This is a genomic window from Bacteroides sp. AM54-2NS, assembly GCF_003602935.1.
Taxonomy (GTDB): Bacteria; Bacteroidota; Bacteroidia; order Bacteroidales; family Bacteroidaceae; genus Bacteroides; species Bacteroides xylanisolvens.
Genome location: NZ_QTMZ01000002.1, coordinates 1 through 57,671, shown reverse-complemented (window position 1 = coordinate 57,671; position 57,671 = coordinate 1). Strand labels below are relative to the sequence as shown.

28 protein-coding genes and 9 pseudogenes (1 of these 37 running past the window's edge) are annotated in these 57,671 nt (G+C 40.1%); 20 read left to right on the top strand and 17 right to left on the bottom strand.

From position 1 onward, the window contains the following. The 5 genes and pseudogenes from DXA05_RS01230 to DXA05_RS01210 all read right to left on the bottom strand — a co-directional run. A protein-coding gene (locus DXA05_RS01230; RefSeq protein WP_008022044.1) for a SusC/RagA family TonB-linked outer membrane protein crosses the window boundary here: on the bottom strand, positions 1-1,998 show its 5' portion. 747 nt of this gene lie to the left of the window's left edge; 1,998 of the gene's 2,745 nt are visible here — the first part of the coding sequence; it begins with the start codon at positions 1,996-1,998; the stop codon falls past the left edge of the window. 195 nt (positions 1,999-2,193) lie between these two features. Then, positions 2,194-4,268, bottom strand: a pseudogene (locus tag DXA05_RS01225) (family 20 glycosylhydrolase). Beyond that, complete coding sequence (locus DXA05_RS01220; RefSeq protein ID WP_128858666.1) at positions 4,268-6,592, bottom strand: family 20 glycosylhydrolase; 2,325 nt, start codon at positions 6,590-6,592, stop codon at positions 4,268-4,270. The pseudogene DXA05_RS01225 and the gene DXA05_RS01220 overlap by 1 nt, the downstream one beginning before the upstream one ends. 34 nt (positions 6,593-6,626) lie before the next feature. Continuing rightward, the gene (locus DXA05_RS01215) at positions 6,627-9,239 is read right to left on the bottom strand and encodes a glycoside hydrolase family 2 protein (RefSeq protein WP_128858709.1); all 2,613 of its coding nucleotides are present in this window, start codon (positions 9,237-9,239) and stop codon (positions 6,627-6,629) included. Between the two features lie 290 nt (positions 9,240-9,529). Then, entirely contained in the window at positions 9,530-11,161 is a 1,632-nt protein-coding gene (locus tag DXA05_RS01210; RefSeq protein WP_118219751.1) for a sialidase family protein, read from the bottom strand. A gap of 80 nt (positions 11,162-11,241) precedes the next feature. Here DXA05_RS01210 and DXA05_RS01205 point away from each other — a divergent pair. From DXA05_RS01205 to DXA05_RS01125, 20 genes and pseudogenes are all read left to right on the top strand, one after another. Then, positions 11,242-11,739, top strand: a pseudogene (locus DXA05_RS01205) (MFS transporter); the annotation flags it as partial. Positions 11,740-11,870: 131 nt separating this feature from the next. Further along, positions 11,871-13,046, top strand: coding sequence for an AGE family epimerase/isomerase (locus DXA05_RS01200; RefSeq protein ID WP_128858708.1), 1,176 nt, complete (start codon positions 11,871-11,873; stop codon positions 13,044-13,046). 31 nt (positions 13,047-13,077) lie between these two features. Beyond that, positions 13,078-13,608, top strand: a complete 531-nt coding sequence (locus tag DXA05_RS26825; protein ID WP_284515347.1) for a carboxypeptidase-like regulatory domain-containing protein — start codon at positions 13,078-13,080, stop codon at positions 13,606-13,608. A gap of 50 nt (positions 13,609-13,658) precedes the next feature. Further along, the gene (locus DXA05_RS01195) at positions 13,659-16,199 is read left to right on the top strand and encodes a TonB-dependent receptor (RefSeq protein WP_284515346.1); all 2,541 of its coding nucleotides are present in this window, start codon (positions 13,659-13,661) and stop codon (positions 16,197-16,199) included. Between the two features lie 330 nt (positions 16,200-16,529). Next, positions 16,530-17,498 (top strand): RagB/SusD family nutrient uptake outer membrane protein, encoded by a 969-nt coding sequence (locus DXA05_RS26820; RefSeq protein WP_347812577.1) that lies wholly within the window; start codon positions 16,530-16,532, stop codon positions 17,496-17,498. Next, positions 17,456-17,851 carry a RagB/SusD family nutrient uptake outer membrane protein gene (locus tag DXA05_RS26815; protein WP_284515345.1) on the top strand — a complete coding sequence of 132 codons (396 nt, stop codon included), beginning with the start codon at positions 17,456-17,458 and terminating at the stop codon, positions 17,849-17,851. Before DXA05_RS26820 ends, DXA05_RS26815 begins: the two co-directional genes overlap by 43 nt. A 141-nt stretch (positions 17,852-17,992) precedes the next feature. Next, positions 17,993-18,250: a hypothetical protein gene (locus tag DXA05_RS01185; RefSeq protein ID WP_227236087.1), complete on the top strand. Its 258-nt coding sequence runs from the start codon at positions 17,993-17,995 to the stop codon at positions 18,248-18,250. A 13-nt stretch (positions 18,251-18,263) separates the two neighbouring features. Then, positions 18,264-19,562, top strand: a complete 1,299-nt coding sequence (locus tag DXA05_RS01180) for a DUF5018 domain-containing protein (RefSeq protein WP_128858664.1) — start codon at positions 18,264-18,266, stop codon at positions 19,560-19,562. A gap of 32 nt (positions 19,563-19,594) precedes the next feature. Beyond that, a pseudogene (locus tag DXA05_RS01175) lies at positions 19,595-20,838 on the top strand (alpha amylase family protein). 33 nt (positions 20,839-20,871) lie between these two features. Then, positions 20,872-21,855 (top strand): phosphodiester glycosidase family protein, encoded by a 984-nt coding sequence (locus DXA05_RS01170; RefSeq protein WP_284515342.1) that lies wholly within the window; start codon positions 20,872-20,874, stop codon positions 21,853-21,855. Between the two features lie 116 nt (positions 21,856-21,971). Continuing rightward, positions 21,972-23,270 (top strand): family 10 glycosylhydrolase, encoded by a 1,299-nt coding sequence (locus DXA05_RS01165; protein WP_128858662.1) that lies wholly within the window; start codon positions 21,972-21,974, stop codon positions 23,268-23,270. Positions 23,271-23,303: 33 nt separating this feature from the next. Continuing rightward, the gene (locus DXA05_RS01160; protein ID WP_128858661.1) at positions 23,304-25,277 is read left to right on the top strand and encodes a glycoside hydrolase family 97 protein; all 1,974 of its coding nucleotides are present in this window, start codon (positions 23,304-23,306) and stop codon (positions 25,275-25,277) included. Positions 25,278-25,289: 12 nt separating this feature from the next. Beyond that, positions 25,290-26,678: an SGNH/GDSL hydrolase family protein gene (locus DXA05_RS01155; protein WP_004307213.1), complete on the top strand. Its 1,389-nt coding sequence runs from the start codon at positions 25,290-25,292 to the stop codon at positions 26,676-26,678. Next, positions 26,675-28,147 carry a calcineurin-like phosphoesterase family protein gene (locus DXA05_RS01150; RefSeq protein ID WP_128858660.1) on the top strand — a complete coding sequence of 491 codons (1,473 nt, stop codon included), beginning with the start codon at positions 26,675-26,677 and terminating at the stop codon, positions 28,145-28,147. The genes DXA05_RS01155 and DXA05_RS01150 overlap by 4 nt, the downstream gene beginning before the upstream one ends. A gap of 25 nt (positions 28,148-28,172) precedes the next feature. After that, complete coding sequence (locus DXA05_RS01145) at positions 28,173-30,176, top strand: glycoside hydrolase family 97 protein (RefSeq protein ID WP_128858659.1); 2,004 nt, start codon at positions 28,173-28,175, stop codon at positions 30,174-30,176. Beyond that, a pseudogene (locus DXA05_RS28275) lies at positions 30,124-30,444 on the top strand (alpha-N-acetylglucosaminidase N-terminal domain-containing protein). Before DXA05_RS01145 ends, DXA05_RS28275 begins: the two are co-directional and overlap by 53 nt. Before the next feature lie 131 nt (positions 30,445-30,575). Continuing rightward, positions 30,576-32,314, top strand: a pseudogene (locus DXA05_RS01140) (alpha-N-acetylglucosaminidase). Between the two features lie 71 nt (positions 32,315-32,385). After that, positions 32,386-33,837, top strand: coding sequence for a calcineurin-like phosphoesterase family protein (locus tag DXA05_RS01135; RefSeq protein ID WP_128858658.1), 1,452 nt, complete (start codon positions 32,386-32,388; stop codon positions 33,835-33,837). Between the two features lie 5 nt (positions 33,838-33,842). Further along, complete coding sequence (locus DXA05_RS01130) at positions 33,843-35,264, top strand: DUF5009 domain-containing protein (protein ID WP_128858657.1); 1,422 nt, start codon at positions 33,843-33,845, stop codon at positions 35,262-35,264. Next, complete coding sequence (locus DXA05_RS01125) at positions 35,261-36,331, top strand: SGNH/GDSL hydrolase family protein (protein ID WP_128858656.1); 1,071 nt, start codon at positions 35,261-35,263, stop codon at positions 36,329-36,331. The genes DXA05_RS01130 and DXA05_RS01125 overlap by 4 nt, the downstream gene beginning before the upstream one ends. A gap of 699 nt (positions 36,332-37,030) precedes the next feature. Here the strand turns inward: DXA05_RS01125 and DXA05_RS01120 are convergent. The 12 genes and pseudogenes from DXA05_RS01120 to DXA05_RS01065 all read right to left on the bottom strand — a co-directional run bounded on the left by DXA05_RS01120 (position 37,031) and on the right by DXA05_RS01065 (position 57,405). Next, positions 37,031-38,442, bottom strand: a pseudogene (locus DXA05_RS01120) (DUF5009 domain-containing protein). After that, positions 38,439-41,093 carry an alpha amylase family protein gene (locus tag DXA05_RS01115; RefSeq protein WP_004308396.1) on the bottom strand — a complete coding sequence of 885 codons (2,655 nt, stop codon included), beginning with the start codon at positions 41,091-41,093 and terminating at the stop codon, positions 38,439-38,441. Before DXA05_RS01115 ends, DXA05_RS01120 begins: the two are co-directional and overlap by 4 nt. Positions 41,094-41,100: 7 nt before the next feature. Beyond that, positions 41,101-42,534 (bottom strand): calcineurin-like phosphoesterase C-terminal domain-containing protein, encoded by a 1,434-nt coding sequence (locus tag DXA05_RS01110; protein ID WP_004308395.1) that lies wholly within the window; start codon positions 42,532-42,534, stop codon positions 41,101-41,103. Positions 42,535-42,556: 22 nt separating this feature from the next. Further along, positions 42,557-43,958 (bottom strand): annotated as a pseudogene (locus tag DXA05_RS28270) (alpha amylase family protein). A 53-nt stretch (positions 43,959-44,011) separates the two neighbouring features. Further along, a complete protein-coding gene (locus DXA05_RS01100) occupies positions 44,012-45,010 on the bottom strand; it encodes a phosphodiester glycosidase family protein (RefSeq protein WP_008644146.1) in 999 nt (332 codons plus the stop codon). A 94-nt stretch (positions 45,011-45,104) separates the two neighbouring features. Next, entirely contained in the window at positions 45,105-46,802 is a 1,698-nt protein-coding gene (locus DXA05_RS01095) for a DUF5018 domain-containing protein (protein ID WP_004308394.1), read from the bottom strand. A gap of 18 nt (positions 46,803-46,820) precedes the next feature. Next, complete coding sequence (locus DXA05_RS01090; protein ID WP_004297563.1) at positions 46,821-48,482, bottom strand: RagB/SusD family nutrient uptake outer membrane protein; 1,662 nt, start codon at positions 48,480-48,482, stop codon at positions 46,821-46,823. An 18-nt stretch (positions 48,483-48,500) separates the two neighbouring features. Further along, the gene (locus tag DXA05_RS01085; RefSeq protein WP_004319081.1) at positions 48,501-51,725 is read right to left on the bottom strand and encodes a TonB-dependent receptor; all 3,225 of its coding nucleotides are present in this window, start codon (positions 51,723-51,725) and stop codon (positions 48,501-48,503) included. A 52-nt stretch (positions 51,726-51,777) separates the two neighbouring features. Further along, the gene (locus DXA05_RS01080) at positions 51,778-52,941 is read right to left on the bottom strand and encodes an AGE family epimerase/isomerase (protein WP_008651671.1); all 1,164 of its coding nucleotides are present in this window, start codon (positions 52,939-52,941) and stop codon (positions 51,778-51,780) included. Positions 52,942-52,981: 40 nt separating this feature from the next. Beyond that, positions 52,982-54,384: pseudogene (locus DXA05_RS01075) on the bottom strand (sugar porter family MFS transporter). A 5-nt stretch (positions 54,385-54,389) separates the two neighbouring features. Beyond that, a complete protein-coding gene (locus DXA05_RS01070) occupies positions 54,390-55,487 on the bottom strand; it encodes a DUF4434 domain-containing protein (RefSeq protein WP_004311470.1) in 1,098 nt (365 codons plus the stop codon). Between the two features lie 44 nt (positions 55,488-55,531). Next, positions 55,532-57,405, bottom strand: a pseudogene (locus DXA05_RS01065) (FAD-dependent oxidoreductase). Positions 57,406-57,671: the final 266 nt, after the last annotated feature.

Genomic DNA, 57,671 nt, shown 5'->3' with positions numbered 1-57,671 from the left:
AAAGGTGATGTTGGCATTGATATTCAGTTCCATGTCCTTCGTTTTCAAAGGGGTGATACCGATGGCGATTTCCGTACCCCAGTTGCGCATGGAGCCGATATTGGCAAGCAAGGTGTTATAGGTGAAAGGGGGCACGCTTACGTTGTAAAGGTAAAGCATATCCGTGGTGCGGGAGTTGTAATAGTTGGCGGAAAGCAACAGGCGGTTGCCGAATAAAGCGATGTCGAAACCGGTATTAAAGGTATGTTTCACTTCCCATTTCAGATCGGGATTCGTATTCCGGAGATCTCCCAAAGATACAATGGCGGAGTTTCCGACGGGGACGACACCGTTCGGCTTGACAAGATTCAGTGTTGTGTATGAGTCAATCCCGCTTTGGTTACCTGCCAGACCGTAACCGATACGGAATTTCAGATTGTCTATCACGGGGAATTGCTTCATAAATTCTTCTTCACTAATCACCCATGCCGCGGATGCAGAGGGGAAAAAGCCCCATTTATGGTTGGCTCCGAATTTGGAGGAAGCATCTGTACGGGCGTTCAACGTCAGTACGTAGCGGTCGGCGTATGTATAATTGAAGCGTCCCATGAAAGATGCCAGGCGCGGTTGCTCGTAGTAGGAATTAGTGCCTTCCCACAAACGGAGCGCTCCTGCCTGAAGGTTATTATACCCGAACTTATCGGTACTGAAATTGCTGACTGTGGTATAATAGCCGGTATAAGTCTCTTTCTGAAGTTCGGCAAGTGCCAGTACGTCAAAGAAATGCTTTTTCCAGTTTTTCTTATAGGTCAGCATCATGTTTCCCAATAAAGATTCGCGCTTTTTGGTTCCTTTGTATGCCTGACCGTTCGCCCAGACGGAAGTGGGGAGGTATTGCGAATTTTCTACGATATTGTAAGTATAAGCTCCGAACAGGCTTAGTTTCAGTCCTTCCATCAGATTGAAAGTGAGACGGGCGTGCGTACTGATGTGCGAAGTGGCATCATCGTCCTGCACTTCCATCCATGCCAATGGATTGGTGATTTGGCTGGCGGTCGTTATTCCGTCCCACGAATTAGTGACGGGGTCTTTATGATTGGGATAGGTAGGATTGAACGTAGCTGCCGAATAGAACGTTTTCTGATAATCTACCAGGTTATGATTCTTCTGAATGGAGCCGAACATTCCCAACTCGCAGTTCAGGAAGCCGTCGAACATTTTCTGATTCATGTTCATATTTGAAGTGAAATTCTTCATGTCTTCATTCAGAATCACTCCCTGACGATCCATAAAACCGAGGGAAACACGATAACTGGACTCACTGGAACCGCCATAAAAGGCGATGTGATGATTCTGTTGCAGTCCTGTCTGCTCAATCTCTTTCTGGAAATCGGTATTGTTCCCTTTGTCCAGAATGGAAATGCCTCGTTCCGATGCTACGCGGCGGAATTCATCACCGGACAGCATTTTCAAATTCTTGTAGACGGTGGAAATCCCGAAGCTACCGTTGTAAGCTACCTGTGTCCTGCCACTCATCCCTTTTTTGGTGGTGACTTCTATCACACCGGATGCACCTCGCGAACCGTACTGTGCGGTTTCAGAAGCGTCTTTCAGGATGGTAAAACTCTCAATATCCGTAGGGTAAATGGAGGTAAGCATACTCAAGTCGCCAAATACTCCGTCGACGATAATCAAAGGGTCGTTGCCGCTGGTCAGTGAGGTAGTTCCCCGCAGGCGTACCGCATCCAGAGCCGCCGGTCCGTTGGAGCCCCGCTGGATGGTCAAACCCGGCACACGTCCACGGATTGCTTCCAAAGGGTTCGTTATCTGGTCTTTGTTCATCTGTGTCTCCGTGATTTTCTCTACGGAACCGGACAGGGTTTTCAAACTTCCGGTGGCATATCCTACGGTAATCAATGAGTCTATGGGCGCGACGGGAATCTTCTGTGCCAACGTGCCCTCGCACGGGATTACCAGAAGAAGAAGGCTGTAGAAAATGAGTCTAGCGTGTTGTACCATATTCTTAGTTTTTAAGGTAATAATACAAATATAACAAAAAAAGAGGGAATCTGGTTGAGTAGATTCCCTCTTTTATTTAAATGATATTGACAGGTTGAAATCAGCAAGTCCGGATGATACGGATTACACGGTTGCTTTAGGCCGGAATAATCCTAAAAAAACGCATCATACGTATTATCCTTATGCCTGCAATATTTATTTCACAATAATCTCATCCGTAAATATCCAGCCTCCGAATTCACTTCCGGCCTGTGCCTGATAGCGTACGTATCTTCCTTTGGCTTCGCCCTGCCATGAAATATCCGTAAAGCGGATGGGTGTTTCTTTGCTCACTTCAAAGTGTTGTTTGTGCAACTCGGTGAAATGGGTTCCGTCATCGGAAATGGAAATCACCACAGTCTCCGGCAGGAATACTTCCGCGCCTACCACCTGCATAAAGGCGGCAGTGACGGAATGGATAGAGGTTTCTTTTTCCATATCAATCGTCACATCAAGGCGGTTGTCCGAGATGAATCCTTGCCACGAGCCATCACCATAGGTCCAATCGCCGCGTATGCCGTCCGTCAGAGCGGTGTTTCCTTGTGCCGGATAATGGGAGCTGTAAGGTGAATTATAAATCACCTTTTTACCCAATGCCAGATGGCTGACCGGTTGAAGCGACTCGGGACGGCTGCCGATTTCTTTTTTCAAATCGAAAGGATGGTATCCTTTTGCCTGCAAATCGGCACTGCCGACAATGCACGGGTATGGAAATCCGGCCATGACTTACGTTCCGGAGCCGACCAAGCTGTTTCCGCCAATGCCAGGATTCGGGGGTAAATCATATACTCCACGTGTTCGGGAGTGGGAATATATTCCACCCATAGGTTGCCCTGCACACCGTAGACCAACTTCGCCTGTTCCGCAGTTAAAGAAGCGGGAACGGGATTGTAAGAATATACTTTCTTCAACGGCAGGTATCCACCGATGGCTTCCGGCTGCGAATATGGGGCATCCTGATAACTGTCCAGATAGCAGTAGGCACCCGGCGTCATGATGGCACGATGGCCGGAGGTTACGGCAGCGATACCACCCTCTTCTCCACGCCATGACATGACGGTTGCGTTGGGGGCAATGCCTCCTTGCAGAATCTCGTCCCACCCCAGCAGATGACGTCCATGATTGTTCAGGAACTTCTCAATGCGGTGTATCAGGTAGCTTTGCAGCTCGTCTACATTGGCAAGATGCTCGTCTTTCATTCTCTTCTGACATTTCGGGCAGGTCTTCCAAGCCGACTTTCCGGCCTCATCGCCACCGATATGAATGTATTCGGAAGGGAAAAGTTCCATGACTTCGGTCAGCACATTCTCCAGAAACGTGAAGGTTTCTTCATTGCCGACACAGAAATCGGAGTTCTTGTAAGGTTCGCCCGAACAGGATAACTGCGGGTAGGCTGCCAGCACTTCTTCCGAATGGGAGGGCATCTCAATCTCGGGAATCACCGTGATATAATGCTGACGGGCATATTCCAAGATTTCACGAATATCATCCTGGGTGTAATAACCGCCGTAAGCTCCGGGAGCATCGAAACGGACATATTTACGTCCGCCGTTCCACCATTGCTTCCAGGTGGGATCTGTACGCCAGGCCGCAAATTCGGTCAGCAAAGGGTATTTCTTGATTTCTAACCGCCAGCCTGCCGCATCGGTCAGATGCAGGTGCAGACGGTTGATCTTGTAATACGCCAGTGCGTCTATCTGTTTCTTTATAAACTCTTTGGTAGAAAAGTGGCGGGACACGTCCAGCATCAGTCCACGGTAAGCAAAACGGGGAGTATCTTCTATCTCGACAGAGGCTATGGAATAGCTGCCTGCCCCCGAAGGTTGTGCCAACTGCAACAGGGTTTGCATACCATAGAATAATCCGGCTCCCGAAGTGGCGCGTATCAGAATTTGTTGCGGAGTGACGGAAAGGGTATAGCTTTCCGGTGATGGCAACTGGTGGTTCTTGGGGGTTATCAATAAGAGAAGCATCTGTTTCCTGTCTTTCTTTCTCGCTTCCTTTAATTGAACGGGTAATGCCTTCAGGTATTTCTCCCAGAGCTTCGCTTCTCCACCTTGTAGGTTTGTATAAAGTCTTGTCTTTTCTGACAGTAAAAAAGAGCCCGTCCCCTTCTCCATTTTTAATGGGACAGGTATGACGGACTGTGCCAGAATGGGATGTGCATGAAAGCACATCCCCAGTATACATAAGAAAAGACAAACTTTAGTGTATTCTTTTCTTATATTCATTAATCAATTTTGATTTCGTCTACAAATAAAAATGCGTTTTTGCCTTTTCCACCATGCCATTCCGGAAGCGTTTTCTCCGGTGAAGCAATGACTCTCACGTATTGGGTAGTCACAGGAGCAAATGTAAGTTGATGGTCAACAACTCCGTCTTTGTCTGTTTCTTTCATTGCCGGATATTCTTCGGAAGCAATCTTTTTGAAGGTCTTTCCGTCATCTGAAACTTCTACGGACAGGTTTCTGGCGTCAAACACCCAGTCGCCCTTTGCAATATTGACAGAGATGGCCACACTCGAAATTTCAGTGGGTTGCTGAAGGTCGATCGTCATGTCCATGTCGTTTCCGTTGAAGGCGATCCAACGGCCTGACCGGTAACTGCTATTTCCTTTCAAACCATCGTTTAACGTGGAAGCTCCTTTGAAGAGGTATTGTTCATTGATAGGTTGATTGGCTACAATCGGCTTCATGCTGGATTTGCTGAAGTCAATCTTCTCTGTCAATGTCTGGCTCTCGCCGGTAGGACGAATGGCTTTGGCGGACAGAGTGGCATTTTCTTTAATTTTCAACACTCCTTCGTAAACGGGAGAAGCAGTAGTGGGTTCTGTGCCGTCCAAAGTGTAGTGAACAGGGGCATTGTCGATAGTAGACAAAGTAACGTCCATCGTTCCTTCTGCCGGATTCGGTTCAAACTCGGCTTGTACGCCGAACGCGTGTTTAGCGTAGTTGTATCCTTCGGCATCATACCACTTAATCAGTTGAGGGAGACGAGACAAGAAGTCGGCATAGTTTTTCTTTTCAGGGCTGGACCACTGAATTTCACACAATGCAGCCCAACGAGGCAATACCATGTACTGCGCGTGAGGGAAAGTAGCGATGTATTCTGTCCAGAGGTTGGCTTGCACACCCTTGATATATTTCTGTTCTTCCGGAGTCAGAGAAGCTGGCATCGGTTCGTAGCTGTACACTCTTTCCAACGGCAGGTAACCACCGATACCAAATGGTTCGTTATCTACGTCTTTAGCTTGGTAATAGTCGAAATACAGGTATGTGTTCGGTGTCATGATGACATCGTGTTTCTGTTTCGCTGCTTCGATACCGCCCTTTTCACCACGCCATGACATAACAGTAGCGTTCGGAGCAAGTCCGCCTTCGAGGATTTCGTCCCAACCGATGATCTGACGTCCGTGGTCGTTGAGGAATTTTTCGATATGATTGATAACAAAGCTCTGCAAACGTTCTTCTTTGCTATGTTTATCATCCGACTTCAAGCCCAGCGCCTTGATACGTGCCTGGCATTTCGGGCATTTTTCCCATCTTACTTTCGGACATTCGTCACCACCGACATGGATATATTCTGAAGGGAAGATTTCAATCAGTTCGCTATATACATCTTCGAGGAATTTCAAGACTTGATCGTTTCCGGCACAAAGCACATCTTCAGATACTCCCCATTGTCTCCATACTTCGTACGGGCCACCGGTACATCCCAATTCGGGATAAGCGGCAAGGGCAGCTTGCATGTGTCCCGGAAGATCGATTTCGGGAATAACTGTGATATAACGTTCGGCAGCATAAGCTACTATTTCTTTCGCCTGCTCCTGGGTATAGAAGCCACCGTAAGGTTTGCCGTCGTATTCACCGGAGTTACGTCCGATGACTGTTTCTGTTCTCTTGGAACCTATTTCTGTCAGCTTCGGATATTTCTTGATTTCCAGACGCCAACCTTGGTCTTCGGTAATATGCCAGTGAAAACGATTCATATTGTGTAAAGCCATCATATCAATATAAGTTTTCACTTCATCTACTGTAAAGAAATGACGGCTGGTATCGAAGTGTGCACCACGATAGCCAAAGCGGGGAGCGTCATTGATTTCTACAGCGGGCATGGAAATGTCTGCGCCGACAGCCACAGGCAATGATTTGCGCAGGGACTGGATACCATAGAATACGCCGGCCTCGGTAGGACTGGCAATCGTGATTCCGTCACCGGTTACTTTCAACTGATAGGATTCCGGATTTTCGTTTGCCGTGCCCAATGTCAGTACGATTGCATTCTTACCTTCCGTTCCGGCCTCGATAGCGAAATCTTTTCCGGTAGCGGTTTTCAGATAGTCGGCTAGAAATTGTGCGTTGCGCTGCATCTTCTCGTTTCCTTCCGGATAGAGGATTTTCACACCGCTCTTCAGAATGAAGGGATTTCCTTGAGCTGTTACAATTTCTTGTGGCATGGGGATGATCTGGTAGTTGGCTTCCTGTTGCGCCGATTGGCAAGAGGCAAAAAGTCCTGCTAGTGCCAGACATCCGGTTAACTTTAAGAGTTGTTTCATAAACTAAAAAATTAAGTGTTAAGTTATTAATAAATTAATTATAGGTTTCACGAATATGTTTGATTGTCAAATGGATCTCCTCTCCTTTCTTTATTTGGGGAGAAGTGATAACAACTGTCTTACGCTCTCCGGGAAGGAGGTCGAAAAAGTTGTCACTGAAACGGGCTCCCTGCAAAGTGATTTCAATAAAGACGTCTTTGGCAAGACAGGGAGAAAGCAGGGTCAATTCGCACACGCCGTCTTTCTGTTTTATCTTGCAGGAAACGGTTGTCTTGGGCAGAAGCAGGTCTTTCGTCTTTCTAAAGAAGTAGACTGTTTCGGCTACCGTATGCCCGGACTTGTCTTTCAAGGTCAGTTGCATGAAGCAATGGCGCAGGTCATCCGCAAGCGGGCGCTTTGCAGGAAAAAACAAAGTGGTAAGCGAAGTGCGATATACACATTGGGAAGTGTTGGCCGGAAGAGTCAAAGAAGGAAGGACAACCGTTCTTCCGGCTTTCTTTCCTGCAAAATTCGTCAGTCTCATTTCCAGCGTCAGTTTCTCCCGGGTGTCAAGATGATCGGAAAGCAGGTAAACACACAGGTTGTCACCTTCCAGCAAAGGGTTGATATGAACGGGGGCAAATGCACGCTTTGCCTGATAATGCAAGGCTTTCCAGTTACCGTAGTAATCAATACCCGACCATGACACTACCGGCCAACTGTCATTCAATTGCCAATATAATGTACCCATACAATAGGGACGGTTGCGGCGGTGCGCTTCCAGACCGTGACGTATGCCATGTCCCTGCAATACTAGTCCGACATAGACAAAGTCTTCAAATTTTTCGGGAATGATATAGTCACGTTCCATATAGGTGCGAATCAGGGCATTGCCGATGCTGCTTTTCTGATGGGCATTCATCACCTCCGATTCGATTTGATAATCTTCAGGAGCCGCAAAGGTGGCAATAGTCTTCATCTCCGGGAAGGACTGGAAACCGAATTCGCTCATGAAACGAGGAAGATCTGTATCTAGTGATTCGAAAGTTTTTTGTCCATACCATACTCCCCAGTTGTGGCTGTCTCCTATCCCCCATGATTCGGGGCGTCCCCAATTGGCTAAATACGGGGAGCTGTGTATATAAAAACGGTCGGCATCCAGCTCTTTTACCTTGGTAGGAAGGAGTTGGTGGAACAGTTTGTCATAGCCTTGGAACATTTCCTGATAGATTTCCGGCGTGAATTTCTTGTCGAATCCCCAATATTTCAAGGCTTCCAGTATTTCATTATTGCCACACCACATCGCCAGGGAAGCATGATTGCGAAGACGGCGAATGTTGTAGCAGGCTTCTGCTTCTACTCTTTTCAGGAAGGTTGGATCGGACGGATAGGGAGTGCAGGCAAACATAAAGTCCTGCCATATCAGTATTCCGTTTTCATCTGCCAGGTCATAGAAACGGTCGTCTTCGTAGGTTCCGCCTCCCCACACACGAATGACATTCATGTTGGCTTCTTTGATGTCCCTAAATAAGGTTTGGTAGCGTTCGGTAGTGACGTTAGTCAATAGGGCATTCTGGGGAATATAGTTGGCTCCTTTAGCAAACATCGGAACGCCGTTTACTTCAAAATAGAAGGATTCTCCGTCCTGATCTTTTTCATTGACGAGGCGAACGGTACGCAGTCCTATCCGGTGGGATTGTTGAGCTACGACTTTATCTTCTACGATTATTTGAGCAGAGAAATCATACAAGGCGGGCTTTCCCCAGCCATTCGGCATCCAACGTACCGGCGACAGCACTTCGGAAGGAATAGATATATGATTGATTCCGGGCTGTAGGGTGATTGCCTGGCTAATGCCTTTTTCTGTGTTTCCTTCGAAGGAGGTATTGATTCTCACCTCTGCTTGAAGTGCTTGAGGGAGGATATTATTTATTTCCAATTCGTTGGATAGTTTTGCCAGTTGGTCGGTCAGCGAGAGTTGCTTTACGTGGTAGTCGCTGATAGAGGCTGCGTCGTAATAACGGATGGTTACCGGACGCCAGATACCACTAGTCACCATGCGGATTCCCCAGTCCCAGCCATAACTGTAAGGGGCTTTACGGGAGAATACGCTTACATGTTTTTCGTGATGGTCGTTGTCTGCCGGATAGTTGAATCCGTTAGAGTTATATTGAGGCATTGTCTGCCGGATGGGTGAATGAAAATAGATGTGAAGAAGGTTTTCTCCGAGACGGAGTTGTGACTTGACGGGTATCGTATAGCCGACGAACATGTTATCGGCTTTCAACAACAGTGCTCCGTTGAGGTATACATCGGCGTATGTATCAAGACCTTCAAAGACTAATTGGGCGTCGTCCCGTTTCAGTTGCTCGGGGGTAACTGTAAAAGCAGTCCGGTACTCCCAGTCTTCATTTTCCACCCACTGAATCTTCTGTTCATTGATACCGTAAAAAGGATCGGGAATTTGTTTATGATAGATAAGATCCTGATGAACGGTGCCGGGAACCTGTGCCGGTCGCCATAGCTCCGTGCCTGCCTGGGAAAATTCCCAACCTGCATTTAAAACCACAACTTCGGAATTGTCATTGCTCTGCGCATATGCCATACTGCAACAGCATAGTAGTCCACATGCTATTTGAGTCTTTTTTCCGATTAAATTAATCATCATAGTGGGGGCATTAGATATTAACGGTTTCAAAGATATTACTTTTTCAGCAAATTTCACTGATAATTTAACAAAATATGTTGTTTTAGCGTGAGCTGTCCAGAAAGCCACAATTAAATCGCCTAAAATTTCAGCTTATAATTAGTTAAATAAAGAGTAGTATTCTGTCCTCAAATGTATGCTAAAATGGCGTTTTTTTTATTATAACGATATTCTTTTTCATTATAGCTAAATCTTTCTACCTATAAATCGTAAGCATAGATTTAAATCTTCGGACTTTCGGGACAGACTCTTTATTCCTTTATTATATCTGTCAATTTTATCGCTTGAAAGGTTATATGTGCGACGCTACTCTCATATAGTATACCAATTGTCTCTTTATCAATCATTGTCAGACAACTATACCCCCATCCTTCTGCCTCGTCGAGCATTAATTGATGTTCCGGCAACCAGGTAAGTCCTTTGTCCAGACTTGCTTTTATTGTTATATGATTACGTCCTTTGGTCGTATTCGGGTTCGAAAACAGCAGGATATCTTTATTTAATATGTTGTCTTTGGCATCTACATGAATCAGACTAGCCATGCATACCGGTTCCTGAAGTGCTTGGCGGGAAGATGGGTGTTCTGTCCATGTTTCTCCCAAATCTTTCGTTATGGCAATAGCCCGGCTTCCTCCTCTATTATCACGCATATTCAGCATCAATACTCCCGGTTCTATTTCCGCCACTTGCGCTTCCGTTGTATTGGTTCGTGCCATATTGTGCATTTTCCATGTTTTCCCCCGGTCTTTACTATACATGATTCCTGCATTCGGAACACGGGTAGAGTCTATAAATTGCGTTGGAAATACCAATGTGCCATCACTCATCGTTATTCCACGTCCGGGACCTTGAAGCAGGAAGTACCAGGAAGGATCTTTCACCTGCTCTGTTATATTGATAGGCTTCGACCAGGTTTTACCATCGTCTGTGCTTTTAGCCAATACTAACTGTGCCGTATGATTCAGATCCATTCCCGGATGGGAACTCCACCAGGCGCGTTGATTACCCATACCATGTGTCCATGCGGCAACCACCCAGACGGTATTCGTCTTAGTATCTACTAAAATAGAAGGGTCTCCTACCCCATTCTGTGCTTTAGGCAGACCACCATACTCGCCAAATGAAAGCGGAAGACGCATCTTCTCCCAATTCTTTCCTCCATCGATGCTACGGCTCAAACCCACGTCAACATATTCCTGTAAATCGACACTACTGTTGTATCGAACATCATACACGCCTAATAAGGTTCCTTTATTGGTAGTCACCAACCCGGGAATACGGAAAGAAGCAGAACCGTCATCACCGGCATGACGAACTCCAACTGCCATCCGGTGAACAATATTCTTTGGAGAAATAGATTTACAACATAGTTCTTTCCCATCTACTTTAACGGCACACAATTCAGAGAGTATCTTAGTCTGCAAAGAGGCATCTTTTTTCATCTGCAAACTAATCCAAAAATAGTTTACACCCGGAAATAAATTGTAATTACCTTTTAATACAACTTTTTCTGATGATCCCACCTCTGCACATTTGATCGAATAGGAAGGAATAGCCGCCAATGTCCCACCCGGACGGTGGCTGGATATGTACTCTACTGGAGCAAAGCGATTTTTGTCTTTGTCCTGCAACGCCTCTGTTCCTCCATAATAGAGTTTGATTGCCTGAATATCAGTCAGATTCGTACTTTTACTAAAATCTAAAATGATTTCATCGAGCTTCTTACTTTCTTTTGCATCCAAACGAAGATAGAACAGAACATTGTCTTGCCGCTCTATCAAAACCGGGATTTGTGTTTCATGGATAAATACTGTGTCTGAAGCTTTTACGTCAAAAGAATATCCTAAGAGGATAAGGAAAAGTAAATAATAAATTCTTCTCATAATGGGGGTATTAGTTAGTTTAACGCGATAAAGATAAAACTTTTCTACCATAATATTACTATGCAAACAGTAAACTTTGATTTTACCAAGTTCTGGTAGGACTAGTCAATACTTTGACCACGGTTCTGGCTCTTGTCATTATCGATAAGGTGGGCCGCAAGAAGCTGGTTTATTACGGAGTTTCGGGTATGGTTGTTTCTCTGATCCTTATCGGTCTGTACTTCCTCTTCGGAGATTCCCTGGGAGTATCCAGCCTCTTCCTGCTCATTTTCTTCCTGTTCTATGTATTCTGCTGTGCCGTATCCATCTGCGCCGTGGTGTTCGTACTTCTCTCGGAGATGTATCCCACCAAGGTTCGCGGACTGGCCATGTCGATAGCAGGATTCGCTCTGTGGATCGGAACGTACCTGATCGGACAGTTAACCCCCTGGATGCTCCAGAACCTTACCCCCGCCGGAACATTCTTCCTGTTTGCCGTTATGTGCGTACCGTATATGCTAATTGTCTGGAAACTCGTGCCGGAGACCACCGGGAAGTCGCTGGAGGAGATTGAAAGATACTGGACCCGTTCGGAATAAATATAAAACAGACCTTAATAACAATAAACTAACATTTTATAAATATGGATAGTAAGAATAACATTGGTCATTCAGCAGACATCTCTTTAACCGCTGAATTACCTATAACAATCTATAATGGAAATACGATTATGGATTTCAAGAAACTGGCAAGTCTGTACAAAGATGAGCTTCTGGACAACGTCCTTCCTTTCTGGCTTGAACATTCACAAGACCATGAGTATGGTGGTTACTTCACCTGTCTGGACCGTGAAGGAAAAGTATTCGATACGGATAAGTTTATTTGGCTGCAAAGTCGTGAGGTATGGATGTTCTCCATGCTTTACAATAAAGTGGAAAATCGCCAAGAATGGTTGGACTGCGCCATTCAGGGTGGCGAATTCCTAAAAAAATATGGACATGACGGCGATTATAACTGGTATTTTTCCCTTGACCGTTCGGGTAGACCATTGGTAGAACCGTACAATATCTTTTCATATACATTTGCCACCATGGCTTTCGGTCAGTTAAGCCTGGCCACTGGTAATCAGGAATATGCAGACATCGCCAGAAAAACCTTCGATATCATCCTGTCTAAAGTGAATAATCCGAAAGGCAAATGGAACAAACTTCATCCGGGAACTCGTAATCTGAAGAACTTTGCCCTGCCAATGATCCTCTGCAACCTGGCTTTGGAGATAGAGCATTTATTGGATGAGAACTATCTGCGGGAAACAATGGAAACTTGCATCCACGAAGTAATGGAAGTTTTTTACCGTCCTGAACTCGGAGGTATCATTGTTGAAAATGTAGATATAGACGGTAGTCTGGTTGACTGCTTTGAAGGTCGTCAGGTAACTCCGGGCCATGCCATTGAAGCGATGTGGTTTATCATGGATCTGGGCAAACGTCTGAACCGTCCGGAATTGATAGAGAAAGCCAAAGAGACCACCCTTACAATACTTAATTATGGCTGGGACAAGAAATACGGAGGTGTCTATTATTTCATGGACCGTAACGGTTGTCCACCTCAACAATTGGAATGGGATCAGAAACTTTGGTGGGTGCATATCGAAACGCTTATTTCCCTGCTGAAAGGTTATCAGTTAACGGGAGACAAACGGTGTCTGGAATGGTTTGAAAAAGTACATGACTACACTTGGGAGCATTTCAAAGATAAAGAATATCCCGAATGGTATGGATACCTGAACCGAAGAGGAGAAGTATTGCTCCCACTCAAAGGAGGAAAATGGAAAGGATGTTTCCATGTGCCAAGAGGGCTGTTTCAGTGCTGGAAAACATTAGAAGACTTGATGAATTATAAATAACTATCTTGTTTTATTAACATTAATATTTAATATGGAGAAACAAATCACATGGAGTATAAGGTTTATAGCCTTATTCATCTGTTCGCTTTCTTTTTTAAACGCTCATGCTCAAAAAAACACGAACGTGAAAGGGACAGTGTATGACTCAAACAATGAACCGCTTGTCGGTGCTACTGTTAGTGTAAAAGGGAATTTGTCCAATGGTACTATTACCAATATTGACGGGCAGTTTAACTTAAATGTACAAGACTTAAAATCAACTTTAGTCGTTTCATTTGTTGGATATCAGACTCAAGAAGTTGCTTTACAGGGTCGTTCAGAAATTACTATCAGATTACAAGAAGATGCAAAAGCATTGGATGAAGTTGTGGTAGTTGGGTATGGAACTCAAAAAAAGAAGTTCTTAATAGGTTCTGTTTCTCAAGTAGGCTCTAAAGAGTTGATGATGGCTCCTCAAGCCAACCTATCCAATATGATGACAGGTAAATTACCGGGAGTAACAAGTGTTCAACGTTCCGGTCTTCCCGGAAACGATCAAACATCTATCAACATTCGCGGTTAGGTACTTTTTTAGATTCAAGTCCCCTCATATTAGTGGATGGTGTTGAACGTATGTTGAATACAGTAAATCCGAATGATGTAGAAAACATATCTATTCTAAAAGATGCCGCCACAGCATCTGTTTATGGTTTGGCAGCGGCAAATGGAGTAATCTTGGTAACAACCAAGAAAGGTACTGAAGGTAAAGTTACGCTTTCATATGACGGTTCTGTAACTTTCCAAAAAAACACAGCTATGCCTGAAATGTTAAATGGTCCTGACTATATCTATTGGTATAATAAAGCTAGTGAACTTGATGGTAATGGTCCGTATTACGGAGCTGATATTCAGACGAAAGTAGCTAATAACTATGATCCGGAAGGTAAATATGGAAGTACAAAATGGACGAAAGAAGTTTTTAAGAATTATGGCTTCACACATCAACATAATATTTCGGCTTCTGGTGGTAACAAAAACATCCGCTTCTTTACTAGTATAGGTATGTTGGATCAATCTGGTATCATCGAAAATGTGAATTATGATCGTTACAATGTTCGTTCTAATGTAGAAGGTAATATCACCAAGGATTTAACGTTCGAACTTAATATCTCCGGCTTCTATGAAGAAAAGAATTGGCCTGGAATTAGTACAAGTGCACAAGCTGAACAAAATCCAATCCAGCAGGCTGTTTATGCAGCTCCTATTATCCCTATTTATTATCAAGGAGAATACACTGCTTGGATTGGTCCTGGTAGTTCCACCACACAAAGTCCCCTTGCTACATTGAGAAATAGTGGATTCCAGAAAAATCAAAGACATGAGTTTGATGGTACAATGAAAGTTAGTTATGCTTTCCCATGGGTGAAAGGGCTGAAAGCTTCTTTGGGCTTAGTTTACGATACTAGCTATACAGAAGATAATGGTTTTTTAGTAGGATATAACGTCAATGCATACAGTGCAGATTCAAAATCATATAATTTAATGCGTGCATCTTCTACAAGTGAGAAAGGTAATTATACAAAATCGGCCTCTTCTTTCAGAAGATTTATGGTCCGCCCAACTGTTGAATATGCAAATACTTTTGGCAAGCATGCAGTTTCTGCTTTATTCTTATATGAACAGACACAACTGAAAGGTTCTACAATGACAGGAAAGATGGGCGGTTATAACTTCAATGATCCGGTTGACCTTTCATTAGGTACTGAATTTATATCCAATCCTACAGGTAGCCACAGCGATAAAGCTACCATTGGTTATGTAGGACGTTTCAATTATATTTTTGATAAAAGATACCTTGCAGAATTTGCTTTCCGTGTAGATGGATCCTATAAATTCGCTAAAGATAAAAGATGGGGCTTCTTCCCTTCTGTATCTCTTGGATGGGTAATCTCTGAAGAAAACTTTATAAAAAATAACATCTCTTCTATCAACTTACTAAAGCTTCGCGTTTCTGTTGGTGAATTAGGTAGTGATAATACAGATGCTTTTTTGCATAGAAGTATTTTTAAGGTAGAGAAGAATGCGTATATATTCGGAGGAGTTCCTTATGCGGGATTAGGTGCATCCAACTCTATTACTTCCAGCTTAACCTGGTCTACCACCCGCAGTTACAATATTGGTGCTGACCTGACAATGTGGAATGGATTACTAGGAGTAGAATTCGATTTATTTTATAAGTTAACAAAAGACATACAAGAAAGCCGGAGCGGTGGTTTCCCTCCTTCACTAGGTGGAAATTATGCTCAAAAAGGAAATACTGGCAAGATCGATAATCGCGGTTTTGAGTTGGTGTTGAAGCATCAGAACCATATTAATGACTTCTATTATAACATAACCGGTAGTGTGGCATGGGCTAGAAATAAAGTTTTATCGCGAATAGAGAGTGAAAGTACTCCTTGGTACCGGACTAACATAGGTGAACCTTTAGGACAAATTTATGGCTATAAAGCTATAGGATTATATCAAACACAAGAGCAATTGGATAACCGTCCTTTCGTTGGCAATGGAGTTCAACGTTTTGGTGATATCATGTATGAAGATATTAATGGAGATGGTAAAATTACACAGGATGGAGACAGAGTTAAAATAGGTCACAGTACTTTACCAGAGCTAAACTACTCTCTGTCTATGGATTTCAATTGGAAAGGCTTTAACTTGAGTGCGTTATGGCAAGGAGCCGCTATTGTAAGTTATACACTGAATGGTACTTATAGCCATGGTTCAATGGATAATACAGTTTATACACGACCATTCTACTCTGGAGGTAATGCTCCTTATTATCTGGTAGAAGATTCATGGACACCGGAGAATGTTAATGCCCGTTATCCCAGATTAAGTGCCATTCATAATGGAAACAATGCATATACCTCTTCCTGGTGGTTGGTAAATGGTAATTTCCTACGTTTGAAGAACTTGCAGTTTGGTTACACCATTCCTAAAAAAATACTTGCTAAAGCCAATATCGGATTATCCAACGTTCGTGTATACGTAGCAGGTACTAATCTGTTTACTTTTACGGAGTTCAAATATTGCGATCCTGAAATGGCTATTATAAATAATGGTTATTACCCCCAACAAAAGAATTATAGTGTTGGACTAAATATCACATTCTAATTAAATCAATAATTATGAAAATAAAAAGATTATATCTATTAGGGATAGGACTGATGTTTACGTCACAGTTTCTAACCTCATGCCATGATTTGTTGGAGAAAGATCCCACAGACTCATATTCAGAAACAGTAGCCTGGAGTTCGGAATCTTCTTTAGATATGTATGTGACTTACTTATATAGCTCTTAATGGCTTATCCAACTTTTCTTCTTTATCCTTAACTGATGGATATACAGATTTAGTAAAGTATGGGAATGGAGTTCCACAGACATGGAGTGCTCATAATAAGATTCTGTTACAGCAAAATACAATAACATCAGATAACAACCCGATGTCATCATGGGGACTTTATACTGATATATTTAGAGAAAATGTATTTCTACGTGATGCTGGTATTTATGGAAATAAATTTAGTGAAGATTTTCTCAATATTCGTATTGCCGAAATTCGTTTTATCCGGGCTGTGAATTATGCACGTATGATTAGAATTTTCGGAGGTGTTATACTTCGTGATGAAACCAATGGAGTCGATTCAGAAGGGCAAAAAGATAAAGCGAGAGCAACTGAAGCTGAATCGTGGGATTTTGTTCTGAAAGATTTAGAATTTGCGGCAAGACATCTTCCGAAAGAATGGGATAGTAAATGGGATGGACGTCTAACTAAAGGAGCTGCATATGCTTATATGTGTCGTACAGCACTTTTCGCAAAACGTTGGGATGTTGCTATTACCGCAGCTGATGAGATTAAAAAGCTCAATAAGTATGACTTAATGGACAATTATGAAGATGTATTCAAAGTGGCAGGCAATAAAGAAATTATTTTCTCTATAGCATATAAGATACCAGATATGCCTCATTATTTTGATCGTTACTTTGCTCCTGACGGTAAACAGGGAATAAGAAGAGCTGTCCCGACGAGTGAATTAGTCGATTCTTATGATATGGCCGACGGAACTCCTTTCTCATGGAGTGGCTCTATGGCTAATGATCCTTATGTAGGTCGCGAACCTCGTTTCTATGCATCTATTATATACAATGGAGCTACCTGGAAAGAAAAGAAAATCTATACTTATGTGGATGCTGAAAATGGTTTCGCTGCTTATAGAGATAACATGAATCCGGGAGAAAAACAAACAGTTACCGGATACTTTATCAGAAAATATCTACAAGAAAACAATGCTGATTTTGATGACAAAGGAAGCGATCAATTTTGGATTGAAATGCGCTATGCGGAGGTTTTGTTAAATCTGGCCGAAGCTTGGCAGAACAGGATTATAGCAAAAATCAGGATGATGCTTTAGAAGCTCTCAACGAAGTCAGAGAACGTGTTAATTTACCCAAACGCACTACAGAGGAAGCTCCGGATAAAGATTCATTTATGAAACTATTACGTAAAGAGCGTATCTGTGAATTAGCGTTTGAAGGATTCCGTTATTGGGATTTACGCAGATGGCGTTTGGCAGGAGAAGTCATTGATGGTAAGCAGGCACATGGGACAAAAATCACCAAAAAAGACGACAATACTTATACCTATGAACAAGTGTCATGTGATGACAATATAAACCGCTTCTTCCCAGAACGCTATTACTTACTGCCTATTCCTGTAGATGAATTACAGAATAATCCGTTATGTGAGAATAATGCTCCTTGGTAATATTAAAAGATTATTATAGTTATGAAAAATTTCAAAGTAATTACATACATCATATTAATGATAACATTTAGCTTTTCCTTTTCTTCTTGTGAAAAGCATGATGATATCCATTATCACTCTGATTGTAATATTGTATCTATTATGGTTCGTGCTAATTCTCCGGAAGATGGTACTACTTACGATGGAGTCATATCAGAGAATGGAAATATAACTTTCGAACTCCCGGCAAAAGTAAAATTGAGTGAATTGTATGTAACGGCAAATTTGCCTGTAGCAGCGTTTGCTTATCCTTCATTGACGGGTGCTAAAGATTTATCTACTCCATTTAAACTAACTATTGTAGCAGGTGATGGAACGCAAAAAGAATATACTCTGGTTGCCAAACACCCGAATAACTAAAAAAGTAGATGTCATGAAAATAAAATATCATAATTGGCTTCAAGTTGCTATAATGGCAACAATGGTTGCATTTTCCGCATGCTCGGACGATCCTACATTATACTCTGATACTGATATAACCGGATTCAAAGTAAGATTGGGGGAGGGAAATTATAAACAAGGTACCATTAAGGATGGTAATATAATTGAATTCAAGATTACTCCAGACTTAGATTTAAGCAAACTAAATGGAATTACTTGTTCGTTCTTTATTTCTCCATATGCAACAGTTACTCCTACCCCTGATGTACCTCAAGATTTTTCAAAAGATGTACATTATACAGTGAAGGCGCAAGATGGCACAACCACTGACTGGACCGTGAAATGGACTTATGGCGGAAAATTAAACGATGGAGAAGGTTTTGAATATTTCTTCAAGAAATGGGAAATTAGTGTACCTACCCCATCTAACAAAGACAAAGATGGTTTTGGTGCAGTGTTTGGTAATTATATAATAGATACCCAGTTTAACTTCTATGATAAATATACAGGGCAGAAAGTTGATAAAACGTTAAACGTGACAGGAATAGACGCTTCTTTATGCCAGTTAGTAAATGATGATGCCGGTAATCTGATAGGTGTAGTAAAGAATGTAGGATTATACAGATGGACTACTGTTGAAGGAGCTCCTCAAAAAGTTGCTAATGTAACTCCCGGAGCAAATAAAGTTTCTGCAACCGGTGATATTGATAAAGTGGGATATGTCTATGATTCTAAACCAGATGGTGTAGGTACACATGCTGTTTACAAATTTGAAAACGGTTCATATACAAGCACTTTATCCTTAGTTACCGGCCGTCCAAGCAATGATAGTAACTGGCGACAGATTGTAGCTGTACTCGGAGTGTCAGATAACCCACCATTTTATGTTATAGACGCAGTGAATGCCGGAGGTGTAATGGGACCGGAAATCGGTTACAAAGCAAATACGGCAGGGGCATTTAACAACATCACAGGTCCATATATTGATATGTGGAATAAGAAAGGATATGCTGGCTGGGGTAATCATGTGCTTATTTCCGGTAGAGGAATTCCATTCAATGGCAGATGGTATGGTTCAACTATTACTTGTGGTTGGGGCTGGGTTGGACTACACTTGTTAGATCCATCCAATAATAACTCATTACCCATCACTGAAACAATCGAGCCTTGGACTACCAACTCCTGTATCTGGACTACTTGTTCACCAAGTGATGATGGGGAATCATTATACCTCTATTACGGTTATGGTGTAGGTATTCGTTGTTATGAACTTACCAAATACGAAAAATAGACATAATACTCCTAATTATATAGAATTGAAATATGTTGAATAAAAGCATTATATCGTTTTTTCTATTGTTATTTGCTACCTGTTCCTTTGCCGGGAACAGGGGCAAAGAACAACCTAAATACCTTTGGTTTGATGCAGAAGCCAATTTTGAGCGTTTTGCTTCTAAAGATTCTATTTCTTACTATCTGGAAAAAGCTAAATCTGTAGGCTTCAATCAAGTAGTAGTAGACGTCAAACCTATATATGGGGAAGTACTATATAAAAGTAAAATTCTCCCTCCGCTTACAACAGTAAATGGCAAGGTGATTCATCGAGATTGGGATTACCTGCAGTATTTTATCAGTGAAGCTCGTCGGTTAGGATTAAAGGTTACAGTTTCTACTGCAATGTTTCCCTCCGGACATCCTGCTACTCGTGAAGGCTTAGTCTATGATGAGCACGTTGGGATGGAAAAACATGCTTGGAGTACACACCCGGCGGAAAGATGCTTGACATCAGGGAGGATAAGAAAAAGGTAGGAGCTTTCTTGAATCCGGTTCGTAAGGATGTTCGCAAATTTGCTTTGAGTATTGTTCGTGAAATAGTGAAAAACTATGATGTGGATGCTTATGCATTAGATTATTGCCGATATCCCGGAGATGGCAGCGACTTCTCTATTGATAGTCAGAAAGCTTTTGAACGCTACCTGGGCAAGAAAATTCAGAACTTTCCAGATGATATTTTCACATGGAATACAGATGGAACGAAAAAACCAGGCATCTATTATAAAGAATGGTGGGCATTTCGGGCTAATGTTATTACAAGCTTTGTGAAAGAAGTACGTAAAGAAATTCATTCCATTAATAAGAAAGTAGAACTAGAGTATTGGGCTGCTTCCTGGATTCATGGTATTTATGGACAAGGACAAAATTGGGCTAGTCCAAAATCTGATTTCTCATTAAATTATCCATGGGGATCGGAAGCTTATAATGAATCAGGATTTGCACCTTATCTGGATACTTTCTTATGTGGAACGTACTTGGAGCGTATTTACGGAATGAATGATCCGGAATCTATAGAGTATGGCATTGACCGTGCACAGAGGTTGGTTGGTAATGATTGCAAAGTATTTGGGACGATATACGCTTTAAATCATAAAGCCAATATAGCGGATGCTGTTAGTCTTTGTCTTGAAAAATCGGAAGGTTTGATGGTGTTCGACATAGTACAGGTTATTGAGATGAATCTATGGGATGGTATCCGAAAAGGCATAGAACGTGCGGAAGCACAAAAATAAAAAATAAACATTTACGATTAAATCAATATGATAATGAAAAATATATCAAAATATTGGCTTCTTTTCATGATTGCCGCTATGTCAGCGACAAGTTGTTCAGATGATGATAATGAAAAGGTAGTAATGCCGGATCCTGATCCGACAACATTAGGTTGGGTTAAACAGGCAACAGAGTTTGGCACGTTACCTGAGTACATAAGTGTATATAAATCTCCAACAGAATTGGAAGGTATGAAGCTATTGCTTTTTATTGCTGTTGCAGATATGTCAAAAGCTAATTTTGCAACTATAGGAGATCAGATATATTCTAAGACTCCCAATCAAATTTGGCAAGCAGAACAACAAAAATATCCGATAATTATGAATGGCGGATATTTTGTTATGGGAGCTGGAAAGTCTGTTAGTCTGCTATGTCGTGAAGGAGAGGTATTAGCAGTAAATTCACAGGAAGAGATACGCTCTCAAAAAAGTTATTACCCGACACGAGGTATCTTTCAGTTGTCAAAAAATGGTAGTTTCTCCACAGATTGGGCTTATACAACAGCTGATGGCGTGACATATACCTATGAAGAACCTTCTCCTAATAAATCCGGTTATGAACCTCAACCTATACCTTCAGCTTATTTTCCGGCTAGAGGCGTAAAACTAAATGCGGAAACAGCTATTGGAGGAGGTCCGATCTTGTTGAAAGACGGAAATGTGAGAAATACTTTTACTGAAGAGCTTTTTGATGAAGAAAGTGGAGTTGCTCCTGAAAATTATCATCCAAGAACAGCTATTGGAGTAACAGCCAATAATAAGGTGGTATTTTTCGTTTGCGAAGGTCGTAGTGTGACGGAGGGTGTAAAGGGTATGAATATGGCTATGATAGCTAATGTTTTGAAAAGCTTGGGTTGTGTAGATGCGATGAATCTTGATGGTGGTGGTTCAACTTGTATGTTGGTCAACGGACAACCGGTGATAAAACCAAGTGCAGGTGCCCAACGTGCTATAACTACGGCAGTAGCTTTAAAATAACGGTCGAAAGATCTTTAGGATAACAAATTTATTTTATTTAGCTTTCTTATTATTCTCGGTTTCAGGCTGTATTTTTTTAATGTCAGCCTGAAATCGGGAAATAAAAACAATAAAGTATGAAATTCATTCCAAGCATTTTATTATTCTTTTTTCTTCTATCATTTAGTAGTTGTTCCACAAAGACTGTAGAACCAGAACTTCCTGATGCAAATCCTCCCGCTCCTGTTATTCCGGAAGAACCGATTCCTGAAAAAGAAAAAATGCTTTGGTTTGATGCAGAAGCTAATTTTGAACGTTTCTCAAAGAAAGAGAACATCACCTATTATCTTGATCTTGCCAAATCAACAGGTTTTAATAAAATTGTAGTTGATGTCCGTCCTGTACAAGGGGATGCCCTGTTTAAAAGTTCTTATTTAACCCCATTGACTGATCTTGCCGGTATACATATTGAAAGAGATTGGGATTATCTTCAATTTTTTATTGATGAGGCCCATAAACGTGAACTTAAAGTTACAGTATCCACCACCATATTTACAGCAGGCCTGCCTTCTTCTAAAAATGGGATGGCATATCGTGATGATACATGGAATGGAAAAACTTGTCTGGAATACACCAAAGATCAAGGGTTGATAGATATAAAGAACGATAAAACGAAAGTTTCCGCCTTTTTGAATCCTGTTTTACCGGAAGTACAAGACTTTTGTTTGAATTTCATAAAAGAATTAGTTACAAATTACGATTTTGATGGCTTTGCTTTAGACTATTGTCGTTATCCGGGAGATGAAAGTGACTTTTCGGAGATTACAAAAGTAACTTTTGAACAATACATTGGAAAACAACTGGATCGATTCCCGGATGATATTTTCACTTGGAATACGGATGGGACTAAGCGTACAGGGGCTTATTATAAAAAATGGTGGGAATTCCGTTCTATGGTTGTACGTAATTTTGTAGAACGGGTACGTACAGAAATTAAAAATATTAAACCGGATATTCAATTAGAATATTGGGCCGCCTCATGGATTCATGCCATTTATGGGCAAGGACAAAATTGGGCATCCACCGAATATGATTTCTCAAAAGAATACAGTTGGGCTTCATCTGAATATAAAAATGCAGGTTTTGCCGGATTATTGGATACTTTTCTATGTGGAACTTATTTAACCAAAATATTTGGATTAAATGATCCCGAATCAATAGAATATGGTATAGCGCGTGCACAACGCATTATTCATGGTGCATGTAAAGTCTATGGAACTTTGTATGCTTTAAATCACAAGGACAATATAGCAGATGCTGTTTATGTCTGTCTTTCCCAATCCGAAGGATTAATGGTGTTTGACATTGTACAAGTAATAGAATTCAATCAATGGGCAGCTATTAAAGAAGGAATTCAACGAGCAGAGAGTCTTTAAATAGAGAACATTCAATAAAATATAATATATAAAATGAAACGAGTACTTATACTATTACACATTATTTTATGCACATGCATAATGACTCAAGCCAAAAACTACACAGTAAATTCACCGGATGGAAAAATCAAAGTGACTGTTACAGCCGGTAAACAATTGAGCTGGAGCATTGATTACAACGGGGAGCGTATACTAAATCCCAGTCTGATGCAGATGAATATCGCAGGACAGATTGAACAACCAGGAGTGAATCCGAAAGTAATAAAGGCTAAAACAGTCAAAGTAAATTCGGAGCAAACCGCTGTTGTTCCACTTAAACAAAAAATCATCAGAGACCAATATAATCAGTTAACCCTGACTTGCAAGGGCAATTACGCAATAGTCTTCAGGGTATACAACAATGGAGCTGCCTATCGTTTTGAGACTTCGCTACAACAACCAAAAGTTATCATTAATAATGAAACTGTTGAGCAAAACTGGACAGATGGTTGCAAAGTATATTGGCCTAGAGAAAAGAATCAGGAATACATTACACATTGTGAAGCCATTTTTGATGAATTAAACATTGCCTCTCTGACTAAAGAAATGAAAGGTTATCTACCCATTTATCTTTCTACTCCTAAAGGAACAAAAGTTGTCATCATGGAATCCGATCTTCTCGATTATCCTAATCTATTCCTGACTGGTGATCGCAATAACACACTCTCTGGCGAGTTTCCTCCTGTAGTTTTAAAAAGTGCATTAAAGGAAGATGCCGACCGTGATGAAGTATTATTAGAGAAAGCTTCTTACATTGCCGAAACTGAAGGAACAAGAACCTTCCCTTGGCGTGTGTTAATGATTAACGAGGATGACAAAGCAGTGATTGAAAACAACTTAGTATATCAATTAGCCTCTCCATCTGTCACTCAAGATACAGAATGGATTAAACCCGGAAAGATCTCTTGGGATTGGTGGAGTACACTCAATGTATATGGAGTAGATTTTAAGGCAGGTGTGAATACTGATACTTATAAATATTTCATTGATTTCGCTTCAAAATACGGAATTGAATATATTTTATTAGATGAAGGATGGTCAGCCGGGACTTGGAATATTAAAGAGGCAATCCCCGAACTTAATATCCCGGAACTTGTACGATATGGAAAGGAAAGAAACGTTGGCCTTGTATTATGGACTTTGTGGAACCCGCTGGATAAAGATTTGGAAGGAATTCTGGATATTTATGAAAAATGGGGAATCAAAGGTATAAAAGTCGATTTTATGCAACGTTCGGATCAATATATAGTTAATTTCTACGAGCGTGTAGGAAAAGCGGCTATGGACCGTAAATTACTCGTTGATTTTCATGGTTCTTTCAAACCTTCCGGCTTACAAAAGAGATACCCCAATGTGATGACTTTTGAAGGTGTACTGGGATTAGAGCACGATAAAGATTCAAGAGATATTAATCCGGTACATGACCTGATACTTCCATTCACTAGAATGGTAGCCGGTCCGATGGATTATACGCCTGGTGCAGTAAACAATGCGACAGCAGAAGATTTTTACATCAATTTCGTGCATCCGATCAGTTTAGGTACGCGTGCCCATCAAGCAGCCTTATATGTAGTGTATGAAAGCTCGTTACAAATGTTAGCAGATTCTCCTTCAAACTATTATAAAGCTCCTGAATTTGCTTCCTTTATCTCCCGTATACCTACCACTTGGGACGATACCAAAGCGATAACAGCCAAAATCGGAGAACAATTGGTGATTGCTCGTAAAAATGGGAAGAATTGGTATTTGGCAGGCCTGACAGACTGGAATGCCCGCAGCATTGAAGTAAAACTGAACTTTCTTGAGGCAGACAAATATAAAATGGAAGTTTTCAAAGATGGTGTGAATGCAGATGTTTATGCATCGGATTTTAAAACAGAAGAGGTAATAGTTTCAAAAGGTGATTCGATCAATGTCACAATGGCCAAAGGCGGTGGTTGGGCAGCAATTCTGACTCCTATTGAATAAAAAGATTGAGCAATGAAAAAAATACTATTCATATTATATACCTGTTGCATTTTATTGTTTCCCGTAAGTGCACAGCAAATTCCATCATTTAAAGCCAATGACAGAATTGTCTTTCTTGGAAATAGTATAACGGAAGGAGGCCATTATCATTCTTATATATGGCTGTATTATATGACGCATTTCCCCGAATTGCCTCTTCGTATTTATAATGGAGGAATTGGTGGCGATTGTGCAAGCCACATGGTTTTTCGTTTCGATTCAGATATTAAAATTAAAAAGCCAACTTATCTGGTTTGTTCCTTCGGAATGAATGATTCCGGATATGACGGATATAATAAGCCCGGATATGATAAGTACGCGAATAAACAGGTAGAATACGCTAACACAGAGTTTGGAAAACTACAACAGCAGATTCTTGCAGACAAGAAAATAAAAAACGTAGTACTTTTGGGTTCTTCTCCTTATGATGAGAATGTGAAATTGGAAGGAGTGGAAACTTTACATGGAAAGAATGAGACGATCAAAAGAATTATTGAAATGCAAGCAGAAGTTGCCCAAAAGCGAGGATGGGGATTTGTCAATTTCAATACAGTGATGTGTGAGCTGAATAAGGAGATTCAGCAGTCTGATTCTACAGCTACTTTCTGTGGAGGTGACAGAATTCATCCGGATAAAGACGGTCACATGGTAATGGCATATTTGTTCTTAAAAGCACAGGGACTTGCAGGGAAAGAAGTCGCTTATTTTCATATCAATGCAACTAACAGGAAAGCAATGGAAGAGAGAAATTGTCGAATAACTCATATAAAGAACGAAAATGACACAATATCTTTCAGCTATTTATCCCGTTCTTTGCCCTTTCCTGTCGACACTATTCCTCGTTGGGGAACAAAAGGTACAGCCCGGGATGCTGTCAGACAAGTTCCCTTTATGCAGGAAATGAATCAGGAAATAATGAAAGTGACCGATTTGCATGGCAATTTCCGAGTGACTATTGATGGAACAGAAATAGGACGCTGGGACGGCAATGAATTGAGTAAAGGAATTAATCTGGCTGAAATAACATGCACGCCCCAATACCAACAGAGCCTGTCTATCATGTATCTGAATGAGGAAAGATGTGCTATAGAAAAACGTTTACGACAGTATATGGCTATGCAGTATGTCTTTTTTAAGCATAGAGGATTACTTTTCGCAGATAATAAAGCTGCTCTTGATGCTGCCAAAGCGGAGCGAGAAAGTCACTATTTAGTGAAGTATTTATATACCAATTATACCCAAGCCATGTTTCCACAGATACGTGAAGCCTGGCAAGCTGAAATAGACCAGTTGATAACTCAAATATATAAAATAAACAAGCCTCTCACACGTTTGATTAAAATAGAAAGGATTAAAGAATGAAATTAAGACTATTATTGCTTTTAAGCTTGTTCCAATGGAGTTTTTCCTGTTTCAGTGTGCAGGCAATCACTACTCCCGTGGTCTATTATGGGAAAGTACTGTCCGGAGGTAAGGGAATTGCTAATGTACCTGTTACAGATGGTACACAAATTGTCCTTACGGATGACAAGGGACAATATTCCATATCAAGTACCTCTAATGCAGAATACATTTACATCACCCTTCCTGATGGCTATAATATTCCGATGAAAGGTAAAGTTCCTGCGTTCTTTCAAAAAGTACCTGCTCAACCTTCAAAAAAAGTGCATATTGATTTTGAACTGACACCATCATCTACTGACAACAAAAAGCACGTTTTGGTGGTATGGGCTGACCCACAAGTTTATTTCGATGAAGAAATGCCACAAGTACAGCAGGCTTCAAAAGATGTAAAAGAACTGTTGGCAACTAATTATCAGGGGATTCCTGCCTATGGAATAGTCTGTGGAGACATTATCGGTGACATCAATAAAAAGCCCAGTTACTTTACACCGATGATAGATGCAATAGCTGAAACGGAAATTCCCTTTTTCTATGTAATTGGAAATCATGATTTAGATTTAAACGTACGTTCTAATGAACATGCCCGTATTACTTACAAATCTTATTATGGTCCCACTTATTATTCATTTAATAGAGGAGATATACATTATGTTGTTCTTGATGATATTTTCTTTATTGCAAAAAGCTATTTATATGTTGGTTATCTCACCGAGCAGCAGCTTCAGTGGCTGGAACAGGATTTGAAACAAGTCACTCCAGGATCTACAGTAGTAGTTGCCATGCATATTCCTACATATTCAAGAGAAGCACGTCGGAAAGAATGGGGAAAAGAGTCTACTATGAAAGTCATGAACAACCGTTCTCATTTGTATGAGCTGCTAAAACCTTACAATACCCATATCATGTCGGGGCATGAGCACTATAATGAAAATTATGTTTTGGCAGACAATCTTTACGAACATGTACATGCTCCCTTGTCAACACTGTTTTGGCAAGCTCCCTGGGCTTGTGACGGAACTCCAGGCGGATATGCCGTTTACGAGTTTGACGGAGGTAAAGTCAATTGGTATTACAAATGTGTAGGAAAAGACAAAGATTATCAATTCGAGCTTTATCCGGTAGGTGCCAGTCGTAATAAAAAGGAGGCAGTTGTAGCAAATGTTTGGAATTACGATTCAACCTGGAAAGTGAAATGGTATGAAAATGGTATTGACAAGGGGGAAATGCCCCGTTTTTCCGGATACGATCCTGTTATTTATGAATACTGCGAGAAAAACAGTTCTACATTCAAACACAAGTATTTGGGAGCGGACATTACCGAACACTTGTTTTATGCGGTTCCTGAAACGAAGGATTCCGAAATAAGAGTAGAAGTTACAGATCATTGTGGTAATGTATATACCCGCAAAATGCAGCAATCTAAATAAGCAAAAACATAAAAAAGGAAAGAAGATGAATCGATTAACTGTATTAAGGAGAGTATTTTATATTCTGGGAATCACCAGCCTCCTTTCAGCTTGTAACGAGACTGATAATCTGGTACTAAAATCTCCGGATGGTAAAATACAACTAACAGTCACAGAAAATGATAATACAATATCATACGCAGTAAACAAAGAAAACGCCGCTATGATACTCCCTTCTAAACTGGGATTTATTCTGGAACATGAGGATAGTTTAAACCACTTTGTGATTAAAGGTACCGAACGTTCCTCTTTAGACGAGACTTGGGAACAACCTTGGGGAGAGAGCCGGTATGTACGCAATCACTATAATGAATTGAAGGTACTACTCCAAGAAACAGACGGAAAGCGCAAACTTAATGTAATATTCCGTCTGTTTAATGATGGTATTGGGTATCGTTATGAATTCCCGCAACAGGAATCCATGGATTCATTAGTGATTATGAGTGAAGAAACAGAATTTAGAATGTCAGGTACACACAAAGCCTGGTGGATTCCTGCATCCGATCCGTATTATGAGTGTATAGCAACCTTCTCTCCCATTAACGAACTAGACACCGTACGTACTCCTCTTACAATGGAAACAGCGGAAGGAAAGTATCTTACCATTCACGAAGCCAATCTGACAGATTATCCTAAAATGAATCTGACAGTCAAGGATTCTGCCACCCTCTGTGCTTCGTTAGTACCTTGGTCTAATGGAGTAGCAGCATATATCAAAGCTCCATTTGTTACCCCTTGGAGAACGATCGTGATTGGTGATAAACCGGGCGATCTAGTTACCTCCTATTTAATGTTGAATCTCAACGAACCCTCCAAAATTAAAGATACTTCCTGGATAAAGCCAGGAAAATACATGGGTATATGGTGGGAAATGCATTTGGGCAAAGGAACATGGTATTATGGTCCTAAACATAGCGCAACTACTGCCAATACAAAGAAATATATAGATTTTGCATCAGAGAATGGTATCTCCGGTGTTTTAGTTGAAGGATGGAATGTCGGCTGGGAAGGAAACTGGATGAAGCATGGTGATTCTTTAGACTTTACCAAACCTTATCCGGACTTCGATATTAAAGCAATTACAGATTATGCCCGTGAAAAAGGTGTGGAACTGATCGGACATCATGAAACGGCAGCTGCTACACGCAACTATGAGAACCAACTGGACAAAGCTTTTGCTTTCTATCAACAATATGGAGTACATGTTGTAAAAACAGGATATGTAAATCGCCTAATGGATTTTAAAGAAGCTCATGACGGTCAGTATGGCGTACGTCACTACCGGAAAGTAATAGAAACAGCTGCCAAATATCAAATAGCAATTGACAACCACGAGCCTGTTATGCCTACCGGTATTGAACGTACCTGGCCCAACCTTATGACCCAAGAAGGTGTACGCGGACAGGAACACAATGCGTGGTCTCCCGATGGAGGAAATCCTCCGGAACATACAACTGTTATTCCTTTTACCAGAGGATTAGCCGGTCCTATGGATTTTACATTCGGAACTTTCAATTTTGCTAACGAGGCATATCCGGGAACACGTGTCAATACTACGCTTTGCAAGCAATTAGCACTCTTTGTTGTTATCTACAGCCCTTTACAGATGGCTTCGGATTTACCAGAAAATTATAAAGGGATAAAAGCGTTTGATTTTATTAAGGATGTACCTACCGATTGGGATAAAACTTATGTCGTAGATGCGAAAATTGGTGATTATTCCGTATTTGCACGAAAAGATCGCAACTCTAGCGATTGGTATGTGGGTTGCATCACTGACGAAAATGCAAGAGAGTTGGACATTCCTTTAAGTTTTTTAGAGACGGAGGTAAAGTATATTGCTCAAATATATGCTGACAGTGATGATGCAGAATGGAAAACAAATCCGACTTCTTTTAAATATGAAGAAAAAACAGTAACGGCTTCTGATACGCTTCATGTCAAACTGGCAACAAGCGGTGGATGTGCTATTCGTTTTATCAAACAATAATATGATTATGAAGAAAATATTTAGTGTGCTCCTTTTTCTTGTTGTCATCTGCCAAATTCGCGCGGAAGATACAAATATCACTACCATGCGTAAAATGACACAACGGTTGTTTCCTCAACAGGCTTCATTTTTTGATTTTCGTCTGTTGAATGATACTTCTACAGATACTTTTACCATCAAAAGTGAAGGGAATAAAATTATTATTTCCGGAATAATGCTAACTCTATGGCTGTAGGTTTGAATCATTATTTGAAAAACTACTGCCTGACTACTATCTCATGGTATAAGGATGATCCGATAGAATTGCCAAAGACTCTTCCTAATATACCGGCGGAAGTCACTATTAAGGCAAATGTCCCAACGCGTTTCTTTCTGAACTATTGTACGTTCGGATACTCAATGACTTGGTGGAAATGGAGTGATTGGGAACATTTCATCGATTGGATGGCTCTAAACGGAATTAATATGCCTCTTGCTATTACTGGTCAGGAAGCCATCTGGTATAAGGTCTGGAGTAAATTAGGATTGACAGATGAAGAAATACGTGGCTATTTTACAGGACCTGCACATCTTCCGTGGCATCGAATGTGTAATTTGGACGGCTGGCAAAGCCCCTTACCCAAAGAGTGGCTGTCAAGTCAGGCAGAGCTACAGGAACAGATCGTTGCCCGTGAACGTGAGTTTAATATGCAACCTGTATTACCGGCTTTTGCCGGACATGTACCGGCAGCGTTGAAACGGGTCTATCCCAATATAAAAACATCCAGAGTAAGCGAATGGGGAGGATTCGCCGATCAATATCGTTGCACTTTCCTTAACCCTATGGATTCTTTGTATGCGATCATACAAAAAGAATATCTTACCGAACAAACTCGTTTGTATGGCACAAATCATATTTATGGTATAGATCCGTTTAACGAGATAGATCCTCCTTCATGGGATGCCGATTCTTTAGGAATGATGGCTAAACATATCTACGAGTCTGTGGCTGCTGTAGATCCGAAAGCAATATGGCTACAAATGACATGGTTGTTTTATGCTGACATCAAGCATTGGACTACTCCACGTATAAAATCCTATCTTCGTTCTGTACCTCAAGACAAATTGATTCTATTAGACTACTTCTGCGAATATACAGAAATATGGAAACAGACTGATAGTTATTTCGGGCAACCCTATCTTTGGTGTTATTTAGGCAATTTCGGAGGAAATTCTTTCTTGTCAGGGCCAGTTAAATTGGTAAGTGAACGGTTGGCAGATGCTTTAAAAAATGGTGGCAGCAATCTTAAAGGAGTTGGTTCCACTCTTGAAGGCATAGACCTGAATCAGTTTATGTATGAATTTGTTCTTGATAAAGCATGGAATAGCGGTCAGACAGACAAAGAATGGTTCTTAAAACTGGCAGATAGACGGACTGGCAAGGTGTCTCCCGAAGCAAGAAAAGCATGGGAAATACTGGCAGAAAAAGTGTATATCCAGCCGGCACAAGTAGGGCAAGGCACACTTACCAATGCACGTCCTTGTTTAAAGGGAAATGGACATTGGACTACCAAGCCGACAATAGAATATCAACCCAAAGATTTAGTTGAAGCGTGGAGATTACTATTGTTAGTAAAAGACTGTCAACGGGATAGCTATGAGTTTGATTTGGTTAATATTGGACGACAAGTTTTAGGAAATTATTTTAATGTAGTCCGTGATGAGTTTACTCTTGCATATGAAGCCGGAGATATAATGATGATGAAAAACCGAGGGGATAAAATGAGAGAAATTCTTGCTGATCTTGATAAGCTCGTTAGCTGTCATCCTACCTTTTCTCTGAATAAATGGATCACTGACGCCCGCGATATGGGACACGATGCCGCTTCTAAAAACTATTATGAGATGAATGCCCGTTCTCTGATTACCATTGGGGAGATAGCTATCACCTGACCGACTACGCCAATCGGTCATGGGCAGGACTAACCAATCAGTATTATTCTGTCCGGTGGGATCGTTTTATAAATGAAGTGATTAAAGCTGTCGAAAAGAAGAAGGCTTTTGATGAGGAAGTCTTCTTTAATGAATCACGGATGTATGAAAACGAATGGGTAAATCCGAGTAACAGAATCAACTATAACGAGGTGGTGACGGAATAAAACTAGCCCGGCAAATCTATAAGAAATACGCAAAAGAAATCATTCGATAAATTTACAAAGTACACCTCAATATGAGAACAAATAAACTACACTTTTTTTTATTGCTTTTAATGTGCTTCTGCTTGAACTTTTCAGTTCAGGCAGAAGCCTCGATTCATATCATCAAAGGTAAAGTAACCTGCGAAGGTAAGGGGATACAGGGGATAATGGTTACCGATGGCCGTATATGTGTGCAAACTGATGCTTCTGGAAAGTATAATATACCAACTTTGGGAGACAGCCGTTTTGTGTATATTTGTACTCCTTCAGGTTATCTGACAGACCGGAAAGGGACTATTCCTTCTTTTTATTTACCAATCGATCATTCTAAAAAGCAAAACTATAATTTTAATTTAAAGAAGAATCCGAAAGATGATGCCTCTCATGTCTTTGTTACTCAATCTGACATACAGGTTACTTCCAGAGATGAACTGGCTATTTATCAGTATGTAGTGGATGATTGCAAACAACTTCTCTCTTCTTATGCAACAACTGATGTTTTTGGTATCGATTGCGGAGACATTGTAGGCGACCATCAAGAATTATATCCCGATTACCTGAAAAGAGCCGATCAACTGGATATACCCATTTATCGTGTAGTTGGCAATCATGATATGAATTATGACGGTCGTACTCATGAAACTTCCTACAAGACTTTTGAAGATACTTTTGGTCCTTCCTACTATTCTTTTAATAAAGGGAATGCCCATTACATTGTAGTAGACAACAACTTCTTCATCGGACGTGATTATTTTTATATGGGTTATCTGGACGAAAAGACATTTGCATGGCTTGACCAGGATTTATCATACGTACCGAAAGGGTCACTCGTATTCTTTATTATGCATATCCCTTCCCGTCAAACGGAAAAGCAAGAAGCTTTTTTGTATAACTATGATATGATTGGCAATCAGATGGTTAATGCCGGTGCACTGCATCAGATCTTGAAACCCTATAAGGCACATCTTATCACAGGACACACTCACTACAATCTCAATGTAGTATTTAATGAGAATCTGATGGAACATAATACAGCTGCGGTTTGTGGTACGTGGTGGAAAGCGGATGTTTGTCTGGATGGAACTCCGCGTGGTTATGGTGTATACGAAGTGAATGGTAACGATGTGAAATGGTATTATAAAAGTTCCGGATATCCTAAAGAACATCAGTTTCGCTCATATCCGGCAGGGGCCTCTAAAGAGCATCCGTCGGATATTATTGCTAATGTCTGGAACTGGGATAAACTGTGGAAAGTGGAATGGTTGGAAGACGGTCAATTGATGGGAAGCATGACACAATATACAGGTTTAGACCCATACGCATCAGTGGTATGTTCGGACCGGGAAAAGATGGTCTATACATGGATTACTCCAAGACCTACCCAGCATATGTTCCGGGCAACTCCTAAAAATAAAGATGCTCGTATAGCGGTTAAAGTTACCGACCGTTTTGGCAAAGAATATATTCAAACAATCAATCCATAGATATTATGACTAAACGTGCTTATGCTTTAGATGCCCTACGAGGATACGCTATAATCACAATGGTGCTTTCGGCAACGGTTGCGTGGAATTCTTTACCCGGATGGATGTATCATGCGCAAACTCCTCCGCCGGACAGAGCTTTCGACGCCAGTTTATCAGGAATCACCTGGGTGGATCTGGTTTTTCCATTCTTCTTGTTTGCAATGGGAGCAGCTTTCCCTTTCTCAATCAAAAAAAGATTTGAGAAAGGGGACACTAAGTTGAGATTGGTGTATGAAGCTATCAAACGAGGTGCACAATTGACTTTTTTTGCTATTTTCATCCAGCATTTTTATCCGCATGTATTGAGTAATCCACAAGACATGCGTGGCTGGTTATTGGCCATCCTTTGTTTTGTGATATTATTCCCCATGTTCATTCGTATTCCACTGAAAATGCCGGATTGGATGCGTATAGCTATTAAGGTGGTAGCATATGGGATAGCTATTGTTCTGTTACAGACAACTCAATATGCAAATGGAAGAGTTTTTGATGTATCATTCAGCAATATTATCATATTATTATTGGCAAATATGGCTGTTTTTGGTTCAGTCATATATATTTTCACAATGCAAAGCCTCCGGGCGCGAGTAGGTGTATTACTGATATTGATGGCTTTGTTGTTGAGCGGACAGGTCGAGAATTCCTGGGCACAAGCTATATACAACTACACACCTCTACCATGGGCTTTTCATTTTGAGTATTTACAATATCTCTTTATCGTGATTCCGGGAAGCATTGCGGGAGAATATTTGATGGACTGGCTGAAGCAACACAATGATTCGTTTGTTGAATCTACCAATAAATGGAAAGCTATCGTAATGATTCTTTTGACATTAGCTATAATTATTGTAAATTTGGCAGGACTTTATACACATTGTACAGTCTTGAATCTGATAATAAATATTCCGTTATTGATAAGTGGAGTCTTTTTATTGAGAAAAGGCACAGGATTTATAAAGCTTTGGAGAGAACTTTTTACAGCCGGAGCTTTTCTAGTTATCCTGGGATTATGTTTTGAACCTTTTCAAGGAGGTATAAAAAAAGACCCCGCCACTTTTGGTTATTTATTCCTCACTTCAGGCCTGGCATTTATGGCTTTGTTGCTTTTTAATGTAATATGTGACTATTTTCGTTGTGTGAAGAGTACGCGTTTTCTCGTAATGCCCGGACAAAATCCTATGATGGCTTATGTAGTAGGAGATCTGTTGATTATGCCTTTGGTCAATTTATTAGGAATTGCATCATTGCTTGTATATTTCAACGAAAACGCATGGATGGGATTTTTACGAGGAGTGGTATTGACAACATTATCAGTACTGATAACTATGTTCTTCACCCGAATAAAATGTTTTTGGCGGACTGAAACAATAATACTCAAAATATGAAAAGAAGAATCTGTATTTTTATAATGTTTTTTTCGGTGTGTCATATATATGCTCAATTAGTATATCATGATGCCTCAAAGTTCCCTTTATTAGGAAAAGCTACCGAAGCTACCGGAGCCCGATATGAAAGGTTCCCGGATTCATTGAAGAATATCTCCCGTGCTCCGTTATGGAATTTAAGCCGTAATTCTGCCGGAATGGCGATACGTTTTCGTAGTAATTCTACCACAATAGCCGCTAAATGGGAAACGCTCATCAATTTTCATATGAATCATATGACGGATACAGGTGCAAAAGGCTTAGACCTTTATTGTCTTCAGAAGAATGGAGAGTGGCGTTTTGTTAATAGTGGTCGTCCGGGTGGAAAAACAAATCAAGCAACAATCATTGCTAACATGCGACCGGAAGAGAGAGAATATATGCTTTATCTTCCTCTTTACGATGGTCTTGTTTCTTTGTCTATAGGAGTAGATTCGTTAGCCACCATCGATCAGCCTTTAATTGATTATCCGATCCGCAAAAAGCCGGTTGTATTTTATGGCACCAGTATTCTTCAAGGAGGTTGTGCTTCACGTCCCGGAATGGCACATACCAATATCATATCGAGAAGGCTGAACCGTGAATGTATCAACTTGGGATTTAGCGGAAACGCACTTTTAGACTTGGAAGTGGCCAAAGTGATAGCCGAAGTAGATGCCAGCGTTTTTGTTTTAGACTTTGTGCCTAATGCTTCTGCAGAACAGATGAAAGAACGAATGGAAGCATTCTATCGTATCATTCGTTGTAAACATCCGGCTACGCCAGTCATTTTTATAGAAGATCCTATTTTCACTCATACACTTTATGATGAAAGAATAGCTAAAGAAGTACAAAGAAAGAATGACACGTTAAAGGAAATATTCAATCGGTTAAAGAAGGAAAATGAAAAGAATATCATTTTTATCTCTTCCAAAAATATGTTGGGAGAAGATGGAGAAGCTACTATAGACGGTATTCATTTCACAGATTTAGGCATGATGAGATACGCTGATTTTGTTTGTCCAATCATTAAGAAAGCAATCAAATAAAATAGTGACGCTATCCACTCGGTATAGCGTCACTATATTCAGCCTATAGCGACACTATCTTGTTGACATAGCGTCACTATTTCCAATACTCTGGATAGATAGCTTTTTGTACATTATATCAATAAAAACAAATCTTCAAATACCAAAATGATAAAATATCATTTTGGTATTTGAATGATGCTATAATTGAATTTATTCAGGCGAACAGCCGGATATAGAAAAGAATCGCATAGATTAGCCATTAGTATTATTCAGAAATTAAAGAAATCCGTTCCTTATGGAGCATAATCATTATTATTTGATATCATGCATTGCATAGTGAATGTATTTCTAAATCTATTTATGCATTTTGTTTAATAAAGTAAGTTCATAAAAGCACTTCTAATAAATCAAGAAATCCTATTTTTATGAGTCAAAATAGCTTTCTTTAAAACGTACGTGCTGTTTCTTATAAACCAACCGTATGTTTCTTTAAAACGAACCGTACGTATCATTACAATCAACCGTGTATTTCCCACAAACAATACGGTAATTTATATGCAAATGCCCGTTCTTTTATTCGTAATTATGCATATAAATACCGTATTTCATTGTTTTCTCGCTCCACTTTCTTTCATTCACAAAAAGTGGGAAATAGTAGAATCAAAGAAAGAATGACAATATGTCGATCAATTTAATATAAAATAGTCACATTGATATTTATGTTCTCCAAAACCATTTGATTTTTGTGAAGAACATAGTTACTAAAACAGCTAAAGAAGTAAGGATTACTCCTTGAAGAAATCCCAACCAGGCATTTTGTTGAAAATAAGATAATAATGAAGCAATTCCAAGTATATTAGCCAAGGGCATAATCAACAAATCGCCAACCACATAAGCTATCATCGGGTTCTGACCGGACATCACCAAAAAACGAGTACTTTTGACACATCGGAAATAATCACAAACGATACTTAGAAATAAAAGAGCCAGAAAAGCCAACCCGGAAGTTACAAAGAAATAACTAAAAGTAGTTGGATCTTTTTTAATGCCATCCTGGAAAGGCTCAAAACACAAACCCAGAAGAAGTAAATATGCTCCTGCGTTAAACAACTTTTTCCATAATAGAGCTATTCCATCCATCTTATGTGGAAATACACACTTGCCAGTTAATAACAATAAAACAGTAACCACCAGATTAACAACCAAATTACGAGTGTATAGACCGTAAAGATTGCCAATGATGATGATAACGGATAATATCATTAGCATAATACTTATTTTACGATAAGGAGATGTAGCATAATCATCCGTCTCTTTTTGAAATGCTTTCATCCACTCCGCTAAATACTCACCGGCTATACTGCCGGGAATAACGATAAATAAGTATTTCAAATAGTCAAACCGATACATCCACGGCAAAGGAGTATAATTAAACACGCTCTGTGTCCACGAACTATCAACTGTACTTCCTAATATCATAGCCATCAACAATATCAGAATTCCTAAACGCATCCAACGATTATGCATTGTGAAAATGTAAAGGATAGAACCGAAAATAGCCATATTGGCTAACAGTAAAATTATGATGTTGCTGGAGAATAAGCTGAATGTTTTCCCATCTGCATAAGAAGTGGTAGCTAACATAATGGCAGCAACAATGTAAGCTCCCACTTTTATTGAAATATGTGCCCAATCCGGCATTTTCAAAGGAATGCGCATGAACATGGGAAATAGAACAGCAAAACAGAGTATAGCCAGCAGCCATGCTCTGATATCCTGCGGAGAACTTAACATATACGGATAAAAATGCTGGATGAAAATAGCAAAGAAAGTCAACTGAATCCCCCGTTTGACAGCTTCATAAACAAGTTTTAATTTTGAATCACCTTTTTCAGCACGCTTCCTTATGGAAAAAGGAAACGCGGCTCCCATAGCGAACAGGAAAAAAGGAAACACAAGATCTACCAAGTAATACCGGGCAACAGAGGATTAAACACATGATCTGGCGGAGGCGTTTGAGCATGACTCATCCAACCGGGAAGAACATGCGTTACGATGGTAGCCGAAAGCACCATCGTAATAATTGCATATCCCCGTAAGGCATCTAAAGCTAAAGCTCTGTTGTTCATAAAGCTCCCCCCTCGCGCATTCCTTTTTCTACTTCTTTCCAAAGATTCTTTTGGATGATGTGTACTATATCGAATACCATTAGTCCATCCGATCGACGAAGGTTCATCTCTATTGTTTCGGATAATTTCCCCGGATTATCATAGAACTGATCCACCAAGATGCCGCCCATAAACTTGTTGTCTTTAAGAATCTGACGCAAGTGCTGACAGGAACCTTCTACACAGTACCATGTACCGGCTTGAGCCTGCGAATCAGTCTCGTTCCAGATGTTGCGGTTCGTTTTCTTGTATTCCTCTATCGTTATGTCTGTATAGTAATTTCCGGTTGCATACAAATCGATCAGTTCCGCGTATCCGTAATTTTTATATTCGGGAGTGGCCCAACTGAAGTCTTTAGCCGGATCATACTTTTTGCTGGCGAAATTAACTCCCACTTCATAGTAAGACGGATACCAAGCTCCGGTATATGTGCCGAAAGAAACTTTTGGATTGGCGGCTTTCACTTCCTTACGTGCCAATGCCATAAAATCAGTAATGTTTTTCGTTCTCCATTCCATCCATTTCTGGAAATACTTTCCCGGTTGTGTGATAAACTTTCCATCCGTATTCTTCTTCCAAACAAAAATATCTTCGGGGAACTTCGCCACTTTCTTACCTATATATGCTTCAAACTTTTCACGTGACAGCGGTGAGAAGTCGGCTGTTATACCATCATAACGTACACGATCGAGCATCAAACCGTCCAAATCAGAGTATTTGGTCACCACTTCTTTCAGTACATTTAGAATATGCGTACGATATTCCTCGTTCAAAGGATTGATCATAGCACCATATTTATGTTTTTCTTCCGTAATCGGAATAATACCTTTCTCGGGAGTATACACCATGGATGCCCATTCCGGATGTCCGCTGTATACCATTCCACGATCGAAATAATTATGCCCGGCACAGAATACATTTAATGAAGCATGAACCTCAAGACCCAATTCGTGCCCTTTTTTAATGAAGTATTGCAAATAATCAAAATTCCCGGCCTTTGCGCCTTTCCACTCTTTCATTTGTGGGGCAAACTGACTTTGATAAAGTACTTCTCCCGTAATGGGCCGTATATCCACTATTGCATGAGTGAAACCTACTGATTTGATTTTCTCCAAATAATAGTCAATCGAGTCTTTATGGCTGAAACGTTCGAAGTTAGCTTCGGCATCGAACCACATTAACGCAGGTTTCTTTTTGATTACAATCCGGAAAGGAGAAGCAGGAATAGCCGCATTATTGCATAATTCTCCCAACATATAATTCCGGAAACAATAACGTACCTCTATGGGGTCATTGATCGAATCATTCCAGACCTTTACAGTAGAAGAACCACTGATAATTTCCGCTTTGGCCGGTCGGAATATACCATCCGTCCCCACTATTTCAAATCCTTTCACGTTTTGATTTTCCGGTGTCAATCCTTCTTCACCATGTTCAAAGTCTATTTCTACTACGTTCCCTTTTACCCGGTGGAATTTGTATATAGGACCGGAATATTGAATACCTTTACGATGATACGTTTTTGCCAATGCCCAATAAGCCAGTCGTTCACCGACCTTTATCTTATAGGGCGAATGAATAAAGTTTTCACTCCCGGCATCACCTGTGGTCACCATTCCAACATTTGGAACAGCTGACATCAACTCCAACTGACACTGGCGGAACCAAGCCCAATCCAGTTTATCATTGCCTTCCGATTTCCATGGTGCAATCTGTACGTAATAAAATGGCATTTGGGGATTGTTGAAGAATGTTCTCCATTGAGAAACCATTGCAGGAAATAATCTCTTATATAATCCGGGATCGGGTGTGTTTGCTTCACCTTGATACCAAATCACTCCTTTAACAGGAAATCCTTTCCATGGATTCACCATTGCATTCCACAATAATGTAGGAGTCCCTGCCGTCCACCCGAACTCTCTCTGTATTACATCAGGCAATGCTATTTCCGGAAAGCCCGATAAAGTCTCTTTATTCATCCAAGCCTCTATTTTTGACATGCTCCAGGAACAATGTATCAGACCGACAGGAACATCCAAAGATTGCTGTAACTGATTGCCAAAGAAATAGGCAGTTGCACTGAAATCAGCAACATCTTCCGGAGAGGCTTCTTTCCATTCTCCGTCCACCCCAGCTTCCTGTGGAATGGTACTCCAGGCATTTTTTACAGTATAGAGACGCAGTGGACGTTTGGGATTAGCAGATACAATGTATGGCTGGGAACCAAACACAGGCTGTCCACGGAATCCTTTCACTGGCATTTCCATATTCGACTGTCCGGAACAGAACCAGACTTCTCCTATTAAAATATTCTGCAATGTGAGGTCCTCTCCATCCGAGAACGTAATACTATACGGACCTCCAGCTACCGGTGTTTGGAGAGAAAGTTTCCATTCACCTTTTGCATCAACATTCGTTTGGATTTTTTTATTATTCCATGAAGCGGTAGCCTGCACACGTTTTCCCGAAGTCGCTGTTCCGGAAAAAGTAACTTCCGATTGTTGCTGTAACACCATATTATCCCCCCAAATGGAAGTAAGGGTTACTTTCGCTTCTGTTTTCAGGAGAAAGGAGAAGCATATCAATAATATAAAATATTTGGCTTTCAACATATGATTCTTATTTGTTTTCGACAGCTTCAGTATACACATTGCCGAAGCGATCTGTTACTTTCACTTCTATTTTAGCATTTTTATTACGGGGAGTAGCATGAAATAGATGTTCGGTAAGAACTGGGGAAATCCATTCATATTTCACCTTTTCTTTGTCAGAACAGATTGCTTTGGCTGCAGGATCATATCCTTTGTAGCGTTGCATTTCTCCCATTCGCTTTCCGTTTTCATACCATTCCACTTTCCACTGTTCATCCCAGTTCCATACGTTAGCAATAATATCGGAAGGGTACTCGTCAGATGATCCGGCCTGATATACATGTAATTGATGCTCTTTCGGGTAGCCTGCACTTTTATATAGCCATTTCACTTGGTTCCCGTCTACTTCATATACCCCATATCCCCTCGGAGTACCATCCACATTAATATCTGCACGCCACCAAGTACCGCATACGGCAGCTGTGTTATGTTCCATTAATGAGTCATTAAAACATACGTTTACATTAAAATGTGTATGTCCGGAAATGATGTGGGCATTATAACCTTCCAATAATTTATATAGTGCAGCTGTATTGACCGTTTCATCTTGATCTAGCGTGTTATATCTTAGCTTCTTCTGAAGACTGGAAGGAATATGCATCACTACAAAGACAAGTTTGTCTTTGGGCACATAAGAGAGGTCTTTCTCCAGCCATTGGAAAGTACGTTCATCAATGTAACCTATATATTGATAATCACGGTTGACATAAAAGCAATTGTCAAGCACGATATAATGAGCATTACCTTTATTTAATGAATAGTAGATAGGACCGAAATAACTTTCGAAAGTGCGATAAGAATATTCAAAAGTACGCCCTCCATACGTCATGTCGTGATTACCAATTGCCCGATAGATGGGAATCTCTAATGATGATACCGTATCTATATAGGAAGGATATAAAGAAGGAGTATCTCCTACGATATCCCCACAATCTATGCCGAATACTTCTTTTTTGCCCATATACGGACGAATATATTCTTTCATATCTTGCAGATATTTAGCATAAGCCTTTACGTCATCTTCGGAAGTAACCTGCGCATCTGCCTGCACCAAAAACAAATGATTGATCTCATTTTGCGGATTTCTTACCAATTCGAAGTCGTAAATATCTTGCTTGGCCGGATTCAGCTTCTGATAGAATAAAGGTATTGTTTGTTCTGTTTTCGGTAAATATCCGGAAGGAGTGGATAAATAAATGAAACGCACATTCCTATTAGGGGGGAGAGTATATTGGCCTTGTTGGTCAGTCAACACACAGTCTATTCCGTCGGTCACTACTACCCCCGGGACTCCTGTCCCATTACAGGTTACTTTCCCGCGAATAGGGTTAGAAGGAATCTGGGCTTGTAAATTCAAGCCCAGACCTATTAATAAAAAGAATTGTAATAAATATATTTTCATAATTAGTTGGTTAGTTCAAACCTCATTCTTCGATAGATTCCAGATATTTATCAAAGCCTGTTTTAAAAGCGTTCCAATAGTCGTATTTCTTAACGTGGCAAAGGTCGAAGGCAAAGAAGCCGTCACTATTACTGATACAAGCATCAATAGCATCCGGAATTTTTGCAGATTGTCCTCCGTCAGTCCATCCGGTACTGTTACCGATATCTGGTCCGCCTGCAAAAGGTACATCTCCTTGTAACAGTTCACGTCCATTCTTACAAAAACCTTCCATGGTCCATTCGCCACTTCCATATATATTGTTCACGGAAGCATAAGCACCCAAAAAGATATAGTCCAAATGGTCCGCATATCCATAATTCTTATAATCGGAAGTAGCCCATTTCGGATAATAAGCGGAGGTGTTGTATTTAGGCTGGCCCAGTTCACGCCTGATGTATAGTATGTTGAATACCAGGCACCAACATAAACTCCAAACTTGATATTGTTATTGACAGATTTAACTTTCTCGCGTGCCTTTACTATGAAATCATGAATAACTTTCGCTCTGAATTCCAACCACTTCTTAAAATAAACAGGCTGGTCAGAAGGTATTTCATCCGTACCGGGTGCCATAATATCTGCCGGGAAGTTTGCTACAGTTTCACCGATGTATCTTCGAACTTCTGTTTGGAAATATCTGAAAAATCGCTTTCTAAGCCATAGTCATCATAACGACAACGATCCAATATGATGCCATCCAAATCATATTTAGCCAAGTCGGCCAACAACTGTAAAACAAAGTTTTGTACATCATCATTAGCGGGATTGAAAAATTTCGCTCCATAATCGGTTTCATCGTCCAACAAATCCATCGTATTGGTTAGCCCGTCAGCTAGATTAGCTACACTAGCCCATCCTTTTTTTGATTCATCACGGAACAAGACTCCATCATGTCCTAAATTATACGGACATAAATAGCCTCCTACAAATGTATTGATAGAAGCATTCACTTTTAATCCTTGTATACGAGCCTCCTCAATAAATGCCTGTAAATAATCCCAAGTTTCCGTCCTTTCATAATAACTATATCCGGAATTACCCCATACATCCATACGTTTCACCTGATCTACAACATTAGTATTGAATAATACATCTCCTGTAGTGGGACGTACATCGACAATAATATCAGTGAATCCTGCCGCTTTTATCTTTTCCATATCTTTGGCTATGTTTTCCTTACTATTGGCATAGTCAGGAAAATTAGCAGCCGCATCAATCCAAATATATCGTGGCTTAGCTTCTGCAACATCCGGCTCGTCCGGCTTTTCTGTCGAATTATCGTTCCACGGCCATCCGGGAATTCCATCAGAATCATCACTACAGGAGGTTATTGTAACTGCTCCCAAGAAAGTCAGTATTAGTATTTTTAGAAATTTTCTCATATCATACTTGTTTTATTAGGTATATACTGCCTGATATATCCGCAGTACATTTTTTATTTAAGAGTGACTACTGATGCTACGGATCTTTCGTCTCCGCTGGAGTCACTTGTCTTGATAGTCTCTTGCCCATTGACTAACATGCAACTGGAACCACCGCCATCCAAATTGATAGCATCCGTACATCCCAGTGTTTTCATGATATTAGCTACATTTTCGGTGGTCATACCGGCAACTCCCGTTGTCATTCCATCTCCTTCACACACAAAAAGAATCATTTTCTTATCATTGGTGATACCAATAGCCGAACGAGGTCTGTTCACCGTGGCGCCAATATCTGATAAAATTTCTTCTTCGTATGTATTCTTTATGTTTCCATCCAACAGAAGTACGGGGCCACCGCCTATTCCTGTTTTAGCATTTAAGACAGTTCCTGTAGACGGAAAATTTTCATTAGGAGTTGTTTCTGATTTTACCGGTGAGGGCTCCGAATACCAATAAGTAACATTGGATAGTGTTGTGTAAGTCCACATTGATTTGAATGAGCCATCATTCATTTCACAGAATGCAGCTAATACAGGATACCAGAATGGACCGTTAGTCCAATCTTCTGCTGTTACATCATTGTTCTTACACACCATTTCACCGTTACGCCATATTAGGCTTAATGACCCCTCATAGAAGAAACCTCCATTGATTACAATTGTGGAGTTGTTCTCTTCATAAAATTCTTTTGGCTTTTTCAATCCAGTCTTTTCTCCTAATACACCAAATGCTGCCTTACTCATATCACCTACCGCAATATAAGCTATCGCTTTTTTGCCTTCCAGTGTTTCTGGTGATTTATATACGTTGATATGTTCAGGCAAGGTTCCATAAGTGCTTTTCACATTGGTCCAGCCTAAATTTACAATATCAGGATTGGCTTCAACAGGTTCAGTTGGAGTCTCCGGCTCCGCCCATGGCCAATCCGGGATATCAGTGTTATCATCACCACATGCTATGAAAAAAGGCAGTAATGATAATAACCATAACATTTTTTTCTTTGTTGACATATAGCTACTCCTTTAAATGATTTACAGATTTCTTTATCCCATATATGATGAATGGGTATTTTCTCATCATATATGAGATAAAGAGATCAATTAATTATTTGTCGATACAATCAAACTCATATCCTCCGATAACCTTACAGTTGTTATCCACGTAGTAAGCACGGAGCTTATATCCATCTGTTGTCGGAGCAAGCAATACATCACCTGTTGCAGCTACACCATCGGATGAATTGTATGAGGAAAGTGAAGGATTGAATGACAGAGCATCTGAAGTAGATATTGTACCAGTGAATGATCCGTCTGACGTTACATCATACATATATAAGCATGGAGTTCCACCCCATTGCGGGAAATGAGCTGTACATACCAATACAAGATATTGTGCATTATTAAAGCTTCTTGTATCCAGACAGTTGTTATTCATTGCCCAAGAATTACCATTGTCGGAGTCTTCCAGAGATTTACTTGCATTATTATTTGTTCCATTCACCCAATAAAGAATGTTAGAATCATAGTATGACAAAAAATAATCACTTTGAGCAGTAGTTCCTTTAGTCACAACTTTAGTGTTTGATGCGGGAGCTCCCCAATTACCTACACCATTCACTGTTACTACTTGAGGACTTCCCAATACACCGTCTGTTATAATCCAACGAACAAACTTATTGGAACCTGAACTGGCTGTTCCGTCACAAGTAGCAATAATAGAGGCATTAGTATTAATATCTCCTTGAACAGACACTTTCGTACCCATATCTAACCCTGTATTATTAGTATAAGTAGTCAATAAAGTTGGAGCAGTCGTAACAGAAGAAGTCTTATAGATTGAGAAAGACTTGCCATTAGTAGCCTTCGTTGCTAATAATATATTTCCCCTACTATCACTTGTCATACATCCTAAAGATGCAACACTCACACTACCCAAAGTTACATTACCAATCTTATTTCCCGTAGATGCATTGTAATATGCAGGAGTTGTGGTACCATCACCCAAGCAAACTACCAGATTATTTCCGGAAACAGCTAAAGAAGGTGCATTTGCTCCAGTCCAAGGTAAGCCGATAACTCCCATATCCAATTTAAATAATTCTGTCTCACTACCTTTTCTATATCCGTAAGGAATCTTATCCGGTACTGCTTTTTGAATAGTATAAGTTTGCTTTGTCACTCCATCGTGAGCAATCACTGTAAGCTCAACAGGTGAATTAAAATTAAGAGGCTCTGTTTTAGGATCCGGTGACATGGTCGCATGAGCCGACAGTGAATAATCTGCCAAGCAAGAAGATAAATCTTCCGCAGAGATTAAAGATACAGTTTTGTGGTCTTCATCAATAATACCTGTAATGTCTTCAGACGGTATTGAGAAACTTAATAACTGACACTTAGTAGACTTAACTCTTTCGCCTGTGATGCAGATTTGTTTCTTATATCCTTGAGCGTCTGTATAAGTGAAATAATTCTCTTTAGTCAGATCGAGAATTGAAAGAACCGGTTCAATAGTACAGTTTGGTGCCAACTTTGCCTGAATCCTCATCGCTTTCATATATTCTGAAGTTTCATTATCACTATTTTCCGGATAATACCATGGCATAGGAATTACATACTTATCTACAGAAGCATCTGCAATAGTATATACCACAGCCTCTTTATCCACGTATGGCCCAGAAGTAAAGAGTGCAGTCAAGCTCGTGATTCCCTGTCTGTCCGCAGTAGGAAGCACATATTCCGGATCCTGGCAAGAACTCGTGAGAGCCAAAATCCCTAATAATAGATATAATATATTCTTTTTCATAATGTTTTCATTTTAGATTTATTGCCATTCTGCATATTGAGTTACCGCACCGTTATTGTCCAACTCTGCCTGTGGCATTGGGAAACGATACATCTTAGTCGGGAAATTACGATCTTTATCATCACATTCTGTATAAATGTAAGTGAAAGACCCATTTGCATTTTTCTCTATTTTCATTCCATGAAGACGAATACCGGTAAATGCTGTCGCAGATAATTTCCAACGACGCATGTCCCAATAATAATGTCCTTCATAAGCAAGTTCTACTTTGCGTTCCTGACGGATGGCTTTCATTAAATCATCCCCACTTTTGTCTGTGTAAGACAATCCCACTCTGTTACGAATATCTTTTATGTCTTTATTTGCCTTATCCGTATAGCCATTCAGATGATAACATGCTTCTGCATGATTCAGTAATACCTCTGCGTAACGAATTTCTGTCCATGGCTGTGTACTGGCTTGTATGGAAGTAAAATTATGAGCTTCATCTACCAGTTTACGTAAATAATACCCGGTAGTAGAACGTCCTTCCGGTTTGGCATCTGTTTTCCATGCAGCCCAACCATCAGTACCGTTTACGAAAGATTCTATCGGTCTGCCTTTCCATGTTGCTCCATTATAGAGAATGGTAGCTTTAAAACGTGGTTCCAATTTGGCATAAGGAGGAGTCGTTGTAGTACCTTCAGCAGTATGCCATGCACTCCAATCGGGGAAGCCACTACCATCTGCATATTCATACGATTCAACCATTTCTTGTGTCGGGGTACCGAATCCTCCGGTCATGGAATTGCCGTCGAGCGCTTTATCACCTCCAGGAACCATATATCCATCAAAGTCATGAGTCACAGTGGAACTCTTATCATAACAATATTGTAGAATGGCTTCTTTGCTTCCTGCTTTAAAGGCATTTGAATAGTCTTCTTTTGCTTCTAATTCATAACCCATTCCCATCACCTTTTCAGCTGCAATACGAGCGTCATCCCATCTTTCCGCATACAACATAGCTCTCGATAACATTGCATAAGCAGCTCCGCTAGTTAAACGTCCGTTAGGAGTTTTATCAACAGGCAAATGTTCACCGGCATATTTTAGATCATTATATACAAAATTCCATCCGTCGGCTTCCGAACTAACTGGCATATCCTTTTTTATATTATCCAGATTCTCATCGTATATAATCACTTCTTTATAACGCTTTAATAAATCTGTATAGAGATACCCTCTGAAGAAACGCATTTCAGCTTCCAAGCGTTCTTCATCAGCCTGACCAAATGAAGCATATTTCTTTAATTTGTTGATACCTTCATTGACACGGCGCACATATTCGTACATCGTCCCCCAGTTGCCAAGGTAAGTACTAACATAATTCACTGTGAGAACAGAACCTCCATAAGCAATTTCACTAGGTATCTGACATTTAGCCATATAATTGTAGGAACCATATTTAAGCTGATCTGTCAGAGCTTCTGTCATTCCTGCCAAACATTGTCCATCCCTGTAGACTCCTAAATAATCTATATAGCGATAGAAATCGTTGACTGCCTGTTCTGCATAGTCGAGTTTACTCCATACAAGTTTATCTGATGCTCTGTCTGTTGGAGTCATGTCCAGATAATCACTACATGAGCCAAGCCCTAAAGAGGCTCCCAACAATATGATACTTAATACTTTTGTTTTCATAATAGAACTTTTAAAGGTTTAGAAAGTCAAAGTTATACCGCCCATAATGGTGCGTTGTTGAGGATAGTATCCGTTATTTACTCCCGGAGATTCAGGATCGATTCCATCAGGAAGACCGGAAATCGTGAATAAATTAGAACCTTCTACATAAATTCTAAGATTCTGAATACCGACAGGACTCATCCATCTCTTGGGGAATGTGTAACCCAATTGTGCGGATTTGAGACGAAGGTATCTACCGTTACGCAACCAGAAAGTGGAAGCTAATCCATTATCTCCTCCGTGTCCTTGATTACCCAGTGTAAGTCGTGGGAATGTTCCATTCGGATTTTCTACTGTATATGCATTCTGAACCAGATATAGTGGTGAGTTGGCTCCTTCTTTAAATGCCTGTGTCCAGACTGTATTATCGTCATATCCATTGTAATAAGTTCCTGTCAACGATACATCAAACAGTGCACCTCCAGTAAATTGTGCACTTAAATCGAATCCATTCCAAGCACAATTCAGGTTCAAACCGTAAGTTAATTCGGGACGATTGCCACGTCCAACACGTGTTCTGTCATCTTCGTCTATTTTACCATCACCATTTAAATCTCTGTATTTGATATCACCGACATTAGGACGAGTGCCATACCAGGCTGAATTGTCTATTTCTTCTTCCGAACGGAATAAGCCATCTGCAACCCACACAACAGAAGCATCAACACTACGTCCTGTGCGTTTTCTCCACTCTACTGTGTTCGGACTATCCGGATAACGGAGATAACGGTTTCTTGCAAATGTCAGATTGAAGCTTGCGCCATAGGAGAATGGCTTACCTGCCAAGTTTAATTTATTACGATGACTCACCGTTACTTCAACGCCTTTGCTATCCACCTTATTATAGTTGGCATAAGTATAATAATATCCTCCCATAGATGGCGGGTAATCGCCTCCCATTGCTGTCAAAATATCATAGGTATAATTATAGAATGCGTCAAACTCCATTCCCAACAGACCATTCCACATCGTAAAGTCAAATCCTGCATTGTAGGTTAAGGTGTTCTCCCAAGTTAGAGTAGGATTGGCAATTACAGAGGCGCGTAATGCTTGCATTACTTTTCCATTCAGAATTGTCTGGTATGCATTTTTGTTACCATCCATCAAATTGTAAGTACTAAGGAAAGCATACGGACTCACTGCATCGTTTCCTAATAAACCGACAGATGCACGTATCTTCATATCATCCAGAAATGTCAGACTAGACATAAAATCTTCTTTAGATATTCTCCACGCTACTGACGCTGACGGGAAGAATGCCCAACGTTTCCCACTAACATTGCCGGCAAATTTGTAAGAACCATCATATCGACCTGTAAACTCTGCCAAATACTTATTGTCATAGTCATATTTCAAACGAAAAACATAACCAATACTACGGTTTGCATCACTGTATCCCGAGATTGGAGAGTCTGCCGGTTGTCCAAAGCTCAATTCCGGTAGTTCAGAGAAACTCATGTTCTTATTATAGCCGGAGAAACTGTTTTCTTTATAATCCCGGATTTCTGCCAATACCATTGCTTCTACATTATGTTTTCCGAAGGAGCTTGCATAGTTTATACTTCCTTGGCCTACCATTTGATGAGAACTATACTGTCCTTCACCTAAATTTATTCCATTTGCTGTGCCGCGAGGATCGTCTGCTTTAGACCAAGTCCAATCTGCTGTCGAAGTCGGCATTTTATGTATATATGTGGAGTAAGGCGTATTCAAATTCTTATTATGAGAAGTTGTATAGTCATAAGCTCCGGTTACTTTTACACTCAAACCTTTAACCCAAGGCACATTGTATTGCAATGAGATGTTGGTCTGCAAATCAAAGCTATTGGTATGCTTGTATCCGGATTCATAAATAGCAGCCAACGGACTGTTGGGCAGACTTGTGTTATTCTGTGTAGTAGCAGTATAAAGTCCGTCATATGTTTCCGGCAAATAGGGATGCATCATTATAGTCTGATGAGCTACTGACAACCAACCTTGTTCACCCAATTCGGAATTAGAATCCGTACCGCCTGAAGCATATCCCGGAGTTTCACGTTTACCGACATTTCCTGCAATACCTAAACTTAACTGGAAGTTCTTAGCCAGTTGGGTCTCAAGATTAGTTCTTAAATTGTATCTCTTGTAAGAGAAATTGTCAATGTTACCTTTTTGACCTAAATAACCCACAGAAGCAAAGTAACGCATCTTATCACTACCTCCCTGTATTGTTACATTGTGTTTCTGATTAATACCGGTTCCGAATACTTTATCAATATAGTTAACATTATCCCATCCGTCAGTAGGATCACCATTCAACATAGCTTCCACATTCGCCTTTGTAAAAACGGGATTATATTGACTAATGTTTGAAATGCTTCCATTAGCCATTTTATCCATCATGTCAGCCATATTATAATAATATGCAAATTGAGGTCCATTCATAAACTGCGGGAAGTTTGCATTCATAGATGCTCCTATTGAACCATTATAAGTGATTTTGGATTTTCCTTCCTGACCTTTTTTTGTAGTTATAATAATAACACCACCGGCTCCTTTTAATCCATAAACAGCTGCAGAAGCTCCATCTTTCAAAACAGATACACTTTCGATATCATTAGGGTCAATATCATTAATAGAACGAGGCATTCCGTCTACTATATAAGTAACATTATAAATAGAGCCACGAACTCGTAATGTAGCCTGATCGTCTCCGGGTTCACCAGATACTTGAACAGATGAAATACCTGGCAAACGTCCACCTAAAAGACTCGACACATTGGTTGCCGGTGCTTTCAGCAGTTCGTCGCCTTTCACCGCAGATACGGCTCCGGTTAAAGATTGCTTCTTGGCAGTACCATATCCTACCACAATCACTTCATCCAAAGCTGCCACATCATCTTTCATAACCACATTAATGGTCGTCTGACCTGCTACCTTTATTTCCTGATCTGACATTCCAACATATGAGAATGATAAAATGTCTTTTGCGGTGGCCTGAATGCTATATTTTCCATTTACATCTGTAATAGTGCCATTAGTAGTTCCTTTTACGACAACACTTACTCCTGGTAGCGGTTCTCCTATACCATCAGTAACAGTTCCTTTCACTAAACTCTGTGCATGACTACTGATAGCACATGCAAATAGCGCGCAGATTGAAAACATAAATATTTTCAATATACGAGAGTTCTTCTTGATTTTTGAGTTAAACTCTGTCATAGAATTAATTTTTAGATTATTAATATAGATTGGTTAACATATCCATTATTGTTTATAGCTGTTCCAATACTTTCCAGCATTGGTATAACCCTCTTGGTACATGGAAACATCCTTTCCATTTTCCTCCTTTGAGTGGTAGTAGCACTTCACCTCTCCGATTTAAGTATCCATACCATTCGGGATGCTCTTTATCTTTAAAATGGGTCCATGTATAATCGTGTACTTTTTCAAACCATTCCAGACATTGGTTATCTCCGGTCAATTGATAACTCTTCAGAAGAGATATGAGTGTTTCAATATGCACCCACCAGAGTTTCTGGTCCCATTCCAGTTGTTGGGGAGGACAACCGTTACGATCCATAAAATAGTAGATACCTCCATATTCTTTATCCCAACCATATTCAAGCATTGTAAGAGTGATATTCTTAGCCTTTTCGATTAATTCCGGACGGTTTAGGCGTTTCCCTAAATCCATTATAAACCACATGGCTTCAATCGCATGGCCAGGGGTAATCTGCCGTCCTTCAAAGCAATCTATCAGATTACCATTCACATCTACATTCTCAACAATGATACCACCAAGTTCGGGACGATAGAAGACAGACATAACTTCATGAATACAAGTATCCATCGCTTGTTCCAAATAGTCCTTGCCTAAAATATGCTCAATTTCCATAGCAAGATTGCATAGTATCATCGGCAGGGCAAAATTTTTTAGATTACGAGTGCCCGGATGAAGTTTATTCCATTTACCTTTCGGATTATCTACTTTGGAAAGGATAATATCGAAGGTTTTCTTGGCAATGTCAGCATATTCCTGATTACCGGTTGCAAGGCTTAATTGCCCGAAAGCCATGGCAGCGAATGTATATGAAAAGATATTGTATGGTTCTACCAATGGTCTACCCAAACGGTCAAGGGAAAAATACCAGTTATAGTCTCCATCATGTCCATATTTTTTTAAAAACTCACCACCTTGAACGGCACAATCCAGCCATTCCTTACGTTTTTCCACTTTATTGTAAAGCATAGAGAACATCCACACTTCGCGGCCTTGCAGCCAGATAAATTTATCTGTATCGAAAACTCTTCCTTCACGATCCAAACAGGTGAAGTAGCCTCCATATTCATGATCTTGTGAGTTTTCAAGCCAGAAAGGAAGAACATTATCCAAGAGTTCATCCTTGTATTGATTTGCCAGTTTCTTAAAATCCATACATCTTTTATTATTAAGTTATTAAGGTCTTTTTGTTTTACTATTCCGAACGGGTCCAATATCTTTCAATCTCTTCCAGCGACTTCCCGGTAGTCTCCGGCACGAGTTTCCAGACAATCAGCATATACGGCACGCACATGAGGGCGAACAGGAAGAATGTTCCGGCGGGGGTAAGGTTCTGGAGCATCCAGGGGGTTAACTGTCCGATCAGGTACGTTCCGATCCACAGAGCGAATCCTGCTATCGACATGGCCAGTCCGCGAACCTTGGTGGGATACATCTCCGAGAGAAGTACGAACACCACGGCACAGATGGATACGGCACAGCAGAATACATAGAACAGGAAGAAAATGAGCAGGAAGAGGCTGGATACTCCCAGGGAATCTCCGAAAAGGAAGTACAGGCCGATGAGAATCAGAGAAACAACCATACCCGAAACTCCATAATAAACCAGCTTCTTGCGGCCCACCTTATCGATGATGACAAGAGCCAGAACCGTGGTCAAAGTATTGACTAGTCCTACCAGAACTTGGTAAAAAAGAGAATCTCCTCCTGAAAGTCCTGCGTTTTCAAAGATAGAAGGGCCATAATAAAGTACTGCGTTCACACCCATAAACTGTCCTAAAATCGCAATACACACACCGATAATAACAGCTTTGAAAATTCCAGGCTTCATCAATAAAGACCATTCCGATTTTGTTTCAGAGGTCAGCACAGATTTCGTTTCATTTAATTGACTTTTCGCTTCTGTAATTGAATTATATATTTTCTCTAATATATTTACAGCTTTCAATTCCTTTCCACGTACGATTAACCAGCGGGGACTTTCCGGAATAAAAAATATGATTATGAAGAATAAGATTGCCGGCAATGTTTCCATACCCAACATACCTCTCCATACTTCAGTTATAAATATTTTATTCAACCAATCCACACTTAATTGCGTACCACTCTCCGCCCATGCCAATAATTGATAGTTAACTAAATAAGCTCCCAAAAAACCAACTGTTACAGCCAACTGATACAATGACACCAAACGTCCTCTATACTGCGCTACAGCTAGTTCTGATATATAAAGAGGAGAAACAATGGACACAACCCCTATTCCTACTCCACCTATAATCCGATAAACTACCAATTGGGCAAAATCGGCTGATAGAGCACATCCTAGAGCTGATGTGGAAAACAACACAGCTGATATAACCATCGTAAGTTTTCTTCCTAACTTATCGCTTAAGATTCCAGCAAAAAGAACACCTACGATAGAGCCTACTAAAGCACATCCTACATACCATCCCTGTTGTAGTGCATCTAATTGAAAAAGTTGAGTCACTTGGGCAATTGTTCCCGATATAACCGCAGTATCATATCCGAACAAGAAGCTCCCAATGCTGCCACAACAGATAGGAATATAAGATAACTAAAATTGATTGTAGACTTCATAACATTTATTTTATTTCAAAATATTCTTTATATCTGTCATATAAATGACCAGCTTGCAGATAGGCTGATTGCGGACTCATAAAATGAGAAAATTCAAAAGTAATAGCCTTATCATATCCGGCACGTTTGGCTGCTTCCAACTTCATCCGAAGTTTATCAAACTTAATGGGTAGAAAACGAATTGGCATATCACGGTCAAAAGATTCGGCATTTGTCCAACATTGCATACCATACTTATCTGCTAATTTTTTATTGACAGAAAAGAACGCATCCAATTCGTCATAATCAATGTGCCCATCTTGAAATGCACATGCATCTACCACATCATGAATTCCATCAAAAATTTCATCCCATTCTTTTTCGTGTTGTTGTACAGAAACGGCATCTTCTCTCGTCATTTTTGTCGTTCCCATGATTGCTTTTTTGCCATCAATCCAAGGAGATATAAAAGTAGGCAATCCATTAGATATATCCTTACATTGTTTTCCTAATGCATGAAAAGCACCAATCGCCCCTTTCGTTGCCCGGCTTATTTCACCACTGATATACCATCCTCCAAAACTTTTATACTTGGAACCATAATTTTCCCAAACTTCATCAATTACATATTTGTTATCTTCCACTTCCCAGGTCATATCCCCTGTGTCCCAGTATTTACCCGAATCGTATAGTCCAAAATAGAATTTCATTCCATACTTTTCAGCTAAACGTAAAAACATATCCACCAAGTCAACGGAAGGCATATAACAACCTTTCTTCAATAAATAAGGAGAAGGAAAAGTGACAAACTTACGATAACCAGAACGGATCATTATTACTGTATCAATTCCTATATTTTTCATGTGCTGAAAATCCAAGTCCCATTCTTTCTCACCCCAGTTCTGATGTGGAATATCATGTGATATTTCATCCAAAAAAGTTCCGGTAATTTTTAAGCCATTGTTTTTAGGAACAATGAGTTTACTTTCCAAACCATCAGTTGCCACTACTGTACTGGCACTAGCTTTTGAAGTACAAGATTCAAACAAAGTTGGTACAGTCAAGGCTGACGCGCCAGCCAATGTGGCTTTTTTTAGAAAGCCTCTTCGATCTAATGTTTTCATATTAGTTTAATTAAAACAGCAGTTAACACTTATATTATTATTACCTATTGAATATATTGCCCTATAATATCTACTTTTTTATTATTGAAAGGATCTAATATCTGATCAATCAAAATTGCCATTTCACTTCTCAAAATATTTCGATTCATATCAAAATCTTTCAAATCAAATTTATCCCAGATCTCTTCTACCCTACCCTCTTTCATCTCAATACCTTCTTTTTCTGCAATCTCTCCTACTAGCTCTGTAGCTTCTGAATTGATATGGTATTATTACCTTCGAATACTTGCTTATTGACAAAAGGATAAACATCACCCAATCCTTTCAACTCATTTGCCAATAATAATGTATCCGCTCTGAACCACATTTGATTTGACCAGTCAACACTTTTACCTATACCTTTTAATATACCTGTAGAGCCGATACGTTGTAGTGACTTAAACATTGGGTGATCTAACTCAACATCTAAATAAGGCAATAAATATCCTTTTCCATCCAAAATCGCATTTTGTACTTCCCGAACAGATACTTCTCTTATATTTTTACCTTCTTTCACCGCAAGAGCTGCTAATGCTCCCGCTGCCTGCCCGATCTGCATAACCATCGGCTGCAAACGAGTGGTACCATTAATTATATTAGAAACAGATATTGATTTTTCAGCAACAATCAATCCTTCAACATCTTTCGGAATCAAAGTTCCTAAAGGTAAACCGTATGACGGTATCGGATGAAAATAAAGATTAGGCAACTCTTCATATCCATGATAACGCGTATGATGATGGTCCACAGGATAATTCCCCACGGCAATACAAGTACGATAAAGAGGTTGAGACTGCCTGAACGGTTCACAAGCATGATTTAAATCAAAACGTACTAGCCCATGGATTCTCCTAGACTCTCTATGGTAAGGAATAAATGGTAATTTGTCGGCTGTAGGATATTCATCATCAGCTAAGCCCAATGTATTAAAACCTAATTCATGTTGCAGAAAATAAACGAAACACATCGTATAATGTTTTGCATATTTCAAGGCTTCTTCACGTTCCTCACGGGTCATTTCAATCAAGTTTACATAATAATCATTGCCTTCTATCGGCCAATTAATCATGTATTTATTATTAGGAAGTTTTCCATAAGTTATCATCATGTCTTTAGACCATACACGATCCGGTTCTTTAGGCATGATACAAACATGACTGGCACAAGCACAAGCAAATTCATCTTTATTATATCCTTCAGGACAAGGAATAGTCACATCTTTACCATAATCTTTCAAGATTGCTACGTATGTAATATCCTGAACTATATTATTTTTCTCTTCCGGAGCAATATCTTCTTTAGTATCATGACGGCTTTCCATACCGACATCATATTTCACCCCGCACATTTTTGCTATATCCCCCAATTCAGTACCATCAATCAATATTTTAGCATGTATTTTTTTAATTGTATTATCTTTCATCTGAATTTGAGCAATCCAAGCATCATTCTCTCTTTCCAGCTTTACCAAAGTAGCATTATGCCATACTTTTAAATTTTTCTCCGCGTCAACCATTTCATGGAAAATTTTATTTCCGACTGAAGGTTCAAACAACACTGCACTCACCCAACCGGTTTTTAGAGAATCAAGCCCTCCATAATAATCTGCCAAATGTCCGCGAAACTCACCAAACAAGCCTGCCGGTAAATCATAGTTTCCGTCAACAGCACTTACACCTGCAGATGTAAGCATTCCACCCAGCCATTCTGTTTCTTCTACTATCAATGTTGCAGCCCCCATTCGAGCAGACTGAATACCAGCAGTCACTCCACTAGCGCCTCCACCAATAATTAGCACATCAACAGAATCATCTGAATGAGAGCATGCCGTAAAACACAAAGCAAATAATAAACACAGACCTAAAAAATAGTTTCTCATACTAAATTCATTTAAGGATATAGAGTTTTATTAATAATATCACGGCACAAATATAGCTATATTTATTAAATAAACAATAGATAATAAATATTTTATTAATAAATCGTTATTCCTCGCATTATTAATTAATAGAGGGGGAATCACGGCACAAATATAGCTATATTTATTAAATAAACAATAGATAATAAATATTTTATTAATAAATCGTTATTCCTCGCATTATTAATTAATAGAGGGGGAATTACCTCACAAATCGTCTTATTTCA

Excerpts from the sequence above, each read along its gene's own strand:
- DXA05_RS26825 (WP_284515347.1), top strand. The coding sequence starts at position 13,078 with ATGGAGAAACAAATCACATGGAGTATAAGGTTTATAGCCTTATTCATC.
- DXA05_RS01085 (WP_004319081.1), bottom strand. The coding sequence starts at position 51,725 with ATGACAGAGTTTAACTCAAAAATCAAGAAGAACTCTCGTATATTGAAA.
- DXA05_RS01220 (WP_128858666.1), bottom strand. The coding sequence starts at position 6,592 with ATGAAACAACTCTTAAAGTTAACCGGATGTCTGGCACTAGCAGGACTT.
- DXA05_RS01200 (WP_128858708.1), top strand. The coding sequence starts at position 11,871 with ATGGATTTCAAGAAACTGGCAAGTCTGTACAAAGATGAGCTTCTGGAC.
- DXA05_RS01155 (WP_004307213.1), top strand. The coding sequence starts at position 25,290 with ATGAAAAAAATACTATTCATATTATATACCTGTTGCATTTTATTGTTT.
- DXA05_RS01160 (WP_128858661.1), top strand. The coding sequence starts at position 23,304 with ATGAAACGAGTACTTATACTATTACACATTATTTTATGCACATGCATA.
- DXA05_RS26820 (WP_347812577.1), top strand. The coding sequence starts at position 16,530 with ATGTCATCATGGGGACTTTATACTGATATATTTAGAGAAAATGTATTT.
- DXA05_RS01080 (WP_008651671.1), bottom strand. The coding sequence starts at position 52,941 with ATGGATTTTAAGAAACTGGCAAATCAATACAAGGATGAACTCTTGGAT.
- DXA05_RS01170 (WP_284515342.1), top strand. The coding sequence starts at position 20,872 with ATGAAAAATATATCAAAATATTGGCTTCTTTTCATGATTGCCGCTATG.
- DXA05_RS01180 (WP_128858664.1), top strand. The coding sequence starts at position 18,264 with ATGAAAATAAAATATCATAATTGGCTTCAAGTTGCTATAATGGCAACA.
- DXA05_RS01130 (WP_128858657.1), top strand. The coding sequence starts at position 33,843 with ATGACTAAACGTGCTTATGCTTTAGATGCCCTACGAGGATACGCTATA.
- DXA05_RS01210 (WP_118219751.1), bottom strand. The coding sequence starts at position 11,161 with ATGAGAAGAATTTATTATTTACTTTTCCTTATCCTCTTAGGATATTCT.
- DXA05_RS01145 (WP_128858659.1), top strand. The coding sequence starts at position 28,173 with ATGAATCGATTAACTGTATTAAGGAGAGTATTTTATATTCTGGGAATC.
- DXA05_RS01110 (WP_004308395.1), bottom strand. The coding sequence starts at position 42,534 with ATGAAAATATATTTATTACAATTCTTTTTATTAATAGGTCTGGGCTTG.
- DXA05_RS01215 (WP_128858709.1), bottom strand. The coding sequence starts at position 9,239 with ATGATGATTAATTTAATCGGAAAAAAGACTCAAATAGCATGTGGACTA.
- DXA05_RS01195 (WP_284515346.1), top strand. The coding sequence starts at position 13,659 with ATGTTGAATACAGTAAATCCGAATGATGTAGAAAACATATCTATTCTA.
- DXA05_RS01135 (WP_128858658.1), top strand. The coding sequence starts at position 32,386 with ATGAGAACAAATAAACTACACTTTTTTTTATTGCTTTTAATGTGCTTC.
- DXA05_RS01070 (WP_004311470.1), bottom strand. The coding sequence starts at position 55,487 with ATGAAAACATTAGATCGAAGAGGCTTTCTAAAAAAAGCCACATTGGCT.
- DXA05_RS01125 (WP_128858656.1), top strand. The coding sequence starts at position 35,261 with ATGAAAAGAAGAATCTGTATTTTTATAATGTTTTTTTCGGTGTGTCAT.
- DXA05_RS01185 (WP_227236087.1), top strand. The coding sequence starts at position 17,993 with ATGGTTCGTGCTAATTCTCCGGAAGATGGTACTACTTACGATGGAGTC.
- DXA05_RS01165 (WP_128858662.1), top strand. The coding sequence starts at position 21,972 with ATGAAATTCATTCCAAGCATTTTATTATTCTTTTTTCTTCTATCATTT.
- DXA05_RS01090 (WP_004297563.1), bottom strand. The coding sequence starts at position 48,482 with ATGAAAACAAAAGTATTAAGTATCATATTGTTGGGAGCCTCTTTAGGG.
- DXA05_RS01095 (WP_004308394.1), bottom strand. The coding sequence starts at position 46,802 with ATGAAAAAGAATATATTATATCTATTATTAGGGATTTTGGCTCTCACG.
- DXA05_RS01100 (WP_008644146.1), bottom strand. The coding sequence starts at position 45,010 with ATGTCAACAAAGAAAAAAATGTTATGGTTATTATCATTACTGCCTTTT.
- DXA05_RS01150 (WP_128858660.1), top strand. The coding sequence starts at position 26,675 with ATGAAATTAAGACTATTATTGCTTTTAAGCTTGTTCCAATGGAGTTTT.
- DXA05_RS01115 (WP_004308396.1), bottom strand. The coding sequence starts at position 41,093 with ATGTTGAAAGCCAAATATTTTATATTATTGATATGCTTCTCCTTTCTC.